The sequence below is a fragment of the Microbacterium sp. MMO-35 genome, assembly GCF_037147555.1.
Classification (GTDB): domain Bacteria; phylum Actinomycetota; class Actinomycetes; order Actinomycetales; family Microbacteriaceae; genus Microbacterium.
Window position 1 is genome coordinate 55,902 of record NZ_JBBCVH010000010.1, and the last position, 57,386, is coordinate 113,287.

A 57,386-nucleotide genomic window follows, 5' to 3' on the forward strand; every position below is an offset into this window, starting at 1 on the left:
GGTTGCGATCCAGCGCATCCCGCGTGAGCTGTATGACGCCGCCGACCTGGACGGGGTGGGCCCGATCCGCCGGATCTGGTCGATCACCACTCCGCTCGTCAGGGAGATGAGCACCTTGCTCATCATCGTCACGGTGACCGGCGCGTTCCAGGTGTTCAACGAGGTGATGGTCATGACCGCCGGCGGACCGAACAACAGCTCTCAGGTGCTCGGTACCTGGCTCTACCACGCCGGCTTCATCAATAACGAGTTCGGATATGCGGCAGCGATCGCCACGGTCGTGTTCCTGATCACCACCGTCCTGGCGGTCGTGCAACTGTGGATCTCGCGCCGGAGGAGGGTGGAGTGGTGACTCCGATCGACAGCCGGCGCGTGTCGAGGATCCGCTTCGCCGGGATTCTGTTCCGCCTGCTCATCTGGGGCGTGCTCGTGGTGACGGCGCTGCTGGTCGTCGTCCCGCTGATCTGGATGGTGTTGAGCAGCCTCAAGGTCAATCAGCAGTTCCTCGCCGATCCGTTCGGCCTGCCCACCACGCTGTTCTGGAAGAACTACGTCGACGCCTGGAACCTCGGCGTCGGCCGCTACCTGTGGAACAGCGTGATCGTCACACTCGCCTCGATCATCGCCACCACGCTGATCAGCGCGTGGGCGGCGTTCGGGCTCACCAAGCTCACGATCCCGTTCTCCCGCACGGCGCTGTTCCTGATCGTCGGCGGGATGATGCTCGCGCCGACCGTGGCACTGATCCCGCTGCTGCGGATCCTGCAAGGGCTGGGTATCTACGACTCTCTGCTCGGACTCACGATCCTCTACACGGCCTTCCGGATCCCCTTCACGACCTTCCTCATCCGGTCCTACATGGTGGATCTCTCCCCCGAGGTGGATGAGGCGGCGCTCTTGGACGGGTGTTCCCGGACGCAGCAGTTCTGGCGGATCACCCTTCCGATGTCCATGCCGATCATCGTGTCGGCCATCATCTTGCATTGCCTGTTCGCCTGGAACGAGTACCTCTTCGCTTTCATCTTCGTGAGCAGCACAGACACGATGACTCTCCCGGTCGGCTTGGCGAACCTCGCTTCCAAGCTGTCCACGAACTATCCGATGATCTTCGCCGGGATGACGATCGCGACGCTTCCGATGATCGTGTTCTTCTTCGCCGCCCAGAGATTCTTCGTCCGGGGCCTGGCCGAGGGAGTCGGGAAGTAATGCCCGCAGGTGTGCAGGCGCCGATCGAACTGATCATCTTCGACTGCGACGGAGTGCTCGTGGACAGCGAGACGCTCTCCGCCCGGGTCAGCCAGCGTGTGCTGGCCGACCTGGGCTGCGAGCTCCCGCTCTCCCGGGCGCTGGAGGAGTTCACGGGAGCCTCGACGGAGGTCTACACGGCGCGGGTCGCCGAGCTCGTCGGGCGTGTGCTGGAACCAGGCTGGGATGACTGCTATCGCTCGTGGTTCACGGGCGCGCTGGAGACCGAACTGCAGGCGATCCCCGGGATCCATGAGTGTCTCGAGGGACTGAGCGTGCCGACGTGCGTGGCGTCCAACAGCGGGCATGACAGGATCCGCCGTTCCTTGGACGTGACGGGCCTGCTGACGCGTTTCGACGGTCGCATCTTCAGTGCCGAGGACGTCGCCCGGGGCAAGCCTGCCCCCGATGTCTTCCTGTGGGCGGCGCAGAGCATGGGGGTCGCCCCGGCGGCGTGCGTCGTCGTCGAGGACAGCCCGTTCGGCGTGCACGCGGCCCGGGCCGCAGGGATGCGCGTGCTCGGGTACGCCGCAGCGACACCAGCGGAACGTCTCGAAGGGGAGCAGACGGTGATCTTCGACGATATGGCGGATGTTCCCCGCCTGCTGTCGACTCTGTGAAGACCTACCTGCGTGTGCTGCGCGCGAAAGGCGTGGCGCGCATCACTGCCGCGCAGCTGGGAGCGCGCCTGCCCTGGGGGATGATCGAGTTGGCGCTGCTCATCCACGTCAGTGCGCGGACGGGCAGCTACGCACAAGCCGGCCTCGTGCTGGGGGTCTTCAGCATCGCGCAGGCCGTATCGGGTCCGGTGGCTGCTCGACTGCTGGGCATCTGGGGAGTGCGCCCGATGCTCGTCGGCACGACGATCGTGTGCGCGGCGACTCTGCTCGGGATCTCATTCCTGCCGGCGTCGGTGCTCCTGCTGTGCCTGCTGGCGGCGGTCGCCGGACTGACGGTCCCTCCCGTGATGCCTGCCGTGCGGGCGCTGTATCCGCGCTTGGTCTCGCCGGAACTGCTGCATCCGCTCTTCGTGCTGGACACCTCGAGTCAGGAGGTGCTGTGGGTGATCGGTCCGACGTTCACCGCGGTGCTGGCCAGCGCGATCAGCAGCTCGACTCCGCTCGTGGTCGCTTCTGCCGTGATCCTGGGAGGAGGCGCCTGGTTGATCAGTGCGCCGGCGCTGAATGGGTTCCGGATCGGGCGCAGCCCGGCTCGGTTCGGGCGAACGCTGCTGAGTCGTCCCGTCCTCGTCGGTGTGGTGGCGAGCCTCCTGCTCGTCGCCACGTTCAGTGCCATGCAGGTGGGCGTCCTGGTGCGGGTGGGTCGTGACAACCCGCTGTCCGGGCTGGTCCTCGGCAGCGGCGCGCTCGGCTCTCTGCTGGGTGGCCTTGCGCTCGGACGCCGTGTCTCCGGTCGGCGGTCACTGATCGCGCTGACGACGTGGGTGCTGGTGTGCACGGTGCTCGCCGCCGTCGCACCGGAGGATCTGACCCTGACGTGCGCGGTCTTCTTCGCCGGTGTCGGATTCGCGCCCGCCGTCGCCGCACTGTACAGCGCAGTTTCGACGGATGTGGATGCGCGCGACGTCGCCGAGGCCTTCGGCTGGCTCAGCAGCGGGATGCTGGTGGGCGGCGCGATGGGCACCGCCGTGGCCGGCGCGGCGACAGACGCGATGGGTGCGCTGGGAGCCTTCTTGACGACCATCGGTTTCGCATCGGCGGGTCCGATCGCGGTCATCGCTCCGGGAGCTCTGCGAGCCGCGGCGGGTCGGCGCCGGGACGCGACACCGTGACGGACGCAGCGGTGGCGGCCAGGTTCAGCAGACTGGTCACGGGATCGGCGGTGAGGGCGCGCAGTTCCGTGCGGGAGTCCGCCCCGCCCAGGCCCGCACGCAGCAGTCCGTGGATGAGCGCCCCCATGAAGGTGTCTCCCGCGCCCACCGTGTCGACCACGTCGACCGGGCGGCCGGGAACGGTGACGACGCCGTGATCGGTGATCGCGGCGGCCCCGGCGCCGCCCAGGGTGACCACGACGATGGCAGGTCCTCGCGACTGCCACGCGGCGGCGGAGGCGAGGGCGTCCTGACCCGGGTACAGCCACTCCAGGTCCTCGTCGCTGGCCTTCACGACGTCGGCGAGCGCGATGTAGCGCCCGACGATCTGCCGAGTCTCTTCCCGATCACCCACGAGCGTGGGGCGGATGTTCGGGTCGAAGGTGAGCAGCGCGGTGTCGCGGCGCCTCTCCAGCAGGCGCAGGACGGCGTCGCGGCCGGGGGAGAGGAACGCCGCGATCGAGCCGGTGTGCACGACCCCGGCTTCCGGCAGGCTGTGATCGTCCTCCAGGCGCCACTCGATGTCGAAATCGTAGGTGGCCGAACCGTCCGCGGCGAGTGTCGCCGCAGCCGTGGAGGTGCGTGCGATCGTCGTCGCGGCGACCTCGACGTCCGATGCGGCCAGCCAGGCGCGGATCCGGTCACCGTGCATGTCGTCGCCGAGCGCCGTGACGAGCACGGGCCGATCTCCCAGCCGCCCGAGCGTCAGCGCGACGTTCGCCGGGCTGCCGCCGGGGTTCTCGTCGACGCTGCCGTCGGCTCGGTGGACGACGTCGATCAGGGCTTCGCCGACGACGAGCACGTCAGCGGCCGACGTCGCCGCCCTCAGGGCGGTGTCGCGTGCGGCGGTGCCGTCAGAGGTGTGGGGGGTCATGACTGCTCGCTTTCTTCGGCGGGGCCCACGGATCGGGTTCGATCGGCCGGATCCGCACGTCCGGTTTCGTCGCCCGGATCCGCGGATCCGGGCTTTCTGAGGATGAGGCGGGTTCCCAGGCGGATGGTGCGCACCGGACCCTCGTCGGTCTCGATGCGCCGCAGGAGCGCGCGTGTGGCTTCGGCGCCGAGCGCATCGGCATCCTGCGCCACGACGTTGATCCCGCCCTGGAAGACGTCGGCGAGCGGGAAATCGTCGAAGGCGATGAACCGGTCGGATCCGACATCGAACCCGGCGTGCGCGAGCGCGAGAGTGGTGAGCGAGTTGGCCGAGACGAAGGCGGTCGGCGGCTGGCGGATCTGGCTCAGCCAGGCGAGGTGTTTCCGCAGGCGAGATGCATCGGGCGTGTGCTGGTAGATGAGTTCGTCGTCCGCCGGCAGTCCGGCGTCCTCCAACGCGAGCCGGTAGCCGGCCAGGCGTTCGCGCTGGGTGAACACGTCCGTGCCGTCGCCGATGTAGGCGATCCGGGTGTGCCCTTGGCTCAGCAGGTGCGACACTGCCGATGCCATGCCGCCGACGTTGTCGGTGAGCACGGTGTCGCTGGCGAAGTCGCGGGCGGGGCGATCCAGGCAGACCACGGGGACGCCGCGGGGAAGGCGGGCGAGGTAGGTCTTCGCCCCTGGGGTCGGTGCGAGGATGATGCCGTCCGCATAGCCCGACGCGAGCGTCTCGATCGTGCGCTGCTCGAGGCCCGGGTCGCCGAGCATCGAGGAGACGATCACGACATACCGCTCGGCGGCCTCGTGCTCGATGCTCCGGGCCAGCTGTGCGGCGAACGGCTCGGAGATGTCCTCGCAGACGAAGGCGATCGAGCCCGCGATCGAGCGCCGCAGGCCCTGGGCAGCGGGATTGGGACGGTAGGCGAGGTCGCGCATCACCGCCGCGACGCGCGCCCGGGTCGCGGCCGCCACGTACTGCTCCTTGTTGAGCACACGCGACACCGTCTTGACGCTGACGCCTGCAACGCGAGCGACATCGCGGATCGTCGCGTGCTCCATGCGGGCTCCTGTGCCGGGTGCGGGAATGGTGGGGGTGGGGAAATCGCCGGGGGCAGCGTCACGCGGATCCGAAGGTTTTCTGACAACGGTGTCTGTCATGTCTCGCTTGGCGACAACGGCCCTCGTGATGAGTCTAGCGGGTCAGAGCGGCGTTCCGGTGGTGGATCTACGGCGGTCGGTTCCCTAGCGTTTTCGTATCCGCCTGCCGAGAGCGGCGGAGACGGACCGCAGGATTTCTGACACCGTAGTCATGGAGAGGACACGCAGTGCAGCGTCGAACATTCTTGATAGGGGCGGGTCTGGCCGGCCTCGGCGTCGGCTTGACGTCGTGCGCGAACCCCCGCGCGGCGCAGGGAACGCAGGGCAAGGCCCTGCAGTTCTTCAACGACGCCGCGTCGTGGGGCCCCGGATACATCGCGGCCGGCAAGGAACTTGCCAAGAAGACCGGGTGGTCGATCTCCCCGCAGACCATCCCGAACGCGTCAGCGTACGAGCAAGTGATCCGCTCGCTGCTTCAGACCAAGAACCCGCCCGACCTGGTGAAGTGGGGAAGCGGCTACCGGATGAAGGACCTCGCCCGCACCGGTGCGCTCGCCGACCTCGGCACCGCGTGGGACGCGTCGGTCTCGAAGGGGTGGCTCAGCGATACGCTGCGCTCGGCGTTCACCTACAAGGACCATGTCTACGGTCTGCCGCTCATCCAGGGCTTCTACGTGATGTTCTATGACGTGGAGTTGTTCGCCGAGCACGACCTGACCCCGCCAAAGACCTGGGACGAGTTCCTGCATGTGTGCGACGTGCTCAAGGGCGCGGGGATCACCCCGATCGGGACCACGCAGGCCAATATCTGGCCGGTGGCGAACTGGTTCAGCATGCTCTCCACCGCCTATGACGCCGACTGGTTCACCCGGCTGTGCGCGAACAAGGCCTCGTTCCGCGATGAGCAGGCGCACGGGATGATGACCCTCTGGCAGGAGATGATCCGCAAGGGCTATCACACCTCCGCCGACTCTGTCGGCGACAACTTCCCCGGCATGCTGCAGAACAGGAAGATCGGGATGTGGCCGGCGGCGGCCAGCTGGAGCTCGCAGAACCTGCAGCAGCTGAAGATGGTCTCCGGCAAGGACTATGACGCATTCATCATGCCCACCGTGCACGGCACCGCTCCCGCGGTCGTCACGGAGGTCGCCGGGCTCATCGTGCCGCAGAAGTCTCCCAACGTCACCGACGTGGCCACGGTGATGGCGTCCTGGCTGGATCCTGCCGTGCAGCAGCCCTGGAGCGACTTCCTCTCCGGATCCTCGGCGAATCCGAAAGTGCCCTGGACCGACAAGATCAGCCAGCGCCTGCAGACGCAGATCCGCGAGGAGAAGGTGACCGTGGTCAACCGCTATTGGGAAGGGTCCCCGCCCCCACTGGTGGTGGGCGTGACACAGGATCTCGGCGGCTTCATGGCGAACCCCAGTGACGTGGGTGGCGTCCTCGACTCGCTCGCGCAGAAGGCGACGTCGGAATGGTCGTACTGGACGGAGGCGACGCGATGACCGCTTCACAGGAGACCCGCGCGATCGTGACCAGTGGCCGTCGTTCCGCGCGCGATCGCCGCGACCAGAACGCCCGGGTCCCGCGCTGGCGCGAGATCCTCATGCACACGCGGCCCCGGCTGCTGTTCCTGCTGCCGGCCGTACTGCTCGTCGGAGTGCTGAGCCTCGCGCCGTTCGTGTGGACGGTCGTGCGCAGCCTCTTCGACGACGCCGTCATCGATCCGCAGTTCAACTGGTTCGCGTCCTATGCGCGCCTGGTGTCGGATCCGGTGATCATCAAGTCGCTGGTGAACACCCTGCTCTGGCTGATCGGCACGGTCATCATCCCGGTCGGGCTGGGCCTTGCCATCGCGGCGCTGACCAACTCCGTGAACTGGGGCAAGTGGGCGCGCCTGGCCATCGTGCTGCCGTACGCATTGTCCGGCACGGCGGTCGCCGTGGTGTGGAACTTCGTGCTGCAGGACTCCGGGGCGCTGAACTCGTTCCTGCGCGGCATCGGACTGGGAGCGCTCGCGCATCCGTGGCTGCTGGAGTGGCCCGGCAACACGATCGTGCTGATCCTCGCCAACTCGTGGCAGGCGTCCGGCGTCGCCGTGATCCTCTACCTCGTCGGCCTGCAGGGGATCCCGCGGGAGACTATCGAGGCCGCGTCGCTGGACGGAGTCGACGGTGTGAAGCGGTTCTTCCACATCGTGCTGCCTCAGCTGCGCGGCACCACCGCGGTGGTGATGGGCATCAGTCTCGCCAATGGCCTGAAGTCGTTCGACCTGATCTGGGTGCTCACCAACGGCGGCCCGGGGCGGGCGACCGAGACGCTCGCCGTGTCGATGTACTGGCAGAGCTTCATCCTGCAGCGGCCGGGATCGGGAGCCGCGATCGCCGTGGTCCTCACGATCGTCGTGGTCGCTGTCTCCGTCGCGTACCTGCGCAAGCAGCTGAAGAACGATTGAGGCCGATCATGAACACCACCTCTCGCCTGTCCGTCACCCTGCGCTCGGTGCTCATCATCGTGCTCGCCGTGATCTGGTTCCTTCCGACGTACCTCATCATCGTCAACGCCTTCACCTCGAACACCGGGTACACCGGTGAGGTGTCCTGGTTCCCGAAGGACTTCAGCCTCTTCGAGAACATCGGTCTGGCCTGGCAGGCGGTGAATCTCGGCCCCTCCCTGCTGAACTCTCTGCTGTATGCCGTGGTGGCCGGCGGCATCGCCGTGCTCGTGGCGGCGCTCGCGGGCTTCGCGGTCTCCGCGATCCCCGGCGGCTGGCGCACGTTCTGGTTCTGGCTGATCTACTGCGGGGCGCTGTTCCCGGCGCAGGCGTTCCTGCGGCCGCTGTTCACCGGTTTCGCCGATACCGGCCTGTACGACACCCGGTGGGGTCTGTTCCTCATCTACGTCGCGACCTGCGTGCCGTTCTCGTTCTTCATCATGCGCAACCATATGCTCTCGATCCCCCCGGAGATCAACGAGGCCGCACAGCTGGACGGTGCGAACTGGTGGACGGTGTTCACCCGGTTCTTCCTCCCGCTGTCGAAGTCGGCGCTCGCCGCGGCGTTCATCTTCCAGTTCGTCTGGGTGTGGAACGAACTGCTGTTCGGCATCACGCTCAGCTACTCCGAGAACATCCGTCCGGTGATGGCAGCTCTCGCGGGCCTGCAGTCGAACTACGGCACGGTGGGGCCGCCGGTCGTGCTCGCCGGGGCGCTGTTCGTCTCGCTGCCGACCGTGATCGTGTTCCTCCTCTTCCAGCGGGTCTTCGCGTCCAGCCTCGGCGGCGCCAAGGTCTGACCGCATCCCCCTCCACCCGACACCGACCATCCACACGAAGGAGAATCCATGCCCGAGGTCTACTACCAGCACCCCGGATCCTGGTTCGGCGACTGCATGCCGATCCACCATAAAGGAGCGTTCTACCTGTTCCACCAGCGCGACCTGCGCGACCCGGGCCCGCTGCCCGATTGCGAGCCGTTCGGGTGGGCGCTGGCGCGCACGACCGACTTCGTCACCTACGAGGACCTCGGCGACGCGATCGTCCGCGGCGGCGAGCACGACCAGGATCAGTTCATCTACGCCGGATCCGTCATCAAGGTCGGCGACTCGTTCGTCGCCATGTACACCGGGTACAACCGCGATCACTTCGAGGCCGAGGGCAAGCCGTCCCAGGTGCTCATGATCGCCGAGAGCGACGATCTCATCCACTGGACCAAGACCGAGCGGGCCGTCGTGGTGCCGCAGGAGGGGTACGACCCGGACGACTGGCGCGACCCGTGGGTGATCTGGGATGACGAGAAGTCCGAGTACCTGATGATCCTCGGCGCCCGCAAGGCGGGACCGAAGACGCAGGCGACCGGATCCACCGTCGCCTTTACCTCCCAGGACCTTCAGACGTGGGAGTTCCAGGGCGACTTCTGGGCGCCCGGGCTCTATACGATGCACGAGATGCCGGATCTGTTCCGCGAGGGCGACTGGTGGTACCACCTCGTCACCGAGTACTCCGACAAGTCCAAGACGATCTACCGTCGCTCGCGCTCGCTGCAGGGGCCGTGGGAGGCGACGGCCGACGACGCCTTCGACGGACGCGCCTATTACGCGGCGCGCTCGGTGTCCGACGGCTCCCACCGGTACCTGGTCGGCTGGGTGCCGACGCACTGGGGCGACGACGACACGCGGCCGTGGCAGTGGGGTGGAACGCTCGTCGTGCACGAGATCTTCGCACGGGAGGACGGCACCCTCGGCACGAGGATCCCCGACGGGGTGCGCGCGCGCCTCAGCGAGAGCGCCGTCGCCACGGTGCCCGACTTCACGCTGGAGCGCGTCGACGGTCGCGCCGAGCAGACGCTGTACGCGGCCCTTCCCGCGGCGGCGCTCGTCACGCTGAAGCTCCGCGTCGGATCCGGCACGCGGGGGGTGAACCTGCGCTTCGGCGAGGACACCGAGAGCCAGGTCGGCTACCAGTTCGCGCTGCGCATCGCCGAGCGCCGGCTCGAGTTCGACCGGCTCCCGAACTGGCCGTGGGGCCAGTACGACAACCGCGATCTCGACCGTCCGCTGTCCATCGACGACGGTGCGGAGCACACGCTCGCGCTCATCGTGGACGGCGACATCGCCACGCTGTACGTGGACGACGTGGCGCTGAACACCCGGTTCAACGCCCCGGCCGGAACGACGGTGTCGCTGGACGTCGTCGACGGCCGCGCCGAGGTCAGCGAGGTCGCCATCACGACGCTGAGCTGATCCGGACCGGATCCGAGGGCTGTCGTTCCCGCGCGATGCGGGGACGACAGCTCTTCGGCATGATGGCGGACGCCGGCGCCGGCGCTCACGGAACTAACGGCGCGATCTCGCCGGATCCGCGGATCAGCAGGTCGCCGGGAATGATGACGGAGCGACTCTCGAGCGCGGTGGGATGATCCAGCCTCTCCAGGAGGAGCTCGCCGCACCGGCGGCCGATCGCGATCGGATTCTGCTCGTACACCGTGAGGGCGGGGACCAGAGCGTTCGCCATCTGGAAGTCGTCGAAACCGACGTGCGCGATCACGTTCTCCTGCCCGAGCTCATGCAAGGCGAGCCGCGCTCCCATCGACAGCAGGTCGGTGCCGGTGAAGAGCGCCGTCGGCGGGACGCTGGCCGTCAGGAGGTCCTTCACGGCAGCGTCGGCGTCGTCGAGCGTGCATGCCCCGGCGGCGACCCACCGGGGATCCGCGGGGAGACCTTTCGTCGCCAGCGCGCGAAGGTATCCGGCATACCGGACAGATGTCGGATACACATCCGTCTGTCCGATGAAGGCGATCCGCCGGTGGCCCTGCTCGAGGAGGTGGCTGACTCCGAGGAACGCGCCGGCCTCGTGCTCGGTCGTCACGACATCGGCGGGGAGCGCCCGTGCGGGCCGGTCGACGTAGACGACGGCCAGCCCGCGAGCGATGCGCGTCGAGAGGAACGAATGGTCCCGGCCGACCGGCAGGATCACCAGACCGTCCACCCGGCGGTCGCAGAACGCGTCGATCAGACGGCGTTCCGTATCCGCGTCGCCGTCCGAACTCGCCGAGAAGACCAGGAAGCCCCGCGGCCGGAGCACATCCTCCAGGCCGCGGTGGATCCCCGACGAGTAGGGGTGATCCACGTTCTCGACGCAGAGGCCGACCGTTCCGCTCGTCCGCTGCGAGCTGCGCATGCGGCTCGCCGTCTTGTTCGGCCGGTAGTCGAGCTTCGAGATCGCATCCAGCACGCGCTGCCGGAGCAGAGGATCGACCGTGTCGTTGTCGTTCACGACGCGGGAGACCGTCATCACGCCCACGCCTGCGAGGGCCGCGACGTCGCGCATCGTCGGATCGGAACTCGGACCCATCTCCCGAAGATAGCAGTCCGCGACCGCCGCCATCTTCTGAACCGGTGCATTTCCGCTTGATCACGGCGGCTCAGGTATCGATCCCTGACCTGCCTCGACATCGATCCCTCTTCCAGCCAATCTGACCTCGCACGCTCGCGAATTCAGGGACACTCTTGACGATCCTTCTGGGCTCAATTACCGTGAGGTAACGTTACCTCGACGAACGTGTTCCCCGTCGAGACCCATTGCATTGACGACCAACGGAGGTCAGCATCATGCTTGTCAACAACTCGACGTCGCCGCGGCTCAGCCGCCGAGGATTCCTGCTGGGAACCGCCGGTCTCGTCGGCACGGCCCTTCTTCCGATGTCACTGACCGGCTGCTCCCGTGCCGGTGCGGGAAGCAGCGGTGCAGGGATGAGCTTCATGTACTGGGGGTCGTCGTACGAGGACGAGATCATCCGCAAGATGCTCACCAGCTTTCAGAAGAAGTCGGGCGTGGCGATGCGGCCGATGTTCACGTCCGGGGACCAGTACGACACCAAGGTGAACACGCTCGTCGCGAGCAACACCCCGGCGGACGTCGCCTATATGCACGACTACATGGTCTACGACCTCGCGGAGAAAGGTCAGCTCCTCAACCTGTACCCGCAGTTCGACAAGCACCCGCAGCTGCAGGATCGTCTGCCCGGCACGTACTACTTCTGGGACGACGGCAAGTGCGCCGGAAACCAGACCGGAACGACGGCGATCCTCATGTACTACAGCAAGAAGGCGATCAAGGAGGCAGGCCTGGAGAATCCGCCGGCGGTGCCCGGCTCCGCATGGAACTGGGACCAGTTCGTCAGCGCTGCGGACAAGCTCACGCTGGACCAAGCGGGCCGGCACCCGTCGGACTCGGGTTTCGACCCCAACAACATCAAGCAGTACGGAGCAGCGGCCTTCTTCAACTGGTGGTACGGATTCGTCCGCAGCAACGGAGGCGACATCGCGAACGAGGACGGCACGAAGTACGCCCTCGACAGCGCCGAAGCCATCCAGGCGCTCCAGGATCTGCAAGACCTCATCGTCAAGCATCGGGTCGCACCGAACCCCAAGCAGCAGGGGGCACCGGGCGCGAGCGGCTCCGACACCAGCACCGATTTCCGGACAGGGCGGGTGGCGCTGTCCTTCGACGGGACCTGGGCGATGCTGAATCTGAACAAGCAGAAGATCGACTACGGCATCGGCGTCATGCCGAAGCACCAGCAGCAGGTCACACTGCAGCTGTCCGGCGCGACCGTGATCGCGAACGGCACCAAGAAGCCCAGCGATGCCGTCGACTTCTACCTGTACCACAACGATCCGCACAACGTGACCGAGCTGTTCACCTCCGGTCTCTGGCTCCCGCTCGAGAAGAAGTACTACACCAATGAGGCCGACATCCGTTTCTGGACGGACAACGAAAACCACCCTGCGGAGTTCCGGACCGCGGTCATCGACGCTCTGATGACCAATGCGGTCACGATCTACAGCCAGCGCCTTCGGAACATCAACGCCATCACCCAGGTGCTCAACCCGGCCATCGACCGCATCGCCTCGGGCAGCCAGACGGCGGCGGAAGTCTGCAAGGGGCTCCGCGACCAGATCCAGCCCCTGCTCAAGGGCATGTACCCGAACCCGATGCTGGGCAAGTGACGATGGTGCTGACCACCGCACCCGTCACCGCGTCGGCGGCCGGCAATCGGGCGAGCGGTCACCGGCGAAGCCGGCTGCGCGGATGGGAAGCGCGAGCGGGCTGGCTGATGGCGGCCCCGGCGATCATCGGAGTCGTCGTCTTCACTCTCGGGCCGATGATCGCCTCTCTGCTGATCAGCTTCACCGACTGGAGCATCGGTCTCGCCCCGTCTTTCGTCGGCGTGCAGAACTACCAGCGGCTGTTCACGGAGGATCCTCTGTTCGTGAAGTCCCTCTGGGTGACGCTCTACTTCACGCTCGGCTCGGTGCCGCTGATCCTCGCGCTCGGGTTCGGCATCGCACTGCTGCTGAACGCAGACGTGCGGGGAAAGGGCTTCTTCCGCACCATCTACTACCTTCCGACGCTGGTGCCCGCTGTCGCCAACGCCGTCTTGTGGACCTGGATGTTCAATCCCGACTTCGGTCTCTTCAACGAGGTGCTCAAGGGCGTCGGCCTCGCCCCGTGGAAGTGGACCTACGGCGAGGGAACCGTGACCCCGTCGCTCATCCTGATGAGCGCGTGGGGCTTCGGGAATGTGATGGTCATCTTCCTGGCGGGGCTTCAGGGTGTTCCGAAGCATCTCTATGAGGCACTCGCCGTCGACGGCGGCAATCAATGGCACGCCTTCACGCGGATCACGCTGCCCATGATGAGCCCGACCATCTTCTACTGCCTCGTCACCGTGATGATCGCGTCCTTCCAGACGTTCTATCAGGCGTATGTGATGACCAACGGCGGGCCGAACAACGCCAGCACGTTCTTCGTGTACTACCTCTACGACACGGCGTTCCGACAGAGCAAGATGGGGTACGCCTCCGCGCTCGCCTGGATCCTGTTCGTGATCATCGGTGCGATCACGCTCCTGCTGTTCCGCTGGGCGCGATCGTGGGTCTACTACGAGACGGCGGGAGGCCGCTGATGAGCGCGATCGCCACTCGCCCGGTGGAGAGAACGGGAAAGCGCCGCAGGAACAAAGTGGTGCTGTACGCCATCCTCATCGCCGGTTGCATCCCCACGCTGCTGCCCTTCATCTGGCTCGTGCGCAGCGCATTCATGGACGACGGACAGATCTTCGTCTCGCCGCCGGAGTGGATCCCGAATCCCTGGAAGTTCGACAACTTCAGTCAGGCCTTCGACGTCCAGCCCTTCTTCGACTACCTGCTCAACACGCTGATCATCGAAGCCGGCGTCGTGACAGGGACGGTGATCAGCTGCTCACTCGCGGCTTTCGCCTTCGCCCGGCTGCGCTGGCGCGGACGCAATATCGCGTTCGGAATCACTTTGAGCACCATGCTGCTGCCGTATGCGGTGACGATCATCCCGACGTTCATCATGTGGCGTTCGGTCGGTGCGCTGGACACGTTCGTCCCGCTCATCGTTCCCGCGTGGTTCGGTGCGGCAGGAGGAGGGGCCTTCTACATCTTCCTGCTGCGGCAGTTCTTCCTCACCATCCCCTACGAGCTCGACGAGGCCGCGTACATGGACGGTGCGAGCGTGTGGTGGGTGTTCTGGAGGATCGTGCTTCCCCTCTCGAAGCCCGCGATCGCCGTGGTCGTCGTCTTCACCTTCGTCAACACGTGGAACGACTTCCTGGGGCCGCTCATCTACCTGACGTCGCAGGAGAACTTCACTCTCGCCCTCGGCCTCGCGGCCTTCCAAGGGACCTACACGGGGCAATGGGGGCTGCTGATGGCCGCTGCCGCGCTCGTCACGGTCCCGATCATCCTGCTGTTCTTCCTCGCCCAGAGATACTTCGTCGAGGGCATCACCTTCACCGGAGGCAAGTAATCGTGACCATCGCAGAATCCATCGCCGACGCACCCCTCGCCAGCTCGCCGGAGACCGCCCGGCGCCTCATCGAGACCTGGGTTCCCTCCACCTCATTCGGCATCGATACCAGGGGCGGTGCGCGGGATCGCCGCAGCCTTTTCGCTGCAGCGGGCACGGGCTGGGACGACGACCTCTTCCCGCCTCCGGAGGACGCGCGCGGATCGGACTACCCGTTCAGCTACGACGTCTCGGACGGGCGCTTGCTCGCGGCGATCGATGCGCAGGGTCTGGCCCGGCGCGTAGTGCGGGGAGAGGGCATGCGCAGCGTCGAAGGGGCATCCATCCCCGGCGTCTACGTCGAGAAGGACTTCGGTTACGTCGAGGGAGCCTTCGGCGTTCTCGTCGGAGGGGCGGCATCGACGTCCAGCACGCTCCTGTCCGAGGTGGTCCCTGCATTCGTGACGAGAGAAGACGGGCTGACCGTTCGCCGGATCCTCAGCATCGAGCAGTGGGCAGGGGGGGAGCCGGCCCTGCGCTGCACGGTGGTGGTGGACAACAGCAGTGATCGCGACCGCGACGTGTCGCTCGCTCTGATCGGAGACGCGACGAAGGGATCCCTGGGCGCGGCGTGGATGGATGGTGTCGCGGAGTCTCAGCGGACCCTCTCGGTGCCGGCGGGACGGTTGGCCGTCTGCGCGGCGGAGTTCGCCTTCGAGTATCAGCCGGAGAACGTCTCGACGCCGGACGCGGAGAGCCTTCTGGAGGCCGTTGATCGGCGGATCCGGTGCCTGTCGGACCGCTATGGGGACCTTCGCATCGAAGGAGGCGGCTGGTTCGCCGACTTTCTCGTTCGTTCTGCGGAGCTGGCTCGGCAGAGCAGCTTGCATGCCGCGGACGGATCCAGCATCGGTTCGTTCTGGGGAAGCAACGCGACGCCGATCCCCGACGTCTGGACGCGGGATCTCTTCTACACCGCGATGTCTTCTGCGCAGTTCGATCTCGACGACGCGATCGGCACCATCGATTTCCTCGCCCGGACGGCGCTTCCCCGTGCACCGTGGGGCAAGGAGAACGAGGTCGATCCTCGCGATGACGGCCTGTCGCACTCTCTGGGGAACGCCGCCAGCGCCGTCGCGCTCGCCGGGCTCACGGCGGAGACCTTCGGCGCCGACGAGGTGTTCACGCGGGCGCGGCATCTGCGTGACCACGGCGACGAACTCGCGTGGGTGCTCCTCGGCCAGCGCCCTGCGCCGGGGGAGCTGTACCCCTCGCACTACATCTCGGATGGGCCGTCCCGCGGGGACTTCCACACCGGCTCGAACGTGCTCGCGTGGTATGCGCTGACCGTTCTGGCCCGGTACGCCGAACGCTTCGGCATCGACGAGAGCCGGGCCAGGGATCTATCCGCCGTCGCGGCTGATCTGCGGGAATCACTCGACCGGAGATGCGTGGTGGACGAGGGCACAGGTCGCTCGTTCGTGGAGGGGGTCAACCGAGACGGCTCTGTCGTCGCCGGCCATGACGGCGAGGAGAGCGACCTCACGCTCGCCTCCAGCTACGGGTTCGCGGGGCGTTTCGACCCGAGAGTCGTGCGGCACGCGCAACAGGCGTTCACAGCGGCGAACCCCTACTACGACGAGGGCGCAGGTGGCGTCACCTTCTGGGACTGGGACGACTACAACGGCGTCACGTTCCCCGCGTACATCCACAAGCTGGCGAGTGCCTCGAGCGAGGCAGATCTTCTCTCGCCGCTCGAGGACATCCGTCGTCTGACCGACCTCGACGGATCGCTGTGGTGGTGGCCTCTGTCACACAGGAACCCCGACTCTTCCCATGTCAAGCGGGGGCTGGGCAAATGCGGGTGGTGCGCGGGGGCGTTCGTTCAGCGTTTCGTGCACGACATCTTCGGAGTGCGGCGCCACGCGGATTCGAAGAGCGTGGTGTTTTCACCGGCCATGCCCTGGCGTTCCGCCCGTTGGGACCGTCTGCCTTTCCTCACCGGCTCCATCGACGTGGCCTATGACACCATCGAGCATCATGTCCAGACACGACTTCGGAACAACGCGGAGTCCACTCTCACGGTGACGCTCGAAGCTCCCGTTCCGGTCGGTTGCGTTGTCGAGGACATCCGCGTCAACGGCGAGAACGGCCGGTACCAGTCCGCGATCCTCGACGAGTTCGGGCGTGTCGTCGTGCGAGCGGTCGAGGACATCGAGCCCGGGCAGGATCTCGTGCTGGATGTCAGGGTGAGCGCGGTCCGGAACTGACGTCCTTCGGCCGGCCTGTCGTGTCGCGACAGGCCGGCCGCCGCTCCCGCGCGTGCCACGGCGCCGACCGTACCTCGCCGTGCAGAGACTCGTGCGCCCATCGCATCCACGCGGCGTTGCTGTCGCTGCGTAGAATCGCGGGGGACCAATCGCCCTGAACCGTCACCCGGATTCCTACCGAGCTTCGTATGCGAGGTGCATCCGGCGAACAGAAGGATTGAGTGACGACGTGAACCCTGTCGAGCTGATCGCGACGATCCCCCTCCGAGCCAGTGATGCGGGGGAGATGCTGCTGCGATTGTTGGTCGCCTACGGCGAGCACGTGCGGTCGGCCGCGGGCACCGAGCGCTTCGAGGTCTTCACCGATCGGGATGACCCGCTGACCGTCGTCGTGATCGAAAGATACGCCGATGAGGCGGCATTCCAGGCGCACCTCGATGATCCCGCGAACGCCGACTTCAACGCCGCCATCGCGCCTCTGACCCAGGGAGGGTCGGCCCTGCGATTCCTCGTACGGGCGTATTCCGACTGATCCGGCGTGGTTCAGCGGCGGAGCCGTCCGATCAGGCGGCGGGCACGGCGTCGCCGGTCGACGCGCGCCAGATGATCGGCGTTTCCAGGACGAGGCCGCCGACCGTCGTGTCGCCCGTTCCTATCTGTTCCAGTACGGCCTCCGCAGCAGCGCGGCCGAGGTCCGCTGCGGGCTGACGGACGGTCGAGAGCGCCGGCACTGTGCGGGTAGCCCAGGAGCTGTCGTCGAAGCCCACGATGCCGACATCTTCGGGGACACTGCGACCCGCCTCAAGGAGAGTCTGCACAGCTCCGGCGGCGACGGCATCAGAAGACGCGACCACACCGTCGATCGCCGGCTCGCGCTGGAGCAGCGTGCGCATCCAGTCGGCGCCGTCGTTGAACGAGTACAGCGGAACGGAGACGACGAGCTCGGGGTCGTAGGCAATGCCGAGCGCCTCGCGGAACCCTGCGAGCCGGTCGGCTCCGGAGTCGCGGTCGAGAGCGGCGGGGATCATGCCGATGCGCCGGCGCCCGGTCTGCATGAGCCGACCGGTGATCGCCGCCGACGCACCGCGATTGTCGACGCCGACGAAAGGGGCGGTGATACCCGGGGGATGCCCGACGAAAGCCGCGGGCAACGCCAGCCGTTCGATCACCGACAGGGTCGGATCGCGATTGCGGGCCGAGACCACGATCGCGCCGTCGACGAAGCCGCCGCTGAGATAGCGCGAGACCCGGTCGGTATCGCGCTCCGAATCCACGATGAGGCACACCATCTGGGAATCCCGCGCGGACAGAGCATCGTTCGCGCCGAGCACGATCACGCCGATGTTCGGATCCTCGAGGAACACGGAGTGCGGCTCATGGGCATTTCCGCGATCAGGGGCAGCCGGCGGCCGCGCCGGCCACTGCGGAGGCCGCACCCGGCGTGGCGTCCGCGTGAGCGATCGGTTCATGCGAGGCGCGACGACACGACTCGGATCTTGGCGATCGCAGGGATCGGGGACCGTCCTCGTCGCGCAATGCAGCGGCGAGACGCGGGTCAGGTCTGGTTAGATCGGTGTGCGAGCGACGGACGATCCCGCCCGCGCGCCGATGAGAAAGGCCGTTGTCATGACCGTCGTTCCCCTTGCCGAGGCGACCACGCTGCCGCGTCCCGAGTACGCGCGGGATCCGGAAAAGGCCTCGATCGTGCACTTCGGGCTGGGCAACTTCCACCGGGCGCATCAGGCCATGTACCTGGACCGGCTGCTCGCAGCGGGGGAGACCGATGGCGGGATCTGCGGCGTCGGGGTGCTGCCGTCGGATGTGCGGATGCGCGATGCGCTGGCGGGTCAGGACCACCTGTACACGCTCGTGCTGAAGGCGCCGGATGGCGGCGTGCATGCGCAGGTGATCGGATCCGTCGTCGACTATCTGTTCGCGCCCGAGAATCCTTCGGCCGTCGTCGATCGGCTGGCGGATCCGGTCACGCGGATCGTCTCGCTCACGATCACGGAGGGCGGATATGTGCTGCCCGAGATCGAGGATCCGTCCGCTCCCAGCGCGTTCTCGCTGATCGTCGACGCTCTTGCGAGGCGGCGGGATGCCGGCGCGGCGCCGTTCACCGTGATGTCGTGCGACAACCTGCAGGACAACGGCAGGATCGCGGCCCGCGTCGTCATCGAGTGCGCCCGAAACCGGAACGAGGAACTCGCGGCCTGGATCGAGCAGAAGGTCGCGTTCCCCTGTTCGATGGTCGATCGGATCACCCCGACCACGACCGAGGAGGACCGGGCGCTGCTGCGAGACCGGTTCGGCGTCGACGATGCCTGGCCGGTGGTCGCAGAGCCCTTCGCCCAGTGGGTGCTGGAGGACCGCTTCACCGACGGGCGCCCGTCGCTGGAGAAGGCTGGTGTGCAGGTCGTCGACGACGTCCGCCCCTACGAGCTCATGAAGCTGCGCCTGCTCAACGCCAGCCATCAGGCGCTGGCGTATTTCGGGATGCTCCTCGGCCACACCTACGCGCACGAGACCGCGAGCGACCCGCTCGTGCAGGGCCTGCTGCGCGCGTACATGGCCGAGGCGCGAATGACCCTCGCCCCGGTTCCCGGTATCGACCTCGACGAGTACCAGGCGACACTGCTGGTGCGCTTTTCGAACCCGGCGATCGCCGACACCCTGGAACGACTCGGCACCGACTCGATCAACCGCATGGCGACATTCGTGCTGCCGGTGCTCGAGGAGTCGATCGCTGCGGGGCGGATGCCTCGTGCGGCGCTGTCTATCGTGACGGCGTGGATGACGGCGAAGCCGGCCCAGAGCGCTGAAGCCGAGGGTGCGACCCCGATGCTCGACCGGCTGCTCGAGGATGACGGCGTCGCCGCCGCGCTCGCCGCGGACCGGCGCGAGCTGGGAGCCGTGGGAGCCGGCGAGTTCCTGCGCCGGTACCTCTGACGCGGAGTTTCAGCGGTTGACCGCCTCGATGAGGTCGTGGCCCCAGCGTTCGATGACATCTTGCTCGACGCGATAGCGCACGATCCTGCTCTCGCTCACGGACGACGAGCGATGGTGGTTCGGCGTGCGCGGTGCGGGGACTGAGGCACCCCGCCGGTTGCGACTTCGGTGTCACCGATGTCTCTCCGGATCTGTGCGGAGAATACAGCTTGCGTGAATTCCGGGCTTCTCAGCACCACGATCCGGAAATCTTAGTTTATCTGGGATTTATCAGTGACTCCCCTCGTTCACGATGATGACGATCCGGGATGAGATCGCGCGGAGGATTGACAAACGGTTCGAACTGCGGTGTGATGACATGGTTGTCACAACCGAGGAGAACCATGGCGATTCCCAGCGAGCCCGATCCGGTCGGCGCGTCCGGCGGGATGCGGCGCCCGACGATGCGCGACGTCGCGGCGCTCTCGGGCGTCAGCATGAAGACGGTCTCCCGGGTGATCAACGGCGAGCCCCGCGTCTCCGACGAGGTGAAGTCCCGGGTGAACCTCGCCGTCGAGCGGCTGAGCTACCGGCCGGATCCGCGGGCCGGGAGCCTGCGTCGTGACGGTCAGCGCAGCGACACCATCGGGCTCGCGGTGAGCAGCGTGTCGAACCCGTTCGCCGCCGAAGTCCATCGCGCGATCGAGAACGCCGCCGTGGAACGGCACGTCGCCGTCATCGCCTCCAGCACCGACGATCAGCCCGACCAGGAGCGCCCCGTCGTGGAGACCCTGCTGCGCCGGAGAGTGGACGGGCTGATCGTGATTCCGGTCGCTCGTAACCAGGCTTATCTGCACAGCGAGCTGCAGTTCGGGACACCGGCCGTCTTCATCGACCGGACGCCGGTCGGCATCGACGCCGACGCGGTGGTCAGCGACCACGCCTCCGGTGCGGCGGCCGCGACACGGCACCTGATCCAGCATGGACACCGCAGGATCGCCTTCCTCGGTGACCTGACCTCGATGCAGTCCACGAACGAACGCGTGCGGGGATTCCGCCGCGAGCTCGCCGTGGCGGGGATTCCCGCCGCCGAGGCCACCGAGATCACGGAAGCGCATGACGCAGAGATCGCCGAGCGTCTCGCCGTCGAGATCCTGACCGGGAGCGAGCCCCCCACCGCCATCTTCAGCGGGCAGAACCTCATCACGGTCGGGGTGATCCGGGCTCTGCGCGAACTGAGTCTGCAGCGCTCCGTCGCGCTGATCGGATTCGACGACATCCCGCTCGCCGACCTGCTCGAACCGGGCATCAGCGTCGTCGCCCAGGACCCTGCCCGGATCGGGCGGCTGGCCGCGTCGCGACTCTTCGACCGGCTGGACGGCCGCCAGGACGCCCCGGCCACGGACGTCATCCCCACCCGTCTCATCGCGCGCGGCAGCGGAGAGATCAGACCCGCAGAGTAACCCGAAACCCCAACCCCCTGGCCCTCAGGGGTTCCCGTCCTCCCCGGGCGACCGCCATGGGCGGTGCTTCGGCGTGGGTAAACCCGAACCAAGAAACATGATGGAAGGAACTCAACGATGAGAATCACAGCCAGAAAGACTCTCTGGCGCGCGGTGGCCGCATTCGCGGTGACCGCGACCCTCGGCGCCTCGCTGCTGGCCTGCTCCGCGAGCGACGGCAGCAGCAGTAGCGGTGGCACCGGAAGCGAGACGATCCGTGTGCTGTCCGGATCCGGAACAGCCGCCCCCGAATTCCAGGCCTTCGACTCGATCGTGAAGATGTATCAGAAGGAGGTCGATCCGAAGTTCAAGGTGGAGTACGAGACCATCCCGAAGACGGACGACCTCTGGAACAAGCTGCGCACGTACGCGGTCTCGGATCAGCTGCCTGACATCTTCAGCATCGCCAACGGCCCGATCGCCGACGACCTGATCAAGAAGCACAAGATCCTCAACATGACGCAGGCACTCGGCGACATGGGCAAGCTCACGCAGATGAACAGCGCTCTGAAGGACTTCTTCACGTCCCCGGACGGGAACCTCTACATGATTCCGGCGTACCGGGCCGGCGAGATGTTCCTGTACCGCAAGGACATCTTCGCCAAGTACGGATTGTCCGTGCCCAAGACCTGGGACGAATTCGTCGCGGTCTGCCAGAAGCTGAAGGACAACGGGGTCACGCCCTACGTGATGCGAGGCGCCGACAGCGTGATGCTGCTGCGTTTCCTGGCATTCCCGTCATGGACGACGTCAGGCGGGAAGTTCATCACCTCCGTGCTCGGCGGCAAGCAGAAGTTCTCGGACGGCCCGCTCGGCGCGGACGGCGCCAAGCTGCTGAACACGCTCGGCACCGGCGGATACTTCGTTCCCGGTTACCAGAACATGACCCTGAGCGATGTGATGGAGGCGTTCGCCGGCGGTCAGGGCGCGATCACCTACGCGAACACGACGTTTGCGTCGAAGTTCGAGGCGCAGTACGAGTCCGGGACCGTCGGCTACTTCGGAGTGCCGCTCGACGGCACGCAGTCCAAGAGCACCGGCAGCACCTTCCCGGTGCAGGGCGGAAAGGGCTGGGGGATCAACGCTGACGCGTACAAGTCGAACCCGGTGCTGAAGAAGTTCTTCGACTACTACATGAAGCACGTCGACCAGGCCCTGTACCAGGCCGGCCTGCTCTCCTGGCTGGACACCCCGATCCCCGCCGACAAGCTGCCGAAGATGCTCGTCGACATCGGCACCGACATCAAGGACCAGAAGACCGGCTGGGTCTCCTGGGACGACAAGCTCAAGCCGGCCGTCCTGACGACGATGGGCGATCAGGCGAACAAGCTGGCGGCTGGCGCGATCAGTCCCTCGGAGTTCCTTTCCAGCATCGATACCGCGATGGCGCAATAGCGGCGATGAACCCTTCTCGCGGTGCGGTGCACGAATGCGCCGCACCGCGAGACACCACGAGCTCGAAAGACAACACACATGGACAATCTGTTCGCGCGGAAGCGGACGATCCTCTGGTTCCTGATTCCGGGCCTGCTGATCTACTTCTTCTCGGCCCTTGTCCCCATCGGGATGTCGGCCTACTACTCACTCCTGAAGTGGGACGGGCTGAGCGACCCGGCCTTCGTCGGGCTGGCGAACTATCTGCGGATGTTCCGCGATGCGGAGCTCGGCCAGGCCGTGCTGCGCACGCTGGTGATGACGGTGGGGGAGATGATCCTGATCGTCGGCGGTGGCCTGCTGCTGGCCTACCTGCTCACCCGCATCCACCGTTTCCGTCAGACGTTCATCGTCGTGTACTGCGTCCCGATCGTGATCTCGACCGCGGCGCTGGCGCAGATGTTCAAGCTGATCTTCTCCGTGCAGCCGACCGGTCTCGTCAACACCGTGCTGAGCTGGTTCGACCCGTCCTGGGCGCATTTGGAGTGGCTCACGAACCCGCAGACGTCGCTGGCCCTGGTGACCTTCGTGGACAGCTTCGCCAATATCCCGACCTACATGCTGATCCTGTATGCGGCGCTGCTGAACGTTCCGGACTCGCTGCGCGAGGCGGCCAAGATCGACGGAGCCGGGGCGGCGCGGACGTTCTGGTCGATCGAGATCCCCTACATCCGCCCCATCATCGGTACCGTCGCGTTCCTCGTCCTCAACCACGTGCTGCGCTCCTATGACATCCCCTGGCTGCTGACGTCAGGCGGGCCGATCAATTCGTCCGAGGTGCAGTCGATCTACATGTACAAGCAACTGTTCAACAGCCAGGACTACGGCTACGGCAGCGCGATCGCGATCCTCATCGTCGTGATGTGCCTCGTGTTCGGCTTCGTGGTTCGAGCCGCAACGGACCGGAAGTCCATCGCATGACGACGACACTCGCTCCCACGCCAGCAGTGCGCTACCGCGGCGCTCGAACCCGCAAGCGCCTGGCCACGGCGATCATCGGCATCATCGCGGTGCTCGCCCTCGCCGGTTTCGTGACCCCGCTCATCTACACGATGATCGGGAGCCTCCAGCCGCCTCTGGGCGATCAGAAGGCGGCCTTCCCCTACTTCCCCAACTATGCCGCGGTGTTCCAGGCCGGGTTCGGCGCATTCTTCGGCAACAGCCTGATCATCACGGTGATCACGGTGATCGCGACTGTGCTGCTGTCCGCCATGGTCGCGTACCCGCTCGCACAGGCGCAGTTCCGGGGACGTAAAGCGCTGGACTGGATCCTGACCCTCGGTCTCATGATCCCGTACCAGGTCGTGCTGCTGCCGTTGTTCCTGATCTATTCCCAGCTGCACATGCTCGACACGGTCTGGACTGTCATCATTCCGATGGTGGCGTTCGGGATGCCCTTCTCGGTCTTCCTGATGGTGCCGTTCTTCCGGGGCCTCGATCGCGGTGTGCTGGAGGCCGCGGTCATCGACGGTGCAGGGCCGACGCGCATCTTCTGGACGGTGGTGCTGCCGCTCTCGCGGAACATCCTCATCACGGTCGGCGTGCTGCGGGCGATCTTCGCCTGGAACGAGTATCTGTTCGCCTACACCTTCATCCGGTCGCAGGCGCGACAGACCCTGGTGCTCGGGCTCAACAACTTCATCGGATCCGAGGGCCTGATCAACTGGGGTCCGATGTTCGCCGCGATCACCGTCAGTGTGCTGCCCGCGCTGGTGGTCTACATGTTCTTGAACCGCTATCTCGTCGCCGGCCTGGCCGACGGCGCAACGAAGGAGTGACGCAGTGACAACAGTCGAGAGCCGAGTGGCGTCGGAGAACCAGCTGTTCTACCGGCCGGATGGGGGATGGGTCGGCGACCCGATGCCCTGCTATCACGAGGGCGAGTTCTACGTCTATTACCAGTGCGACCGCCGGCAGCCGGCGGCGTTCCCCGACGGGGAGCCCTTCGGATGGTCGCTGCTGAAGACGAGGGATCTGCTCAACGGCACGGATTTCGGCGAGGTGCTCGAGCGCGGTGCGCACGATGATCAGGAGCAGTGGCTCTATGCCGGATCCGTGATCCATGCGGACGACGCGTTCTGGGCGTTCTACACCGGGGCGAACCGCGACTTCGAGCACACGGAGACCCCGGCGGAGAAGATGATGATCGCGCGCAGCGCGGACGGCATCACCTGGGAGAAGCACCCCGAATACGGTTTCCATACTCCCGAAGGGTTCGACAAGGACTACTTCCGCGATCCTGTCGTGGTCTTCGACGAGGAACTGGCCGTCTACCGCATGCTGGTCGCGGGCAGGCACGGTGAGGGACCGCGGATCCGGCGGGGTTGCCTGCTGGAGTTCCGATCTGCGGATCTGATGCACTGGGAGTATCAGGGCGTGTTCTGGTCGCCGGACTTCCACCACCTGCTGCAGATGCCCGATCTGTTCCGGGTCGGGGACTGGTGGTACCTGCTCTACTCGGAGTACGACGACGAGCGCCGCACGCGCTACCGCATGGCGCGCAGCCTCGAGGGGCCGTGGCTCGCCCCGGCCGACGACAGCTTCGACGGGCGGGCGTTCTACGCGGCGCGGACCATCGAGGTGGAGGGACGGCGCCTGCTGTTCGGATGGAATCCGACGCGCAAGGACGGCGATGACCTCGGCGCCTGGATCTGGGGTGGGAATCTCGTGGTCCACGAGGTCGTGCAGCGCGCCGACGGCAGCCTCGGGGTCGCTGCGGCGCCGGTCCTCCAGGAGGCGTTCGACGGCCCGGCCGAAGAACGGGAGCCCGTTGAACTGGAGCGCGCCGACGGGTATGCGGAGGCGACGATCGTCGCCGAGTCATCAGAGTGCTTCCGGCTTGATATGACGGTGACGCCCGGCCCCGCCACCTACGCCTTCGGGATCAAGTTCTACGAGAGCAGTGAAGACGACCTCGGTTACGTCTATCACTTCAGCACGGGGGATCGCCAGGTCCGGTTCGATCTGATGCCCAACTACCCCTGGTTCCTGCTGCAGAACCGCGGCCTGTACCGGCCGGTGGATCTGACCGCTGGCGTCGAGCACACGATCTCGCTCGTCGTCGACGGCGACATCAGCGTGCTCTACGTCGACGACGTCGCGCTCAGCTCGCGGATGGGGCGCCGGCCGGGACAGGAGATCAAGCTCTATGTGAACGGCGGATCCGTGCGCGCGACGAACATCCGCTACTCGGGCACCCCGAGCCGGAAACTGGAAGTCTCCCTGCCCGAGCGCGGTTAGGCGTTGCCGGAGTGCGATGATGAAGCCCGCATGACTCACGGAACGGGGAAGAAGGTGCCTGAGGCTTCCGCGCAGCCGCTGCTCTCGTTCCGTGAAGCCGGTGACGGCGAGACGGTGGTCCTCCTGCACGGGTCGGGGCTATCGTCGGCGGTGTGGCGGGGAGGGGGGTACCTGAAACGGCTCGCCGATTTTCGGACCGTGGCGGTGGATCTGCGGGGCCACGGGCGCAGTTCGAAGCCGCCGAACGCGGGTGCCTATTCCGCCGCGGCGATGTCTGAGGACGTCGTCGCCGTGCTCGACGCGCTGCGGATCCCCGCGGCGCACGTGGTCGGGTACTCGCTGGGAGCCCGAGTGGGGTTCGCCCTCGCCGCGACCCGCCCCGAGCGGGTCCTCAGCTTCGTCACGTTGGCGGGCACTTTCGCGCTTCCGCCGGGGAGCGCTGACGCGTTCTTCTTCCCGGGATGCCGGGAGGCGCTCCGAACCGGCGACATGACCGGTTTCCTGGAGAGCTGGTCGCGCGTCCGCGGCGTCGTGCTGGACCCGGCCACCTCGCACGCGCTGCGACAGAACGATCCGGCCGCGTTCGGCGCCCTGCTGGAAGCGATCGACGACGACCCCGGCCTGACCGAGGCGGAGGTCGCGGGCATCATGGCGCCGACGCTCCTCGTCGCGGGCGATTCGGACGACCCCCGCTGGCAGGCGAGCCGACGCGCCCACGAGCTGATCACGGGGAGCGTGTTCGTGGAGCTCCCGGGCGTCGACCATATCGGCACGCTGCGCGATCGGCGTGCCCTGTCCGCGACGGAGGAATTCCTGCGTCGATAGCGGGAGCGTCCGAGCGGTTCATCGACCGCGGGTGACGTGCCGTGATCGCACCGAGCGCTCAGGCGACCATCGAGCGCCAGAGAGGGCAGGCGCCGTCAGCGCCTGCCCTCTCTGCCGTGAATCTCATCACCCGCCGTATACGCGCATGCCGAGTTCGTGGCTCATGCGATCGGGATGTCCCGGCACGTGAGCGGGGTGCCGGAACACGTCGTCGTAGCGGTTCGCCGCAACGAGGCGACCATCGCGTATGCAGCGCACCGCGAGGCGAACGTCGACGCGTGCACCGAGATCGGAGTCGAGGTCGAGGTCGCATACGCGCACGATCGCGTCCCCCGTCAGATCCGCCTCGGCCACGACATCCCGTGTCGTCCCGCCGTCGACCGTCACGGTGTACGAGACCTGCACCCCTCCGAAGTCCTCTTTCGTGTCGTTCACGAGAAGGATCCCCGTCGCCTCGAGTGCGGTCCGTTCCAGGATGACCGCGGTCGGCTGGTTGCTCTCGCGGAGGGCGCGCAGGCTCGGTTTGGGCATGCCCCACCAGTCGTACACGCCGTAGAAGCTCTGCGGCGAGAGATCGATGAACATGAACTGGATGTACCCCCAATTCGGGCGGCCTCGCTGAGCGCGGTAATGCTCTGTGTAGTACTTGATCAGACGGTACTGGTAGTCCTGGATGTCGGCGAGCTGGTCGAGCATGGGCCTGAGCCGATCGTAGATCCGGGGTTCCCGCCGGAGATTGATCGCAATGCCGGGGGCGTCGAACCCATATTCGGTGTTCAGCTTCTCCGTGCTGCCATCGATCACGGTGTAGTTGTCGGCTCCGCCCTCGAGGGAACCGAGATAGTTATGGCTGTCTCCGCTATTGGGGTCATCGAGGCAGAACGAGCCTTTGATCACCGGCCGGCTGGGATCGGCCGCGCGCACAGCCTTCAGCAGCGCGGGACCAGGGCTCACCGCCATCGCATCTCCTCCTGTGCGGTCGCCATCGAGGACGCCGGGCTCATTCAGGCAGATCCAGGTGACCACTGACGGGTGACGGTCGAGCTCGCGCACGGTTTCGAGGTAGATCCGGACCAGGCGTTCCGCCCAGGCCTCATCCGCGGGATGAGTCCAGTTGAACTCCGAGTCCTGCATGACGGCCAGCCCGAGTTCATCGCACAACTCGTAGAACACGCCTTGCTCGACGTGCACGTGGACCCGTACCAGGTTGAATCCCGCCTCGCGGACGGCGAGCAGATCGCGCAGGTAGCGCTCCCGGCTCATCGCCGACACATACACGTCGGGGAAGTAGGACGTTCCGCGCACGTACAGGGGCTGACCGTTGAGGACCAGCTGGGTCGTCTCGGGATCTCTGTCGATATCGATCGTGCGGAAGCCCGTCCGCACGACGCGGGACGTGCCGGCAGCGCTCACGATGATGTCGTACAGAGCAGGCTCACCGCGATCCCAGGTGTTCCACGGTGTGATGCCGGAGGCGGTCAGTTCCAGCTCAGCGTCGGCGGATCCGCCCAGATCGGAGAAGTCCTCGGCGGTGCTGCCGACTTCGTGCCCGGAACTCGCATCGCGCACCAAGACATGGATCCGGCCCGAGGTCGCGCCCGCTACGGGCACGGCGATACGGACTGTCACGGACCTGCCGGTACTGTCCAGATCGTAGGCGATCCGGGGGATGCCGATGGCCAGGCCGGTTTCGGCGTCCAGCGTGACCGTGCCATAGATTCCGACAGGGTTCACGTCGCGGGCGATCAGTCCGTCATCGTGCTCGTAGGTGCCCTTGACGAGATGACGCGTGATGCGGTGCGTGCGCGTCGCGGCATCGCCGCCGGCGATCACTTCGTCGTCCCAGGGGGACCATACCTTCACCAGCAGGGTGTTCGGCTCATCCTCGCGAACGATGTCGGTCACGTCGTAGGAGAAGGAAGATGAGTACCCCTCGTGCTCCCCGAGATACTGTCCGTTCAGCCAGACTCGTGCGTAGTAATCGACGTTGCTGAATCTGAGGGTGACCCGTTCGCCCGTTTCGATGAGGTCGAACCGCTTGCGATACCACCACGGCGCGTTGTTGAAGGAACGCAGTTCGCGCCCCCAGTACGGATGATCGCTCAGGGCGAGTTGCAGGTGCTCGAGGCGTTCCAGCGGTTGCCATTCGGACAGCTGCGGACCGACCTCGGTGTGGTCGAGCGCTCCGGACGGCAGCCCCAGCCGTTCTCCCGAGTCGTGCACGTCCTGCAGAAGATCCCAATGGGTGGAGAGATCCTGTATCACGTTGCTTTTGCCTTTCATCTTCTTGGGTGGGGTTGTGTGCGGGGGTCGGCTCATCCGCGCACCGCTCCCGCCGCCATGCCCTCGATCACGCGCCGGTTCAGCACGAAGTAAAGGATGAGCGTCGGGAGGATGGCGATCACGATCGCCGCATAGGTGGCGCCGAAATCCGTTTTCCCGTAGAGGCCGACGTAGTCGTTGAGCCCGACGGGCAGGGTCTTCATCGTCGCGGAATTCATGAAGGTGTTCGCGAAGACAAACTCGTTCCAGACGAAGATGAAGTTGTAGATGATGATCGTGACGGTCGTGTTGGTGGACAGCGGGAAGACCACCCGCGCAAAGATCCGCCAGGTGCTCGCGCCGTCCAGCTTCGCCGCCTCCATCAGGGAATCCGGGATGTACTTCATGAACCCGGTGTAGAGGAAGATGCAGATCGGAAGGTTGAAGCCCACCTGTGGCAGGACCAGCGCCCAATAGGTGTTGCGCAGCCCGAGTTCGTTGAATATCTGGAACATCGGCAGGAGCGCGACGAACACCGGGATCATGATCCCGAGCAGGAAGTACCCGAGAACGAGGCGAGATCCGCGGAACCGCAGCTTCTCGATGGCGAACGCAGCCGGCGCGCCGACCGCGATCGTGAGTCCGATGGTCAGAACGACGACGATCGTGCTGTTGAGGAGATAGCGTCCGAGGTCGGCCTTCGCGAATGCCGAGATGTAGTTGCCCACGTAGAACGAACTCGGCAGCGCAAAAGGTGCCTGGTCGGCGAGTTCACCAGGCGTCTTCAACGAAGACAGCAGCACCCATGCGATCGGATACACCTGAACAACGAGAAAGACAGCGATGATCGCGTACACGAGCCCTTTGGCGGCGAAACGCTTCCTGGTCATGATCAGTCCTCCCACCGGCGGAACACGCGCTGCAGGACGCCGATGATGACGAGGCATTCCACAGCGAGGAAGACCGCGATCGCGCTGCCATATCCGAAATCGGACGACGTGAAGATCGTCTTGTACAGGTACGTCGAGACGAGTTCGCTGGACGCACCCGGCCCTCCGCCCGTCATGATGTACGACACGTCGAAGCCCTTCAGCGTGCCACTGATCAGCATCACGATCGTGACGATGACCACGGCGCGGACGAGCGGGAATTTGATGTAGACGTACTGCTGCCACCAGTTCGCGCCGTCGATGGATGCAGCGTCGAGCACCTCCTGATCGACGGACATGAAGGCCGAGTAGTAGATCACCATGTAGATGGCCGCGTACTTGTATGCATCGACCAGCGTCACGATCAGCAGCGCCCATTGCGGATCCGAGAGGAAAGCTCGCTTCCACCCATCCAGGCCCACGGTTCCGAGCAGTGCGTTTATCACGCCTTCCGGCTGCACTGCGAGCAACTGGACGAAGATCTGCGAGATCGCCACCGAGGACACGACGCAAGGGATGAAGAACGCCGTCTTGATGATGTTGCGGAATGCGTCGATCGAGAGCAGCAGCATGGCCAGGACCATGCCGACCGTGATCTGGACGAAGGTGCCGACGAACGTGAAGAAGAGGTTGTTGAGGAACGCCTGGTGGAAGACGGCGTCGTTGAACAGCCGCATGTAGTTGTCGAAGCCGATGAACTTCGGCCGCCCCAGACCGCCCCACTGGAATGCGCTCAGAGACAGGGACCAGGCGATAGGTATGGTCACCATCGCCGTGAAGACGAGGAGCGCGGGCAGCGTGAAGAGCCAGGCGGTTATCCGGTCACGGATGGCCGGCGGGCGACTACGAGGGGGAGAAGCGGTGCGACGAGATGGCGGTGCGTAGGTTGTGGACATGGCTACTCTCTGATTGACAACGATGTCAATTATCATGATGTGATGAACTGTCTGTCATGTCAAGCGGAGATCTCGTGACGACCGGCCGGAACGGGTCACGGCCACGCATGCAGGACGTTGCCGCGCGAGCGGGTGTGGCGCTCAAGACGGTCTCGCGCGTGATCAACGGAGAGGCGAACGTCTCGGCCCGCATGGAAGCCCGAGTGCGCACGGCGATCGAAGAACTCGGATACGAGCCGGACGTCATCGCGGGGAACCTTCGCAGGCTCGACCGCCGGACCTTCTCGATCGGGCTGCTCGTCGGTTCGTCCGACAATCCGTTCTCCACCTCGCTCGCGCGTGCCGTCGAGATCGTCGCGTTCGATCATCAGACCGTCGTCCTCTCGTCCTCGTTGCATATGGATCCCTCGCGCGAACGCGAGGTGGTGAGCGCACTGCTCCGGCGGCGCATCGACGGGCTGCTTCTCACCACGGCGACGCACAGTCTCGATGTCGTCACGGCCGCACAGGAGCGCGGCTTGAGCATCGTGTACGTCGATGGCCCTGCCCTGGGTATCGAGGCGGATGCGGTCTTCAGCGACAACGCGGGTGGGGCGCGACTGGCGACGCGTCACCTGCTGGAAGGCGGACACCGCCGTATCGCCTATCTCGGCGCTCGCAAAGACGTGCACACGATCGCGGAGCGACGTGCGGGGTATCTCGCAGAACTGGCGTCATGGAACGTGGACGCGGATCCCGCCTTGATCATCGATGACGCAGACGAGGAGAGTGCGGAAACTGCTGCGCGGGCTCTCGTGGAGGCAGGGGCTCAGGCGATCTTCTGCGCGCAGAATCTGTGCACGATCGGCGCCGTGCGGGGGCTTCATGCCATCGAGGCGCAGCACCAGGTGGCAGTCGTCGCCTTCGACGACATCGAAACGGGTGACATTCTGGACCCTGGACTCACGGTCGTGCGGCAGGATCCCGCCGAGATGGGGCGTATCGCCGCCGAGAAGCTCTTTCAACGTGTGCACGGCCACACCGGAGTCGTCACGACCACAGTGCTGCCGGTTCGGCTCGTCACCCGCGGCTCCGGGGAGATCGCGCCGCAGAAATAGGGTGGGGTGGCCAGCAATCGCGCGGCCACCCCACCCCATCCCGGTCAGCGCGACTACTTGTTCTGCTGCTTGTACTGGGCGATCGAATCGTCCACAGCCTTGGTGAATCCGGCGACGTCCTGCTGCCCGAGAAGGAGATTCGTCGATTCGCGACCGAGCACGGAGTTCGTGTTGGGGTCGAGCTGGACATCCCAGACCTTCGCGAACGTCTTGACTCCCTCGATGTCCGACAGGACCTTCTTGTAGATCTGTGGCGTGGTGTCGTCCATGGTCGGCTTGATGGACGGGATGACGCCGAAATCGTGGAAGGCGACATCACCGTAGTGCGCGAAGAAGTACTTCAGGAATCCCTTCAGCTCCGGCGTCAGCGAATCCTTCAAGATGGCGGTCCCGATCCCGGAGTTCGCGAAGTAGTCCGTCGTCGGCGTCTTGTCGGACGATGACGCGGCCGGCATCGGGAAGTACGAGTACTGCGGCTTCAGTTCGCGCTTGTCGTCGAGGAAGGTCGGAAGCTCCCAGGTTCCCATGTAGTACATCGCAGCCTTGCCGGAGGTGAACAGATTCAATGCGGACGTGTAGTCCGACGTGCTGAACCCCTCCTGGAAGCAGCCTGACAGGCTCTTCAAGAAGTCGGCCGATTCGGTGCCGACGCTGCTGCTCATCGACTCCTTACCCGTCTTGAGGCCATCGATGAAGGAGTTGCCCGTGGCGCGGAAAGCAGGCATGGCGAGGTAACGGTAAAACGGCCAGAGGTCCTTGCCGTTGACGGAGATCGGCGTGACGCCGCTCGACTTGAGCTTGTCGCACGCGGCCGGGAAGTCGGACAATGTCTTCGGCGGTTCCACGCCGGCCTTGGTGAACAGGTCGGTGTTGTACCAGAAGTACTCGACGTTCGCGTTGAGGGTGATCAGGTTCAGACTGCCGTCATCCCACTTCGGATACGCGAGCGAGATGGGGAAGAATTTGTCCTTCACCCCGAGTTCGTCGTACAGTTTGCCGATGTCGACGACGGCACCCGTATCGACGATCTTCTTGAAGAACGGCTCAGGGTCCGCATCGAACATGTCGGGAAGCTCGTTGCTGGAGGCGAGGAGCCGGAGCTTCTGGTCATACGACGGACGATCCGCAGTCGCCTCGATCTCCAGCTTGAAGCCGGGGTGGTCCTTGCTGTAGTCGGCGGCGATCTTCTTCACCGCGGCGATCGTCGGCTCGCTCCCGTTGTGCGCGGTGAGCCAATGGATGACACCGTCCTTCTTCGGCTCGGAGCCCGACGAACAGCCTGCCAGGGCGACCGCGGAAATGATCACGGCGAGTGACGCCGCCAGGGCACGAGTCTTCTTGGTCTTCATTCTGTCCTCTTCGACGGGATGGGTGCGGGAGCGGTGGATGAACGCCCGCGGCGTGATTACCCGATGATCTTCGCGGAAATTGACAGCGTTGTCAATTGGGTCGAAGCGATTCGTAAGCGCGGACCTCGGCCCTGGCGCATGCACGGTGAACGTCTCGCTCACCCGGAAGTCCGGGTGCCCGAACCGTATTAAGGACACCCTCCCCGCCGTTCGTCGCTCAGACTCGCGACGCAGTGGGGCGGCGCGCTGGACAGTTGCACGAAACGGTTGCCGGCATCGCCCGGGGTGCGACATGCGATGGGGGATGTTCCCGAATGCGAGACCGCACGTCCGATCCGTGTATCCCCCGCCGACGCCGTCGCTTCGCCGATGCGTCAGGCGTTTGTGATACCGTGTGTACACAAAATTACGCAGCTGTACGCAGGAGGTGAGGAGTCGCGATGGGCGTGACCGTGGGCGTCCGTGAGTTCCGACAGGATCTTGCTGGCTACATCGACCAGGCCGAGCCCGTAACGGTGACTCGGCACGGGCAGGCAGTGGGCCTTTTCATTCCAGTGCGTCGGGACCGGAGGGCCGAGATCGCCGCATACTCCGAAGCAGCGGAGAAGGCTAGCGCACTCCTGGAGGAGCTCGGCATGACCGAGGACGAGGTGGTGGCGGAGTTCGACGCACTCCGCAGCGAGGCGTAGATCCCGCACCGCGCTTGGCGTCACTGGACAGGCTCCGTACTCTGGTGCAGGCGCTTCCCGTCGAGACGATCGTCCCTTTCCAGCCTGCTGCACTGGCTCGGATTGGCACACCCGATCCGATGGACTGGCCGATAGTCGCTGCTGCGCTTGCGCTGGATTGTCCGATCTGGACGGAAGGCAAGGACTTCTTCGGAGCGGGTGTCGCGACCTGGACCAGTGGACCGGTCGAGATCTACCTGCGAGGCAACCCGACGAGCGCCGGGTGAAGCGCTTGCGCAGTCGGTGAGAACGCCGCGGTCCGCGATGGTGATGGGGTGAGGCTCGGCAAAGGTTCCCGGCCGGATCTCGGCTATTCGGAGATTGGATTCGCGTCTACCGACTCTTGACCCATGGCTCGGTGCGTCCGGTGCGACTCCGGACGCCTGCGTCCGGACTTCGAAGGAAGTCCCCGGTAGACGGATCCGCTCTGCTATGCGATCATTCATTAAACAACGTTTAGTTAACCTTGAAAGGGCGGTGCCGTGAGCGCACACTCTGCGATGGGATCGAGGGCACAGGAGCATCGATCCATCCTTCCGGGACGGGACGGCTTGCGATGAGTCAGGCGACCCAGAACGTCACCTTGCAGCGGCGCCTGTCGCTGACGTCCATGATCGCGTTCGGGCTGATGTACATGTCGCCGTCCGTGGTCGTGAGCACCTTCGGCGTCATCTCGAGCGCATCGAAAGGCTCCGCGGCCGCGGCGTATGCGCTGGGAACGGCAGCGATGACGCTGACGGCGCTCAGTTACGCGAAGATGGCGAAGCGCCATCCGACCTCAGGATCCGTCTACAGCTATGCCCGTCGCGAGCTCGGCGCGCACGTCGGATTCATGTCCGGTTGGTCGCTCCTGCTCGACTATTTCTTCCTGCCGATGGTGGTGTGGCTGATCACCTCCCTCTACATGAACGTCATGCTGCCCCTCGTCCCGGTGTGGGGCTGGCTGATCATCAACGCGGCCGTGACCACCATCGTCAACGGAATCGGCGTCGTGCTGGCCGACCGCGTCAACAAGACCGGTCTGATCGTGTCACTTCTCGCCCTCGCCGCCCTGATCGTCGTGATCGTCAGCGCCATCCCCGGGGTGCCGCCGCAGAACGCGGTGCACGCGTTCTGGAGCCCCGAGACGTCGATCGGCGCCATCACCGCGGGTGCGGCGATCTCGGCGTACTCGTTCCTCGGGTTCGACGCGATCTCGACCATGACTGAGGAGGTGAAGGATCCGCAGCGCAACATCCCCCGTGCGATCGTCCTGAGCGTCATCATCGGCGGCGGCATCTTCACGGTGATGGCCCTGCTCATGCAGTGGGTCCACCCCGGTGGCTCGTTCACCAGCGAAGACACGGCCGGGTACGAGATCGCGGCGCAGACCGGGGGAGCGGTCTTCGCGAACGTATTCAACACTGTCACGATCATCGCCGGATACGCCACGTGCCTGTCCATTCAGGCCAGCACGAGCCGCCTCATGTACGTGATGGGGCGCGACGGCGTTCTGCCGAAGAGGATCTTCGGCCGGCTCAACCGTCGCTTCCGGACGCCCCTGATCAACCTGATCATCGTCGGATGCACGGCGCTGCTCGCGGCGAACCTCTCGCTGGCGACCGCGACGTCGTTCATCAACTTCGGCGCGTTCCTCGCTTTCACGGTCGTAAACATCTGCGTGATCGCCGCCTGGATCCGCCACCGCAGAACCGGCGATCCGCTGCCCGTCTTCGGCTGGCTCATCGTGCCGCTGGCCGGTGCGGTGATCGACGTCTACCTGCTCACTCAGCTCGGCACCGTGGCCCTCGTGATCGGCGTGTGCTGGTTCGCGCTCGGCCTGATCATGCTGACGATCCTCACGCGAGGATTCCGTCGTCAGCCACCCGAGATGGATCCGGAGAAGCAGGCCGATCTGGTCGATGCCTGAGTACGGATCGCTGCGGTCATGGCCGGTCGTCCCCGAGGCGACCGGCCTCCGCCGGGCCGAGCAGGGCCTCCGCGCGCCGCAGGATCGCTCGCTCCGCGTCCGCCGCGGACATGGTCCGGCACAGGACGTCGATCGTGTAGCCGTCCTCGAGCGCGATGAACTCGCGGGCGTGGAACTCGGGCGTCTCCGTGAGCAGGAACTCGCGGGCCTGCGCCCCCTCGCGCAGCACCCCCGAGTACAGGTCGATCTGCTCATCCAGGAACGCGCGCTGCAACTGTGCGACGTCCGGGTTGCGGAACGACGTGGGGAACAGCTCCATGAGCACGCGGGCGTACATCTCGCCGGCGCCGGGGGAGGGCACGCCGGAGCGGATACAGGCGACGAGCTTCGGCCACCATCCGGCCACCGCGTCGACCTCCTCGCGCCGCTGGCGGGCGTAGTAGAGGGTGCTCCGCTCGAACAGCGCGGCCAGCACTCCGGCCAGGTCGCCGTAGTAATAGAGGATCGAGGCGGGCGTCACCCCGACGCGGTCGGCCACGTCGCGCAGACGCACCTCGCCGGCACCGCGTTCGAACACGGCGAGAGCCGCCGCGTCGAGCACTTCTTCGCGGCGGCGGGCCTGATCCCGAGGTCGCACCATCGGATCCATCATCTCGCACGCCCGCGAAACACGATGACCACGGCGACCGGCGAGGTCGCCCGTTCGACGACAGGAACGCCCCATGCATGTCACTGATCGCTTCCCCCTCGAGACACCGGCTCGTGCCGCCGCAGACGCGAACCCGCCGCTGACGCTCGACACCTGGCGCGACCCGGCCCGCACGGTCCGGTCGTTTCGGGCCGCCCGCGAGTTCATCCCCTCCGCCCGGATCCGCGGCGCCCGGTCTTCGCTCGAGCTGCCCCGGATTCCTCGCGACGTCTCCGCCCTCGTCGTCGGCCCCGGCGGAGAGACGCTAGCGCAGTACCTGGACCGGACCCGCGCGGCCGGCATCCTCGTCGTGCACGACGGCGCCGTGGTGCACGAACGGCTTCTGCGCGGCTTCTCGGCGGACCAGGTGCACATGGCGTGGTCGGTCTCGAAGTCGATCGTCTCGTCGCTCGCCGGCATCCTTGTCGGGGACGGGTCCTTCGCCCCCGGTGACGGCGTCGCCGACCGGCTGCCGGAACTGCGCGGAACGGCGTGGGACGGCGTCATTATCCGAAACCTGCTGGACATGCGGGTCGGGCTGGCGTGGGACGAGAACGACGGCAGTGCTGACGTGCTCCCGTACGATCGCGCCTACCAGTGGGCGTCCCGCGTGGATGCGCCCGAGTCCGCGCTGGAGTACATGCGGGCGCTGCCCCGCGGCGCCGGCCCCGGCGGCGTCTTCGACTATCAGTCGATCGCGACCGACATGCTCGCTTGGGTGATCGAGGCGACGACAGGGCAGCGACTGCACGAGCTGCTGGCAGAGCGGCTGTGGATTCCGCTCGGCGCGTCCGACGCGGAGATCACCCTCGACTACTTCGGCAACCCCATGGCCGATGGCGGGATCTCCGCCGGCATCAACGATCTGGCGCTGTTCGGAGAGCTCTGGCGCTCCGGCGGCGCGAACCGGCGGGGGGAGCGTCTGATCCCGGCGGACTGGATCCATGACACGCTCACGCCGACCGCCGATCTCGAGGAGGCCTTCGCTCGATCGGGCAGACCCGACGGCCGTCCCGGCTCAGGACGCTATTACCGCAACAACTGGTGGGTGCTGGACGCCGCATCCGGGTTCTTCGCCGCCCGTGGTTTCCTTGGCCAGTCGATCCATGTCCACCGCGACGCCCGAGTCACGGTCGTGACCCTCAGCGCGTGGGAGCACCATGACACGGCGGCGGAAGCCGATGCGGAGCACGTGGCGCTGCGCATCGCCGACGAGCTGGGCTGACGCACCCGGAGAACCCGGCGAGGCCGTGAACCCCGACGAGACAAAACGAAACACTGTTACGTGAACTGGCCCGAGAGTGAACGAACCGTTCACGCGACGTTCCCGGCCGCGTCATCCTTGTCGGCCTACCATTGCATCGTCACCGGCATCATCCGGGCGACGGCGACGATCCGAGTAGATGCGGAGCAGCTTCCTCACCGCGGAAGGCAACAACTGAGGCGCGGTGATGGCCGCGGCCGGTCTCGCCTGCGTGCCGGCGCTGCTGAACTACGTGTTCCTGCAGCGCTGCGTTGTGGACGCGTTCGTGCGGTCGGGCCTGAAGTATCGGGGTGCGCCGGTCGGAGTGTCTCACCCCGGCTGGCGCGCGACATCGAGCCCGGCCGAGTCCGGCGTCGCCGGGGCGAGCCGGTCGATGAGCAGACGCTCCAGGCCCGCCACGTCCACCTCGAGCACGACGTTCTGCAGCTGCTCGCCGAGACCCGGCTGGTAGCCCGGGGCCCACGAGAGCGTGTTCCCGTAACCGGCGCCCGGGTCGCAGTCGACATCGATGTACATCTGCGCGGATGTGGTGATGAGGTCGGGCTGCAGCCAGATCGCGGAGGCGATCTCGTCCCACAGCGGCGTTCCGACATCCAGCCAGCTGAACGCGCGCCCGAGGGCTGTATCCGGCTTCGACAGGGCACCGCGCAGATCCGCCGTCAGCTCGGTGCCCGTCGACGGATCGATCGGGACCATGGTCATCTTCGGGAACGGCGACCGCATCACCATCCGAGCGGCCTCCGGATCCCATCTGACATTGAACTCCCGCCGGGGCGAGTGGGCGAACTCGCGAGCGAACTGGCCGGCGCGCGCTCCGGGTCTGCGCTGGCGCGGATTCAGGCTTCCGCCCATGTGGACGAGTTCCTTCACCCGGCTCGCGAAGCCCGAGTCGAGAGCTTGCGCGAGGGCGAGGGTCGTCATGGGTCCCGTCGCCAGGATCGTGATCTCCCCGGGATGGAGGCGCGTCTGCTCCAGCATGAACAACGCGGCGTGCTCGTCTCGCGCCGTGACGACGGTCGCGGGGCCGAGCGGATGGTCGGGGACATGATCGTGCGCGTGTGCATTCAGCTCGGGCTCGTCCGTGTGCTCGACCCGCTGGCGCGTCCAGGCGCCTTTCCAGACGAGCCTGCCGTGCGCTGCCTCCCACCGGAGGGTGGCCTCCTCGCTGTTGAGCAGCGGGAAGACGCTGCCGGCCAGGGCCGGGACATCGGTCCTGCCGGTGATCTCCAGCGCGCGGCAGACCCGGGCCAGGGCCGCATCCCGCCAGACGTTGCCGCTGATGGCGCTGAAGCCGAGAACTTCGACCTCGGGCGCCAGAAGGAGCAGAGCCTGAGCGAGATGCAGCCCCGAGACGTCGTCCTCAAGGATCACCTTCCGGCGGGAGCCGGCATCGTTCGTGGTCATCGGGATCCGCCTCTTCCGTGGACTCAGGACGAGCAGCCCAACTTCACCGGTGTCTTCAGGTCGGGCTGCTCCTTGTAGATCTCCTGCAGGAGGGAATTGTCGAACAGCTCGTCCTTCTTGACGTCCTTGATGCCGCTCTCGGTGATCGACGCCATGTTCTGGTCGATCTTGGTATCGCTCATCCAGAACAGGCCGTTCTTGTTGGTGTCGTCCGTGAGGAACAGATCCGAGGTGCGGCAGAGAATTGCCTCCTGGGTCGTGGCGTCCAGGCCGAGGTCCTTGCCGTACGTGTCCAGCGTGTACTTCGCCGCCTGCTTCGGGTCGGCCAGTGCATCGCGCCATCCGCGGATCTCGGCGACCAGGGCGGCCTTGATCTTGTCGCGGCTGTTCTTCAGAGCGTCGCGCGTCACCTCATAGCAGTACGTCATGTTGTGCAGGCCGAACTTCGCCACCAGGTCGCGCCGGTACTTGAAGCCGACATGGTCCAGCGCGAGGGTGTACTCTACGCCGAACGCCAGGATGGCATCGACCTCGTGGCCGACGAGGATGGTCGCATCTCCTTGCCAGGGAACGATGGTGACCTTGTACGGGTCGATGCCGTTGGTCTTGAGCACGGCGTCGATGACGGTGGTGTTGGCGTCCTGCACGCCGATGCGCTTGCCGATCAGATCCTTCGCGGTGGCGATGCCGGAGTCAGCCGCGGAGATGAATGCGATCGGGGTCTCCTGCATCTGGCAGCCGACCACGGTGAGGGGCGTGCCGGCCTTGTAGGCCGCGGCGGCATAGTCGGGGCCGTCCATGCCGTAGAGCGCGTTGCCCTGGATGACATCACTGGCGACGGTCGGCGCGGCCTGCCCTCCGGAGATCAGATTCACCGAGGAGAAGCCGGCGTCCTTGTAGTAACCCTTCTGGTCGGCGAAGTACATGCCGGACGACATGACGTCCTTCTGCCAGCCCAGGCGGACATTGAGCTGTCCGAAGCCCTTCTCGCTGCCTCCGCTGGCGCCTGCACCGCCGCCGGAATCGGACGAGCAGGCGGCGATGCTTCCGGTGAGGGCCGCGACGACCATGAGCGATATCGTCGCTCGGCGAATGCGGGTGAGGTTCATGATGTCCGTCCTTGTCTTGGTGAGCCAGCAGGGTGTTGTTTGTCGGGTGTCGGGATATGCGGAAGGATCAGGTGAGGTGGCGCGCACGCCGGTAGAGCACGTCGGCGATGTCCACCACGGTGTAGAGCAGCACCGAGACGACGGTGGCCACGACCACGCCCGCCCACAGTGCGCCGAACTCGAAGCGCGAGATGCTGCTGATCAGCGTCGCCCCGAGTCCGCGGCCGGTGGCGAGCCACTCGGCGATCAGGGCGCCCATCAGCGCGTTGGGCAGCGTGATCCGCAGCGCGCTGAAGATGTAGGGGATCGAGGCCGGCAGCGTCACGTACCAGGCCGAGGCCGCCCGGCCCCCGCCGAACGCCTCGACGATCTCGCGAAGTGCCCGGGGTGTGACCCGCATCCCCTCCAGGATGACGAGGAAGGCGGGGAAGAACACCACGATGCCCACGAGTGTCGTGACCGCGACATAGTCGCGTCCGATGGCGATGAACATCAGCGGCGCGATGGCGACCAGAGGTGTCGCGCGCAGGATGATCGCCGAGGGCACGAACAGGTCGGCGAACCAGCCTGCCCGCGCAGCCAGCAGGGCGCACACGATCGCGAGGACCATGCCCACGACGAAGCCGCCGGTCATGTCGCCCAGCGTGATGGCGAGATCGCGCGCGATCGCGGCTCGAGCGGCGGCCGCGCCCGGGCCGGCGAACAGATACTGGACCACGTCGACCGGGGTCTTGCCGATGCTCGGATTGATCCCTGCGATCTTGAGGCCGGCCCACCAGATTCCGGTCAGCAGGACTGCGGAGCCGACGATACCGAAGACGTTCACCCACAGCCGCGGATCGGGCAGACCCAGGCCGGGCTGGAAATCCTTCGCCCAGCGCAGCACGCGCCGGCCGATCAGAGCGACCACGAAGTAGCCGACGCAGGAGACGACGATCATCACGAGGATGATCCCCCACGCGCGCGGGATCTGCAGCTCCTTCTGCGCACGCACCAGCACGACGCCCAGCCCGCTGTCGACCCTGCCGAGGTACTCGCCGAAGATCGCGCCGAGCAATGCTGCGGGGACTGCCATCTTGAGCGCGCTGAAGAGGCTGGGCAGGGCGAACCAGGCCCGCACGAACCGCAGTCGCTGCCAGGGGGTGCCGCCCCGCGACTCCACGATCGCGAGGACATTGCGATCCGACATGCCGAGGCCATCGGCGACCGAGCTCAGGGTGAGGAAGAGCACCGCGGTCGCAGACAGGATGATCATCGGCGTGCGGCCGGGGAAGGCGGTCACCAGGATGGGACCGACGGCGACGATCGGGACGCTGTACGCGAACAGTGCCACCTGGGAGAGGAAGGGCCGGATCGCGGGAAGGACGGCGGTGATCGCGCCGAGCGCGAGGGCGATGAGATTGCCCCAGAGATAGCCCTGCGCCGCTTCGCCGAGCGTCGACAGCAGGTTGGGCTGGTAGAAGGCCCAGCCGTCGGAGAAGAGCCTGCCGAAGACGGCGAGCGGAGCCGGCACCACGCCGCCGCGCTGCTGATAGGCCAGCGATATCAGCCACCAGATCGCCAGGATGCCGACGAAGACGCTGACATAGCGCACCAGCTGTGCGGTCGGCACGCGGCGACGGCGGACGGACAGGAGGGCTTCAGTGCTCATCCGCGGCCTCGCTGGTGGCTCCGGCGCCGACGAAGAGCTTCGCGGTGATGTCGTCGACGAGCCGGTGGAACTCGGGGGAGCGGGTGACCTCGGCCGTGCGCGGACGGGGGATCCGGATGTCGTACACCGTGTCGATCGTGCCGGGCCTGCCGGTCATCACGATGACCCGGTCCGAGAGCAAGACCGCTTCCGGGATCGAGTGGGTGACCATGAGCGTGGTCGGCTGCGAGGCCATCCAGATCCGCTGCAGTTCGAAGTTCATCCGCTGGCGCGTCACGTCGTCCAAGGCGCCGAAGGGCTCATCGAGCAGCATCACCTCGGGGTCGCGGGCCAGCGCGCGAGCGATATTGGCGCGCTGGCGCATGCCCCCGGAGAGCTGGCTCGGATAGGCGTTCGCGAACGCGTCCAGCCCGACCAGTTCGAGCAACCCGTCCACCTCGGCCGTGTTCACGCGCTCGCCGGCGATCTGGTACGGAAGGGAAAGGTTCTTGCGGACGGTGCGCCACGGCATCATCGCCGAATCCTGGAAGGCGACGCCGATACGGTGCTGCAGGCGAAGGACATCGGGGCTTTCGCCATGGATGGCGGCCTCACCGGTGTAGTCGGTCTCCAGGCCCCCCAGGATCCGCAGCACCGTCGACTTCCCGCAGCCGGAGGGGCCGATGAGGGAGAGGAATTCCCCCCGGTGCATCTCGAAGGTCACATCCGTGAGCGCGGTCACGGTGCCGGTGCCCGTGCGGAAGACCTTCTGCAGGTCTGCGACGCGCAGCCCTGCCTGTTGGGCCGGTGGGGTCTCGATCGTCATCCTCATCCTCCGAAGTATGCCGTGATGCTTGATATTATGGTAGCTTTTTCAATCAGTTCACGGAATAGGGTTTCGTTACGTTCCTGTAAACACTGGATTTCGGGAAGCTTTGAACGAAGAAGGCCGCTATAGTCGGACCCACCGACCGAATCTGGAGGGCACGTGAGCACTATCCCGACACGCATCGACCTCATCGTCCGCCGTGCGTACGTCGTCAGTTTCGATGACGACGGCGCGATCTGGGAGTCCGGTTCCATCGCCATCCATGCGGGGAGCATCGTCGCGGTCGGCGACAGCAGCGTCATCGACGCCGGATATGTCGCCGATCGCGTCATCGACGGCGACGGCCTGCTCGCGATGCCTGGGCTCGTCGATGCGCACATGCATGTGGCCCAGACCATGATGAAGGGCCTGTTCGCCGAGCTCATCCGGCAGGGCCGCATCCGCCAGCCGGTGTGGCGGCAATACCTGATCCCGTTCGAGTCCTATCTCAGCGGTGACGACATGCATCTGTCGACGCAACTGGCCGCTGCGGCGATGCTGCAGCACGGCACGACGACGTTCTTCGACGCCGGGGGACCGCACCCGCATCAGGCGGCACTCGCCGCCGATACGGCGGGAATCCGCGCGATCGTGTCGCGCTCGACGGTCGACGACAGCCACGACATCCCCGAGTCGATGCGCCTGACCACCGACCAGGCGGTCGAGGAGAACATCGCCCTCGTCGAGCAGTGGCCCGCCGGAGGCCGGGTCTCCGCGGCGATGGCCCTGCGCCAGATCATGAACTGCACGCCCGAGCTCATCACGCGGATCCATGCGGCCGCGGGCGAACGCGGGGTGAAGGTGCATACGCATCTTCTCGAGGGCATGGATGAGATCGACTACGCCGTGCAGCGCTACGGCAAGCGCCCGGTCGAGTTCCTCATCGACCTCGGGGTGTTCGATCACACGCTGCACTGTGCGCACTCCGTGTACGCGACGCCGTGGGACATCGAGCAGTTCCGCCAGCGCGGGGTGAGCGTGGCGCACTGCGGCAACAACTACGGCTTCGGCGTGCCGCGGGCCCTGGAGTACTGGCGCTCGGGGGTTCCCCTCGGGCTCGGCACCGACGGCGCCGCCACGAGCGAGGGCACTCTGGACCTGTTCCGCATCGCCCTGCGAGTGGCCACCGGCCAGCAGCACATCTACGGCGTGCCGGTGCACGAGCCCTGGGCGCTCGACCCCGACGAGACCCTTCGGATGGCGACCCGCGGCGGCGCTCGGGCGCTCGGCATGGACGGGCGCATCGGGCAGCTCACCGCGGGGGCGAAGGCCGACATCGTGCTGCTGCGCCTGGACGGACCGGACGCCTCCGTGTCGGTCACGCCGTTCTCGTTCCTGGCGCACGGCGCCACCGGACATGACGTCGACACCGTGATCGTGGACGGCGACGTGGTGGTGCGGGCGGGCGAGGTACTGACGATGGATGTCGAACGGATCCGCGCGGACGGCGCGGTCCGCCAGCGCGAGCTGGTCGCCGAATTCACGTCCTGACAAGAGAACGAGAGAGCGAGAAGACACATGAGCGAGACCATCCCCTTCGACGTCGACGGCTGCCGGTCGCATCTGGTACCCGAGCTGATGGTGCTGGACATGGCGGCATCCCGGCGATTCTGGGTCGATCTGCTGGGTTTCGAGATCGTGATGCGGCGTGAGGCGCACGACTACCTGCGCCTCGGCGACGCCGAGATCATGATCGGCCAGGCCACCCGGCACTGGAGCACGGGGCCGTTCGAGCTCCCGTTCGGCCGTGGCATCAACTTCAAGGTCTTCATCGAGGATCCACAGGAACTGCGCGATCGGATCGCCGCGTCCGGATGGCCGATCTTCGAGGACATGACCGAGGAGTGGCCGGTGCAGAACGGCGTCTCCCGCGGTTACCGGCAGTTCCTCGTGCAGGATCCGGACGGCTACCTGGTGCGGTTCGCGAAGAAGCTCGGGGTGCATGCCGCCGAGGAAGAGACCGAGCCGCCCGCCGACGGCGTCTACACCGTCGACAACTGAGAGAGACCGACATGCAGATCGCCCCCGCGCCGCGCAGTATGCCGCGCTCCGGGATCCGGGAGATCGGCGAGATCGCCGCAGCGACCCCCGGCGTGATCCGGCTGGAGATCGGCGAGCCCGACGCCGACACCCCCGCGCACATCATCGAGGCGGCGGATCGCGCCGCTCGTGCCGGGCGCACCCACTACTCTCCCAACGCGGGAATCGCCGGGCTCCGCGAGGCGCTCGCCGAGAAGATGCACGCGGTGAACGGCGTGACCGCCGACCCGGGGCGGATCGTCGTGACGAACGGCGCCGTCAATGCGATCTTCAACACGCTCGCGGCGATCATCACGGCGGGAGACGAGGTGCTCGTGCCGGATCCCGGATGGCCGAACTACCGGATGATGATCGCCCTGCTCGGCGGCCGGTCGATTCCGTTCGCGGTGCCCGCGGAAGGCACGCCGCTGGATCTGGACGCCCTCTCCGCGCGGACGTCGTCGCGCACCAAGGCGATCATCGTCAACTCGCCCTCCAACCCCACCGGCGGGCTGATCGACTCGTCGGCGCTCCGGGACCTCTACGTCTTCGCGGAGAGGCACGACCTGTGGATCATCGCGGACGACGTGTACGACCAGATCGTCTTCGACTCTGCCCCGTACTCGGTGGGCTCGGTGGAGGACGCCCCTGCGCGCGTCATCACCGTTGGATCGTTCTCGAAGACATACGCGATGACCGGTTGGCGGGTGGGATACCTTGCTGCTCCGCCATCACTGGCAGAGGTGATCGCCAAGATCCAGGAGCCGGTCGTGTCCTGCGTGAACACGCCGGCGCAATTCGGTGCGCTCGCTGCCCTGGAAGGCCCGCAGGACTTCGTGCGCACCTCGGTAGCGACCTACCGGCATCGGGCTTCGATCGCCACCGGACTGCTCCGGGGCGCTGGGGTGGCATATCTCCCGCCACGAGGAGGCTTTTATCTGTGGGTCAGCACCGGTGACGCGCCGGGTGCGGATGTCGCCCGCGCGCTCGTGCGCGACCACGGGGTCGCCGTGGCACCGGGCGCCACGTTCGGCGACTCGGGACGGCACGCCGTGCGGATTGCGCTCGCCAACACCGACGACCGGATCCGCGAAGGCATCGACCGCATTCTCGCCAGCGGCCTGATCACGGGGCGGACCGATGCCTGAGGAGCTCTACACGACCGCGCCACGCGAGTGGGGGCGCTGGGGAGCGGGCGACGAGGTGGGCCGGGCGAACCTGCTGACCGCGGCGCGCGTCGTCGATGCCGCTCGCTGCATCCGCACCGGACGTCGCTTCTCGCTCGCTCTACCGGTCAACGCCGACGGCAGCGACCCGGCCCTGCCGGGCCGGCCCGCCACCGAGCACCGCATGCTGCGCGATCACCAGAGCTACCTGACCGGTGAAGCGGTCGACGCGCGAGGCGGTGGTCGTTCGACCGATGACTGGATCGGCCTCGCCTGTCACGGCACCACGCACCTCGACGCGCTGGGGCACGCGTACACGGGCGACGAACTGTGGAACGGCCATCCGGCGACCTCCACCATCGGCGGCCTGCGGTACGCCGACGCCGCCGCGCTCGCCCGCTTCGGCATCGTCGGGCGGGCCCTGCTCGCCGACCTCCCGCGATGGCGCGGCACGGAGCGCGTCCCCCGGGGCGAGCAGATCACGATCGGCGAGGTCGGTGCCGCGCTCGATGCCGGCGGCGTCCACGCGCGCCCCGGCGACACGATCCTCATCCGCACAGGGACGGCGCCGCAGTTCGCCGCAGATCGCGGGCCGGATGGGTCCTGGCCGGAGGACGAGCCCGGGCTGACCTATGAGCCCGAGCTGATCGCATTCGTCCGCGATCTCGACATCGCCGGTCTCGGCACCGACACCCTGTGCAACGAACAGGCCCACTCCGCCACCGTCGATGCGGAATTCCCGCTGCACGTGCTGCTGCAGCGCAATCTCGGCGTGCTCTTCCACGAAGCGCTCTGGCTGGAGGACTGGGCGGACGACTGCGCCGCTGATGGCGTGTACGAAGCCTTCTACGTCGCGGCGCCTTTGCGGATCCGGCACGCCAGCGGCGGGCCGATGAACCCGATCGTGATCAAGTAGCGGCGCGGGGCAAGACGATGGGAACGATCCTCACCGCGGGCGAGACGATGGCGATGCTCACGCCGCGCACCGCGCAGCCGGTGCTGGAGGCGCAGGAGTTCCGGCTGGAGGCCGGTGGCGCCGAGTCGAACGTGGCCGTCCATGTGGCGGCACTGGGTCATCACGCGCACTGGTTCAGCAGGCTCGGGGCGGACGAACTCGGAACGCGGATCCTCCACCAGCTCGCACGCAACGGCGTCATCGTGGACCACGTTGTCCTCGATGCTGTGCGCCCGACGGGGCTGTACGTGAAGTCCCCGGGCATCGGCGTCTCATACTACCGGCGCGGATCGGCCGCGTCCGCGCTCGATGCCAAGGACGTGGAGAGCATGCCTCTCACCGCGGCGGATGTGGTGCACGTCTCGGGCATCACGGCCGCGCTGTCGGCGTCGGCGCGGGCGTTCCTGGACGCGGTGTTCACCCGGGCGCGGTCGGAGGGGATCCCGATCAGCTTCGACGTGAACTACCGTGCGCCCCTGTGGCCCGTGTCCGACGCGGCGCCGGTGCTACGGGCGCTCGCCGAGCGCGCGGACATTGTCTTCGTCGGGCGGGATGAGGCCGAGACCCTGTGGGGATGCTTCACGGCGGACGAGGTGCACGAGCTCCTTCCAGATGTACCCGAGCTCGTCGTCAAGGACGGATCCGTCGGCGCCTGGAGCACGGTGCGCGGGCAGAGCGTGTTCATCTCTTCGCACCGGGTAGAGGTGGTCGAGCCCGTCGGGGCCGGCGATGCCTTCTCCGGCGGCTACCTTGCCGCACTGCTCGACGGCGCGTCGGTCGCCGACCGCCTGCGGGCCGGGCACGATCGTGCCGCGCTCGTCCTGGGCACGACGGCCGACTTCATCGAGGAGAGAACCGAGAGGACGAAGACATGACCGCTCACGCCGCCGAGTTCGAGGAGATCTTCGCCGGACCGCCGCTCATGGCGATCCTGCGGGGGATGGGGGTGGAGAAGTCCCTCACCGTCGCGGAGACGGCTTGGAGCCTGGGGATCGCGTCGGTCGAGGTGCCGCTGCAGACGCCCGAGGACGAGGTCGCCCTGCGGGAGGTCGCCGCGCGGGGGCGCGAGCGCGGAAAATCCGTCGGGGCGGGCACCATCGTCGCCGCCGAGCAAGTGGATCGCGCCGTGGCGGCCGGAGCGTCCTACCTCGTCTCGCCGGGATTCGATCCCGCACTCGCGCGCCTCGCGGCCGATCGCGGCGTGCCTCTTCTGCCCGGTGTCGCCACGCCCACCGAAGTGCAGCTCGCGCTCGCGCACGGGGTGAGCTGGCTGAAGGCCTTTCCGGCACGCTGGCTCGGATGTGAATGGTTCTCGCTCATCCGGGGCCCGTTCCCCCAGGTCCGCTTCGTCGCTACGGGAGGCCTGGACGCCGGCAACGTCGGCGCCTTCCTGGATGCAGGGGTGCGCGTCGCCGCCGTGGGCTCGGCGCTGGAGGATCCGCGTCAGCTGCCGGCGCTCGCCGCCCTGATCGAGCAACGCGCTCCTCGCGTGCCCGGCGGCCAGCGGACGGATCCGGCCCCTGGCGACCAGGGAGAATAGGGAGGATCCGGCGGTGGGCGTGCGGACGGACAGGGGGACGGTGTTCACGTGATGATCTCGCGTCATATCGAGCTGACCGAGCTCGACCAGGGCATCATCGGGTGCTTGCGAACCTCCGGCCGCGCCAGTGCGCAGGAGATCGCTCGCACGATCGGCGCCGACTACCGGATCGTGCGTCAGCGGCTTGCCTTCCTGCTCGAGTCGGGCGCCGTACGGGTCAATGTGCTTGCAGATCCGAGCCTCATCGGCAACCCGCTCGTCGCCTTCCTGTGGATCACGTCGCTCGCGGTGGAGAATGACCTCGCCAACAGGCTCGCGGACGTCCCCGAGGTGATGTGGGCGTCGATGACGAGCACGCAGACGAAGGCGGTCGCGCAGATCAGCTGCGACTCGTCGGCGCATCTGCTCGCGCTCATCGATTCGCTGCGGTCCTGGCCCTGCGTCGATGAAGTCGACACCGCGATGGTCCTGCGCTCGTATATCGGTCCGCTCGGAGCGAGCGCCCTGCACACCCGGCCGGGAGAGCATCGCGACATGGATTCGGTGTGGCTGGGATCGGAGGAACAACGCCCGTTCGACGCCATCGACCGGCGGATCTTCGAGCTGCTGCGTATCGACGGACGGATCCCCATGTCGGCCATCGCACAGGCCGTCGATATCCCGATGACGACCGCGAATCGCCGCCTGACCCGGCTGCTGGAGTCGGACGGCGTGCGCCTGCAATGCCGCGTGAGCCCGGCCGCGCTCGGCTACCGCTTCCTGGTCGGCGTCTCGATCCAGGTCCGTGAGAGCGCACGCGAACTGGCTGCTGCGCTCTCCCACCTCCCGGCAGCGATGTGGGTGTCGGAGATCACCGGCACCCATGCCGTGACGGTCGAGCTGCTGGCGCGCGAGCAGTCCGACATCGATGAGGCCATCGCGACCATCCGCGCCGACCGGCGAGCAGGGGCGATCACCCTGGATTACTACGCCCTGCCCATCAAATCGACGGGCCGCTGGTAGGGGACCATCGGCTACGGGCCCCCGTCACGGGGTCCATTCGTTCTGTCCAGCTCGATCAACGGCGCTGTCCGCGTGATGAAGGACAGATCGTTCATGGTCAAGAAGGCATGTACCTGGTGGTTCTTGAAATCCTCGATGTGGACGACAGTGTTTCCGCTCGCCTCCTGCCACGAGACGAGATAGAGCTCATCCCGAAGCGGCCGGATCGAGATGTCCACGGTGTGTGCGGACCCGGGAGGAAGATCCGGGCTGCTCTCCACGATGAACTCGAGCTTCGTCTCGCTGATGAAGTCGAGGACGAAGGACATCGTCGGGAAGCGGACGAGGTACTTCCTGCCGATCATGGGATATCGCAATTCAGCTCCGTTCACAGGGCGGCCTCGCCGACCGTTGCCTACTGACTCCAGGGCGCCCGGGCGGACCCGTGCTCATCGGTGGAGACGTTACGCGCAAGTCAAGGTCGGGACAACCGATCTCGCCACGACAATGGATGCAAGACCGAGGGTTGACATCGTTCCCAAATTGCGCCACGCTTACCGGGTGGGAACGTTCCACATTCTCACTCCGCGACCATCTGACACAGAGGAACCGAAATCCGATGAGTGAACTGATCCCCGTCCCCGATGACTTCGAAGCCTGCGTCCAGCACGCGGTGGACCAGGACGACAAGGCGCGCACCCTCGTCGAGCGCGCTGTCGAGCGCGGCATCGAGCGCGTCTACCTCGTCGGCTGCGGCGGCTCGCACTTCGGCACCTACCCCGCCTTCGACCTGCTCGACCGCTACGCACCCGGCATCGTCTCGCAGCGCATCACCAGCGCCGAGCTCACCTCGCGTGCGCCGGTCGGACTGAACGAGAAGGCGCTGGTCGTGGCCGCCTCGCACTCCGGCAACACCCCCGAGACCGTGACGGCCGCCGAGTTCGCCGCTTCCCGCGGCGCCCTCGTCGCCGGGATCTCCCGCCAGGGCGACAACGGCCTTTCGCGCATCGGTGCGATCCACTTCGACTACCCCGACACCATCTCGATCACGGAGCCGAAGCTGGTGCACAACGAGCAGATCGCGGCTGCGCTCCTGGACGCCTACGGTGCGCCGGAGAAGGCGGCCGAGCTGCGCGCCGGGATCCCCGGGCTTCCCGGGGCCCTGCGTGCGGTGAAGGACGAGATCGCCGAGGTGGGCGAGCGTGTCGCCGACCTGCTGTCGGCTGCGGACGCTCCGCTCAGCTACATCGTCGGCGGCGGCCCCGCCTACGGCATGGCCAAGATGATGTCGTGGTGCTACTTCCAGGAGATGAGCTGGATGAACTCGGCGGCGATCAACGCGGGCGACTTCTTCCACGGCCCGCTGGAGATGGTGCTCGAAGACACGACCGTCGTCACCCTCGTTGCCGAAGATGCGAGCCGCGAGCTCGGCGAGCGCGTCGTCCGCTTCGCAGCGCAGCAGACGAGCAACTCGGCGGCGATCGACACCGCCGCGTTGTCGCTGCCCGGCATCCCCGCGCCATCGCGACAGGACCTGAGCGTGGTGGCGCTGATGAGTGCTGAGCGCCGGGTGCTCGACCACGTGGCGGCCCGTCGCGGACACGACACGTCCCAGCGCCGGTACATGTACAAGATCGCCTACTGAGCGAGAAACGGATCCTCAGATGAAAGTCCTCGGGGCGGGCGACAACGTCGCCGACCGATACCTGCATCAGGCGATGCTGTATCCCGGTGGGAACGCTCTGAACGTCGCGGTGTTCGCGGCGCGGCTGGGCGCGGTCTCCGGGTATCTCGGCGTCCTCGGTGACGACGCGGCCGGTAAGCAGGTGCTGCGGGCGCTGGAAGCCGAACATGTGGACACCACGCTCACGCGCGTGGTGCACGGACCGAACGCCACCGCCGACGTCGAACTGCGCGAGAACGATCGGGTCTTCCTCCGTTCCGACCGCACGACCGCGCTCTTCGAGCTGGATGGTGCGCAGCTCGAAGCGATGGGGGGATACGACGTGGTGCACTCCGGTTACGCGGGAACGCTGCTCAAGCATGTCGCGGAGATCGCGGAGCAGGCGAAGGTCTCGTTCGACTTCGGCAGCAAGTTCGACGTCGATGCCGCGGAGCCGTATCTTCCCTCCCTGCATCTGGCCAGCTTCTCGGGTGGACACCTCGAGGAGAGCGAGGCCCGCGCCCTGGTGCAGCGGGCGGTGGACGCCGGAGCCGAGTACGCGCTGGTGACCCTCGGTTCCCGCGGTGCGCTGCTGGGCTCGGTGGCGGGGATCCGCTTCCAGGAGGCGGACCTGGTCAATGCTAAGGACACTCTCGGCGCCGGCGACGCCTTCATCGCCGGTGTGATCGTGGGCCTCGGCACGGGGCGCGGGATCCGCAAGACGCTCGTGGCGGCCAGCGCGCAGGCCGCGCAGGTCTGCCAGGTCAACGGGGCGTTCGAGCACGGCATCCCGTTCGACGCCGAGGCGGTGCGCCGCCAGTTTCAGAATGACGACGATCAGAAAGCGGTGACGGCATGAGCCTGCGCATCGGAGTGGACACGGGTGGCACCTTCACGGACGTCTGCGCATTCGACGAGCAGACCTCGCGGGTGCACGTGCGGAAGGTGTCGAGCACGCCGGACGACCCGGGACGGGCGATCGTTCAGGGTGTCACAGAAATCCTCGACCAGATCGGCGATCGCTCGATCGGTGAGGTGGGTTATTTCGCGCACGGGACGACGGTCGGCACCAACGCGCTGCTGACCGGGCGTGGCGCGGTGACCGGACTCATCACGACCCGCGGTTTCCGCGACCTGCTCGAGCTCGGCCGGGGCCGGCGACCCAGCATGTACGACACCCAGGCGGACAAGCCGACTCCACAGGTGCCCCGGCATCTGCGCAAAGAGGTGACCGAGCGCGTGCGGCACACCGGCGTGGTCGAGACGCCCCTCGACGAGAGCGATGTGCGCCGCGCAGTCCGCGAGTTCAAAGCCGCGGGCGTGGACTCCATCGCGGTGTGCCTGCTGTACAGCTACCTGAACGACGCCCACGAGAGACGCATCGGCGAGATCATCCGCGAGGAGATGCCGGACGTGTACATCTCGCTCTCGTGCGACGTGCTCCCCGAGTTCCGCGAGTACGAACGCCTCTCCACGGTCGTGACCAACTCCTACGTCGGCCCGATCGTGGCCGGCTATCTGGCGCGGCTGCGCGGGGTGCTCGCCGATCGCGGGCTCACGGCGGTCCCGCACGTCACGCAGAGCAACGGCGGCGTGATCCCGTTCTCCACCGCGGAATCGCTGCCGGTCCGCCTCGTGCTCTCCGGCCCCAGCACCGGCGTCGTCGGTGCGGCCCAGATCTGCTCCGCCGCCGGGTTCGACGACATCATCACCTTCGACATGGGCGGCACCTCCTCCGACATCTCGCTCGTGCAGGAAGGAAACCCCAAGGTCACCGCCGGCATGGAACTGGACGGCAGGCCGGTGCGTTCGCCGATGCTCGACATCCACACCGTCGGCGCCGGGGGAGGATCGCTGGCGTGGATCGACAGCGGCAACCACCTCCGCGTCGGCCCGCAGAGCGCCGGCGCGTTCCCGGGACCTGCCTGTTACGGGCACGGCGTGGACGCGGCGGTCACCGATGCGAACGTGGTGCTGCGGATGCTGAACCCCGAGTACCTGCTCAACGGGCAGATGAAGATCGACCGCAGCGCATCGGTCGCCGCCGTCGAGCGGCTCGCGGCGCCCCTCGGCCTCTCGATCGAGGAGACCGCGCTCGGCATCCTGCGCGTGGTCACCGCGAACATGGCGCGGGCGATCCGGGTGGTGAGCGTGCAGCGCGGCTACGACCCGCGCGACTACGCCCTGGTCCCGTTCGGGGGGGCGGGGCCGCTGCATGCGTCCCGGCTCGCGCGCGAGCTGGGCATGCGCACCATCGTGGTCCCGGAGATCCCCGGGGCGCAGTCGGCGCTCGGGCTGCTGATGACCGACGTCAAGACCGACTTCATGCGCACCCTGATCACACCGGTCGACGACACCACCGCCTCCGCGATCGACGGTGTCTTCGACGAGCTCGCCACGCGTGCCGCGGAGTGGTTCGTCGAAGAGGGCGTGAGCGACGAGGGCCGCCAGCTGCGGCGGCGCATGGACCTGCGCTACCGCGGCCAGAACTTCGAGCTGGATGTCGAAGTACCCGAGGAGCACCGATTCGCGTCCGACGGCGTCGGCGCCGTGATCGAGCGCTTCCACGAGGCGCACGAGCGGGTGTACGGATACCGTTCGGAGGATGCCGCGGTCGAAGTCGTCACGTTCCGTCTGGCCGCATCGGGCTCTGCCGCTCACGTCGACGTCCGGCAGGAGGAGCTGACCGCATCCGCCCCGGAGACGGCGGCGATCGGGAACCGCAACACCTGCTTCGATCCGGCCGAGGGATTCATCGACATCTCCGTCTACGACCGGTCGCGACTCACTCCGGGCGACATCATCGCCGGCCCGGCGATCATCGAGCAGATGGACACCACCACGGTGCTGCTGCCCGGCGACGAGTGCCGGGTCGACGCCTACCGCAACCTCATCATCGAGATCGGAGACCAGAAATGAGCACTGTCGCATTGGATCCCGTGCTGGTCGAAGTCGTCGGATCCGCCCTCTCGACCATCGTCGAGGAGATGAGCGAGACGCTGGTGAAGGCCGCGTACTCGCCGAACATCAAGGAACGCCGTGACTGCACGGCGAGCCTGTTCGATGCCGAGGGCCAGGCGATCGCGCAGGACGAGGGAGGATCGCCGCTGCACCTCGGGTCGCTGATGGGGATCGTCGCGTCGCTGCGCGAGCGCTACTCGCTCGAGCAGATCCGCCCCGGGGACGTCTTCATCGGGAACGACCCGTACACCGGCGGGGGTTCGCACCTGCCGGACATCGTGCTGGCCACGCCGATCTTCATCGACGGCGAGCTGACGGCCTGGGCCGCCGCGCTGGCGCATCACGCCGACTTCGGCGACCGCGGCCATGCGCACATCTTCCAGGAGGCGATCCGCATCCCTCCGGTGCATCTGGTCCGCGAGGGAGTGCGCCAGGAGGAGCTGCTGCAGCTGATCCTGCTCAACTGCCAGATTCCCGACGAGCGCATCGCCGACCTGCGCGCGCAGGAGGCGGCACTGCGTGTGGCGGTCGTCCGTTACGGTGAGCTGTGCGAGCGGTACGGCGCGGACGTCGTCCGTGCGATCGGGGCCGAGCTGCTCGACTACACTGAGCGCCGCACCCGCGCGGCGATCACTGAGTTCCCGGATGGCGAGTACGTCTTCGAGGATCGCTTCGACTGCCCCGAACTGGATGACGAGCTGACGCTCAAGGTGCGGATCGTGGTGCGCGGCGACGAGATGCTGTTCGACTTCGCGGGCAATCCGCCTCAGGTGCGGGCGAGCGTCAACGTGGTGTGGACCGGGCTGTACGCGGCGGTCTACTACACGATCAAGACCCTGATCGATCCCGACATCGCCCCGAACGCAGGCCTGTACCGGCCCGTGACGATCGAGGCGCCGGCCGGTTCGATCATCAACTGCTCGGCTCCCGCTGCGGTGAACGGCCGCAGCGAGACCTGCCAGCGCATCGTCGACCTCATCGAGGGCGCGCTCGCGGTTGCCGTGCCGGAGCGCGTGACCGGCGCATCGAACGGTGCGAACACGGGCGTGCACTTCTCCGGCCACGACCCGGTGCGCGGTCGCGATTTCGTGTATCTCGAGACCATCGGAGGCGGCAGCGGGGCGCGCTACAACAAGGACGGCCTCGACGGCGTGCAGGTGCATATGACCAACACGTCGAACCTGCCGGTGGAGAGCCTGGAGAGCGAGTATCCGCTCATGGTCGAGGCGTACGAGTTCATCGAGGATTCGGGCGGCATCGGCGAGCACCGCGGCGGCATGGGCATCCGCCGCCGGATCCGTGCCGAAGCGGAGGACGTGCACTTCTGGCTCGACACCAGCCGGCAGAAGTCCCAGCCCTGGGGCGTGTTCGGCGGCGGGCCGGGCGCCTCGGCTCGGTGCCTGCTGAGCGAGGACGCGAATCCCGTCGATCACGGGTACACCGTGCTGCAGCCCGGTCAGTGGGCCTCTGTCGAGACCGCAGGCGCCGGGGGCTACGGGGATCCGGCTTCGCGGCCCGATGCACAGATCGAGATGGACGTCCGCGACGGCCGTGTCTCGGAGGAGACGGCGCAGAGCTACCGGGGCTGACGCGCCCTCACCCGCGATACGGCGCCGTGGAACCGCGCATGATCAGCTCTGCCTGCAGCAGCTGCTCATGCGGTTCCGCGGCGCCGCCGCGGATGATGCCGATCAGCGCGGTCGCCGCGACCGCGCCCAGGCGCTGGCGCGGCTGCTCGATCACCGTGACCGTGGGCTGGACCATCGTGGTCCAGTCCTGATCGTCGAACGCGATGAACGACAGCTCGTCCGGGACGGCCGCTCCTCGGTTGCGGATCGCGCGATAGGTCCCTGAGCTCAGGACGGCATCCGTCGCGTGGATGGCGGTCGCCGGGGTGCTGCGGGCGAAGAACGCCTCGACGGCCTTCTGCGCGTCCGCGGTGTTGTAGCCCGAGCGGATGATCAGGCGGTCGTCGACCGCGATGCCGGCATGGTTCAGTGCCCGCAGGTATCCGACGAGGCGCTGCGCGGAGGGGCGCAGCGGCGACAGGTCGATCGCGGCCGTGTCGCCGCGGGTCAGGGCTTCCAGCGCGGACACGTCCAGCGTGGCCTCGGTGACCAGTGCGATGCGGCGGTGCCCTTCGTCGATCAGGGCGCCGACCGCTGTCTGCGTGGCCCTGACATGGTCGACCGAGACCAGCGGGAGGTGCTCCAGGCCGGGCATGCGCCGGTCCAGGAGGACCAGGGGCATGCCTTCGCGCTCGAGCCGGACGATGGCCGCGGGCTCCTTCCGGAACACCGGCGCGACCACGATCCCGTCCACCCGCTGCTCCGTGAGCACCTCGAGCGAGCGCGTCTCGATGTCCGCGTCGTTGTCGGTGTTGCTGACCAGCACTTCGAACCCGGCGGCCCGTGCAGTGTCGGTGAATCCGCGCAGCACCGCGGAGAAGAACGGGATGGCGACATCCGGCACCACGATGCCGAGGGTATTCGTCGCGCCGGACTTCATGGCGCGCGCGAGCTGATTGGGGCGGTAGCCGAGCTGCTCCGCCGCCTGCAACACCAGCTCGCGCGTCCTGCTGCTTGCGGATCCCTTCTGCGAAAGCACACGGGCCGCCGCAGACTTCGAGACCCCCGCCGCCTGGGCGACGTCGATGATCGTCACGGATTCATGGGCCATGAGCTTTCCTCTCCCCGATGTGCACGCTAGCGGATCGCTGCGTACTCCGTGCTCGAAGTCTGAGGTCCGCGAATTCTTCTCCAGCATATTGACATCGTTCCCAATGTGCGTCAAAGTGTGAGCAGAGCCGATTCGGGAACGTTCCCAATATCGGCTCGACCAGGAGGGTCTGGCGAACCAAAGGAGGTCGAGAACGAACAAGGATCCGCGGCGCACAGCACCGCTGCGCAATCCTCGGCACTGACGCCGAATCGCATCACCCTGCTCGTGGCCCACCGGGCCCCACAAGAGACGGACTCACAGTATGGACAATCGGATCTCCCGGCCGTTCTCCGCCGCATCGCGCGGCAGGCGGACCGGTACCATCGCGCTCGCCGGTGTCGCGGCCCTCGCCGCCGCCATCGGTCTCGCCGGCTGCTCATCGAGCGCAAGCTCTTCCGGGCACGCCGCAGCCGCCAACCAGACGCTCAAGATCGGCTTCTCCGCCGAGCCCCCCGGGTTCAAGACCGGCGTGGACCAGGGATCGGCGAACAAGCAGCTCCTCACGCTGGTGCGCCGCGGTCTGCTCGCCTACGGGCCGAAGGGCGACGTCGTCCCGGCACTCGCCGCATCGTTCAAGGTGTCGGACGACGGACTGACCTACACGTTCACTCTTCGCGACAAGCTCGCCTTCTCCGACGGCAAGCCGCTGACCTCGGCCGATGTGAAGCGGACCTTCGAGTTCCTC

51 protein-coding genes (2 of these 51 cut by a window edge) are annotated in these 57,386 nt (G+C 66.7%); 36 read left to right on the plus strand and 15 right to left on the minus strand.

Translation table 11 applies throughout. The features are described 5' to 3' along the window. The 4 genes in view from WFJ01_RS16710 to WFJ01_RS16725 are tightly spaced (each overlapping or abutting the next) and all read left to right on the plus strand, a layout consistent with a single transcriptional unit that may run on beyond the window. Positions 1-352, plus strand: the end of a protein-coding gene (locus tag WFJ01_RS16710; protein WP_336629730.1) for a carbohydrate ABC transporter permease. 620 nt of this gene lie to the left of the window's left edge; only the last 352 of its 972 coding nucleotides appear in the window; its start codon lies off the left edge, out of view; the stop codon is at positions 350-352. Further along, the gene (locus WFJ01_RS16715; RefSeq protein ID WP_336629731.1) at positions 346-1,206 is read left to right on the plus strand and encodes a carbohydrate ABC transporter permease; all 861 of its coding nucleotides are present in this window, start codon (positions 346-348) and stop codon (positions 1,204-1,206) included. The genes WFJ01_RS16710 and WFJ01_RS16715 overlap by 7 nt, the downstream gene beginning before the upstream one ends. Next, positions 1,206-1,865 (plus strand): HAD family hydrolase, encoded by a 660-nt coding sequence (locus tag WFJ01_RS16720; RefSeq protein ID WP_336629732.1) that lies wholly within the window; start codon positions 1,206-1,208, stop codon positions 1,863-1,865. The genes WFJ01_RS16715 and WFJ01_RS16720 overlap by 1 nt, the downstream gene beginning before the upstream one ends. Further along, positions 1,862-3,037, plus strand: a complete 1,176-nt coding sequence (locus WFJ01_RS16725) for an MFS transporter (protein ID WP_336629733.1) — start codon at positions 1,862-1,864, stop codon at positions 3,035-3,037. Before WFJ01_RS16720 ends, WFJ01_RS16725 begins: the two co-directional genes overlap by 4 nt. On the opposite strand, the gene WFJ01_RS16730 is transcribed toward WFJ01_RS16725, so the two are convergent. Both WFJ01_RS16730 and WFJ01_RS16735 read right to left on the minus strand, forming a co-directional pair. Then, positions 2,979-3,950 (minus strand): carbohydrate kinase family protein, encoded by a 972-nt coding sequence (locus WFJ01_RS16730; protein WP_336629734.1) that lies wholly within the window; start codon positions 3,948-3,950, stop codon positions 2,979-2,981. The two genes, WFJ01_RS16725 and WFJ01_RS16730, sit on opposite strands and share 59 nt — an antisense overlap. After that, entirely contained in the window at positions 3,947-5,008 is a 1,062-nt protein-coding gene (locus WFJ01_RS16735; RefSeq protein ID WP_336629735.1) for a LacI family DNA-binding transcriptional regulator, read from the minus strand. Before WFJ01_RS16735 ends, WFJ01_RS16730 begins: the two co-directional genes overlap by 4 nt. A gap of 266 nt (positions 5,009-5,274) precedes the next feature. On the opposite strand from WFJ01_RS16735, the gene WFJ01_RS16740 reads away from it, so the two are divergent. From WFJ01_RS16740 to WFJ01_RS16755, 4 genes are read left to right on the plus strand one after another with little or no spacing between them, the layout of a single operon-like run. Continuing rightward, a complete protein-coding gene (locus WFJ01_RS16740; RefSeq protein WP_336629736.1) occupies positions 5,275-6,552 on the plus strand; it encodes an ABC transporter substrate-binding protein in 1,278 nt (425 codons plus the stop codon). Further along, on the plus strand, positions 6,549-7,502 hold the full coding sequence (locus WFJ01_RS16745; RefSeq protein WP_336629737.1) for a carbohydrate ABC transporter permease: 954 nt from the start codon (positions 6,549-6,551) through the stop codon (positions 7,500-7,502). The genes WFJ01_RS16740 and WFJ01_RS16745 overlap by 4 nt, the downstream gene beginning before the upstream one ends. A gap of 8 nt (positions 7,503-7,510) precedes the next feature. After that, entirely contained in the window at positions 7,511-8,341 is an 831-nt protein-coding gene (locus tag WFJ01_RS16750) for a carbohydrate ABC transporter permease (protein ID WP_336629738.1), read from the plus strand. 48 nt (positions 8,342-8,389) lie between these two features. After that, positions 8,390-9,787 carry a glycosyl hydrolase family 32 gene (locus WFJ01_RS16755; protein WP_336629739.1) on the plus strand — a complete coding sequence of 466 codons (1,398 nt, stop codon included), beginning with the start codon at positions 8,390-8,392 and terminating at the stop codon, positions 9,785-9,787. Positions 9,788-9,872: 85 nt separating this feature from the next. Here the strand turns inward: WFJ01_RS16755 and WFJ01_RS16760 are convergent, their stop codons facing one another. Continuing rightward, complete coding sequence (locus tag WFJ01_RS16760) at positions 9,873-10,898, minus strand: LacI family DNA-binding transcriptional regulator (protein ID WP_336629740.1); 1,026 nt, start codon at positions 10,896-10,898, stop codon at positions 9,873-9,875. A 257-nt stretch (positions 10,899-11,155) separates the two neighbouring features. Between WFJ01_RS16760 and WFJ01_RS16765 the strand changes: the two genes are divergently transcribed. From WFJ01_RS16765 to WFJ01_RS16780, 4 genes are all read left to right on the plus strand, one after another. Beyond that, on the plus strand, positions 11,156-12,556 hold the full coding sequence (locus WFJ01_RS16765; RefSeq protein WP_336629741.1) for an ABC transporter substrate-binding protein: 1,401 nt from the start codon (positions 11,156-11,158) through the stop codon (positions 12,554-12,556). Between the two features lie 2 nt (positions 12,557-12,558). Continuing rightward, the gene (locus WFJ01_RS16770) at positions 12,559-13,515 is read left to right on the plus strand and encodes a carbohydrate ABC transporter permease (RefSeq protein ID WP_336629787.1); all 957 of its coding nucleotides are present in this window, start codon (positions 12,559-12,561) and stop codon (positions 13,513-13,515) included. A 59-nt stretch (positions 13,516-13,574) separates the two neighbouring features. Further along, positions 13,575-14,384, plus strand: coding sequence for a carbohydrate ABC transporter permease (locus WFJ01_RS16775; RefSeq protein WP_336629742.1), 810 nt, complete (start codon positions 13,575-13,577; stop codon positions 14,382-14,384). 2,478 nt (positions 14,385-16,862) lie between these two features. Further along, positions 16,863-17,165: a putative quinol monooxygenase gene (locus WFJ01_RS16780; protein WP_336629743.1), complete on the plus strand. Its 303-nt coding sequence runs from the start codon at positions 16,863-16,865 to the stop codon at positions 17,163-17,165. Positions 17,166-17,196: 31 nt separating this feature from the next. Here WFJ01_RS16780 and WFJ01_RS16785 read toward each other — a convergent pair whose 3' ends face one another. Then, on the minus strand, positions 17,197-17,997 hold the full coding sequence (locus WFJ01_RS16785) for a LacI family DNA-binding transcriptional regulator (RefSeq protein ID WP_336629744.1): 801 nt from the start codon (positions 17,995-17,997) through the stop codon (positions 17,197-17,199). Positions 17,998-18,259: 262 nt separating this feature from the next. On the opposite strand from WFJ01_RS16785, the gene WFJ01_RS16790 reads away from it, so the two are divergent. From WFJ01_RS16790 to WFJ01_RS16820, 7 genes are all read left to right on the plus strand, one after another. Then, positions 18,260-19,582, plus strand: a complete 1,323-nt coding sequence (locus WFJ01_RS16790) for a mannitol dehydrogenase family protein (protein ID WP_336629745.1) — start codon at positions 18,260-18,262, stop codon at positions 19,580-19,582. 383 nt (positions 19,583-19,965) lie between these two features. Beyond that, positions 19,966-21,024: a LacI family DNA-binding transcriptional regulator gene (locus WFJ01_RS16795; RefSeq protein ID WP_336629746.1), complete on the plus strand. Its 1,059-nt coding sequence runs from the start codon at positions 19,966-19,968 to the stop codon at positions 21,022-21,024. 153 nt (positions 21,025-21,177) lie between these two features. Beyond that, a complete protein-coding gene (locus WFJ01_RS16800; RefSeq protein WP_336629747.1) occupies positions 21,178-22,458 on the plus strand; it encodes an ABC transporter substrate-binding protein in 1,281 nt (426 codons plus the stop codon). Positions 22,459-22,536: 78 nt separating this feature from the next. After that, entirely contained in the window at positions 22,537-23,418 is an 882-nt protein-coding gene (locus WFJ01_RS16805) for a carbohydrate ABC transporter permease (protein ID WP_336629748.1), read from the plus strand. Next, on the plus strand, positions 23,415-24,275 hold the full coding sequence (locus WFJ01_RS16810; protein WP_336629749.1) for a carbohydrate ABC transporter permease: 861 nt from the start codon (positions 23,415-23,417) through the stop codon (positions 24,273-24,275). Before WFJ01_RS16805 ends, WFJ01_RS16810 begins: the two co-directional genes overlap by 4 nt. A gap of 4 nt (positions 24,276-24,279) precedes the next feature. Beyond that, complete coding sequence (locus WFJ01_RS16815) at positions 24,280-25,737, plus strand: family 43 glycosylhydrolase (protein ID WP_336629750.1); 1,458 nt, start codon at positions 24,280-24,282, stop codon at positions 25,735-25,737. A gap of 30 nt (positions 25,738-25,767) precedes the next feature. Next, positions 25,768-26,562: an alpha/beta fold hydrolase gene (locus tag WFJ01_RS16820; protein WP_336629751.1), complete on the plus strand. Its 795-nt coding sequence runs from the start codon at positions 25,768-25,770 to the stop codon at positions 26,560-26,562. Between the two features lie 126 nt (positions 26,563-26,688). Here WFJ01_RS16820 and WFJ01_RS16825 read toward each other — a convergent pair whose 3' ends face one another. The 3 genes from WFJ01_RS16825 to WFJ01_RS16835 are packed head-to-tail and all read right to left on the minus strand — an operon-like array spanning position 26,689 to position 30,649. Continuing rightward, positions 26,689-28,845, minus strand: a complete 2,157-nt coding sequence (locus WFJ01_RS16825) for a glycoside hydrolase family 2 protein (protein WP_336629752.1) — start codon at positions 28,843-28,845, stop codon at positions 26,689-26,691. 32 nt (positions 28,846-28,877) lie between these two features. After that, positions 28,878-29,714 (minus strand): carbohydrate ABC transporter permease, encoded by an 837-nt coding sequence (locus WFJ01_RS16830; protein ID WP_336629753.1) that lies wholly within the window; start codon positions 29,712-29,714, stop codon positions 28,878-28,880. A 2-nt stretch (positions 29,715-29,716) separates the two neighbouring features. Further along, positions 29,717-30,649, minus strand: a complete 933-nt coding sequence (locus WFJ01_RS16835) for a carbohydrate ABC transporter permease (protein ID WP_336629754.1) — start codon at positions 30,647-30,649, stop codon at positions 29,717-29,719. 107 nt (positions 30,650-30,756) lie between these two features. On the opposite strand from WFJ01_RS16835, the gene WFJ01_RS16840 reads away from it, so the two are divergent. Beyond that, entirely contained in the window at positions 30,757-31,746 is a 990-nt protein-coding gene (locus tag WFJ01_RS16840; protein WP_336629755.1) for a LacI family DNA-binding transcriptional regulator, read from the plus strand. A 53-nt stretch (positions 31,747-31,799) separates the two neighbouring features. Here the strand turns inward: WFJ01_RS16840 and WFJ01_RS16845 are convergent, their stop codons facing one another. Further along, positions 31,800-33,257 carry an ABC transporter substrate-binding protein gene (locus WFJ01_RS16845; RefSeq protein WP_336629756.1) on the minus strand — a complete coding sequence of 486 codons (1,458 nt, stop codon included), beginning with the start codon at positions 33,255-33,257 and terminating at the stop codon, positions 31,800-31,802. 278 nt (positions 33,258-33,535) lie between these two features. On the opposite strand from WFJ01_RS16845, the gene WFJ01_RS16850 reads away from it, so the two are divergent. The 3 genes from WFJ01_RS16850 to WFJ01_RS16860 all read left to right on the plus strand — a co-directional run bounded on the left by WFJ01_RS16850 (position 33,536) and on the right by WFJ01_RS16860 (position 35,732). Beyond that, positions 33,536-33,784, plus strand: coding sequence for a type II toxin-antitoxin system Phd/YefM family antitoxin (locus WFJ01_RS16850; protein ID WP_336629757.1), 249 nt, complete (start codon positions 33,536-33,538; stop codon positions 33,782-33,784). Between the two features lie 44 nt (positions 33,785-33,828). After that, positions 33,829-34,050, plus strand: a complete 222-nt coding sequence (locus WFJ01_RS16855; protein ID WP_336629758.1) for a PIN domain-containing protein — start codon at positions 33,829-33,831, stop codon at positions 34,048-34,050. Between the two features lie 329 nt (positions 34,051-34,379). After that, a complete protein-coding gene (locus tag WFJ01_RS16860) occupies positions 34,380-35,732 on the plus strand; it encodes an APC family permease (protein WP_336629759.1) in 1,353 nt (450 codons plus the stop codon). 16 nt (positions 35,733-35,748) lie between these two features. On the opposite strand, the gene WFJ01_RS16865 is transcribed toward WFJ01_RS16860, so the two are convergent. Beyond that, positions 35,749-36,372 (minus strand): TetR/AcrR family transcriptional regulator, encoded by a 624-nt coding sequence (locus WFJ01_RS16865; RefSeq protein ID WP_336629760.1) that lies wholly within the window; start codon positions 36,370-36,372, stop codon positions 35,749-35,751. An 82-nt stretch (positions 36,373-36,454) separates the two neighbouring features. On the opposite strand from WFJ01_RS16865, the gene WFJ01_RS16870 reads away from it, so the two are divergent. After that, positions 36,455-37,645, plus strand: coding sequence for a serine hydrolase domain-containing protein (locus tag WFJ01_RS16870; RefSeq protein ID WP_336629761.1), 1,191 nt, complete (start codon positions 36,455-36,457; stop codon positions 37,643-37,645). Positions 37,646-37,993: 348 nt separating this feature from the next. Here the strand turns inward: WFJ01_RS16870 and WFJ01_RS16875 are convergent, their stop codons facing one another. From WFJ01_RS16875 to WFJ01_RS16890, 4 genes are all read right to left on the minus strand, one after another. Continuing rightward, the gene (locus WFJ01_RS16875) at positions 37,994-39,088 is read right to left on the minus strand and encodes a nucleoside hydrolase (RefSeq protein WP_336629762.1); all 1,095 of its coding nucleotides are present in this window, start codon (positions 39,086-39,088) and stop codon (positions 37,994-37,996) included. Positions 39,089-39,111: 23 nt separating this feature from the next. Next, complete coding sequence (locus tag WFJ01_RS16880; protein ID WP_336629763.1) at positions 39,112-40,197, minus strand: ABC transporter substrate-binding protein; 1,086 nt, start codon at positions 40,195-40,197, stop codon at positions 39,112-39,114. Between the two features lie 67 nt (positions 40,198-40,264). Further along, entirely contained in the window at positions 40,265-41,848 is a 1,584-nt protein-coding gene (locus WFJ01_RS16885) for an ABC transporter permease (RefSeq protein WP_336629764.1), read from the minus strand. After that, positions 41,838-42,653: an ABC transporter ATP-binding protein gene (locus WFJ01_RS16890; protein WP_336629765.1), complete on the minus strand. Its 816-nt coding sequence runs from the start codon at positions 42,651-42,653 to the stop codon at positions 41,838-41,840. Before WFJ01_RS16890 ends, WFJ01_RS16885 begins: the two co-directional genes overlap by 11 nt. 162 nt (positions 42,654-42,815) lie before the next feature. Here WFJ01_RS16890 and WFJ01_RS16895 point away from each other — a divergent pair, with 162 nt between their 5' ends. Genes WFJ01_RS16895 through WFJ01_RS16925 form a run of 7 tightly spaced genes read left to right on the plus strand, consistent with a single transcriptional unit; the run spans position 42,816 to position 49,377 of the window. Beyond that, on the plus strand, positions 42,816-44,186 hold the full coding sequence (locus WFJ01_RS16895) for an amidohydrolase family protein (protein ID WP_336629766.1): 1,371 nt from the start codon (positions 42,816-42,818) through the stop codon (positions 44,184-44,186). A gap of 27 nt (positions 44,187-44,213) precedes the next feature. Next, positions 44,214-44,696, plus strand: coding sequence for a bleomycin resistance protein (locus tag WFJ01_RS16900; protein ID WP_336629767.1), 483 nt, complete (start codon positions 44,214-44,216; stop codon positions 44,694-44,696). Positions 44,697-44,707: 11 nt separating this feature from the next. Next, positions 44,708-45,862: a pyridoxal phosphate-dependent aminotransferase gene (locus tag WFJ01_RS16905; RefSeq protein WP_336629768.1), complete on the plus strand. Its 1,155-nt coding sequence runs from the start codon at positions 44,708-44,710 to the stop codon at positions 45,860-45,862. After that, complete coding sequence (locus WFJ01_RS16910; RefSeq protein WP_336629769.1) at positions 45,855-46,796, plus strand: cyclase family protein; 942 nt, start codon at positions 45,855-45,857, stop codon at positions 46,794-46,796. The genes WFJ01_RS16905 and WFJ01_RS16910 overlap by 8 nt, the downstream gene beginning before the upstream one ends. Before the next feature lie 17 nt (positions 46,797-46,813). Beyond that, complete coding sequence (locus WFJ01_RS16915) at positions 46,814-47,710, plus strand: sugar kinase (RefSeq protein WP_336629770.1); 897 nt, start codon at positions 46,814-46,816, stop codon at positions 47,708-47,710. Beyond that, positions 47,707-48,375, plus strand: a complete 669-nt coding sequence (locus tag WFJ01_RS16920) for a bifunctional 4-hydroxy-2-oxoglutarate aldolase/2-dehydro-3-deoxy-phosphogluconate aldolase (RefSeq protein ID WP_336629771.1) — start codon at positions 47,707-47,709, stop codon at positions 48,373-48,375. Before WFJ01_RS16915 ends, WFJ01_RS16920 begins: the two co-directional genes overlap by 4 nt. Before the next feature lie 51 nt (positions 48,376-48,426). Continuing rightward, positions 48,427-49,377: an Lrp/AsnC family transcriptional regulator gene (locus WFJ01_RS16925; RefSeq protein WP_336629788.1), complete on the plus strand. Its 951-nt coding sequence runs from the start codon at positions 48,427-48,429 to the stop codon at positions 49,375-49,377. An 11-nt stretch (positions 49,378-49,388) separates the two neighbouring features. On the opposite strand, the gene WFJ01_RS16930 is transcribed toward WFJ01_RS16925, so the two are convergent. Then, entirely contained in the window at positions 49,389-49,721 is a 333-nt protein-coding gene (locus tag WFJ01_RS16930) for a MoaF-related domain-containing protein (protein ID WP_336629772.1), read from the minus strand. A gap of 254 nt (positions 49,722-49,975) precedes the next feature. Between WFJ01_RS16930 and WFJ01_RS16935 the strand changes: the two genes are divergently transcribed. From WFJ01_RS16935 to WFJ01_RS16950, 4 genes are read left to right on the plus strand one after another with little or no spacing between them, the layout of a single operon-like run. Next, complete coding sequence (locus tag WFJ01_RS16935) at positions 49,976-51,001, plus strand: SIS domain-containing protein (protein ID WP_336629773.1); 1,026 nt, start codon at positions 49,976-49,978, stop codon at positions 50,999-51,001. Between the two features lie 19 nt (positions 51,002-51,020). Continuing rightward, entirely contained in the window at positions 51,021-51,878 is an 858-nt protein-coding gene (locus WFJ01_RS16940; protein ID WP_336629774.1) for a PfkB family carbohydrate kinase, read from the plus strand. After that, the gene (locus WFJ01_RS16945; protein ID WP_336629775.1) at positions 51,875-53,938 is read left to right on the plus strand and encodes a hydantoinase/oxoprolinase family protein; all 2,064 of its coding nucleotides are present in this window, start codon (positions 51,875-51,877) and stop codon (positions 53,936-53,938) included. Before WFJ01_RS16940 ends, WFJ01_RS16945 begins: the two co-directional genes overlap by 4 nt. Beyond that, the gene (locus WFJ01_RS16950; RefSeq protein WP_336629776.1) at positions 53,935-55,569 is read left to right on the plus strand and encodes a hydantoinase B/oxoprolinase family protein; all 1,635 of its coding nucleotides are present in this window, start codon (positions 53,935-53,937) and stop codon (positions 55,567-55,569) included. Before WFJ01_RS16945 ends, WFJ01_RS16950 begins: the two co-directional genes overlap by 4 nt. A 7-nt stretch (positions 55,570-55,576) precedes the next feature. Here WFJ01_RS16950 and WFJ01_RS16955 read toward each other — a convergent pair whose 3' ends face one another. Continuing rightward, positions 55,577-56,659 carry a LacI family DNA-binding transcriptional regulator gene (locus tag WFJ01_RS16955; RefSeq protein WP_336629777.1) on the minus strand — a complete coding sequence of 361 codons (1,083 nt, stop codon included), beginning with the start codon at positions 56,657-56,659 and terminating at the stop codon, positions 55,577-55,579. A gap of 304 nt (positions 56,660-56,963) precedes the next feature. On the opposite strand from WFJ01_RS16955, the gene WFJ01_RS16960 reads away from it, so the two are divergent. After that, positions 56,964-57,386: the 5' end (the start) of an ABC transporter substrate-binding protein gene (locus tag WFJ01_RS16960; RefSeq protein ID WP_336629778.1), read on the plus strand. It continues 1,176 nt past the right edge of the window; the window shows 423 of its 1,599 coding nt (coding positions 1-423); its start codon is at positions 56,964-56,966; its stop codon lies beyond the right edge, outside the window.

Bases quoted from the DNA above. Each gene is read 5' to 3' on its own strand.
- WFJ01_RS16805 (WP_336629748.1), top strand. From the start codon at position 22,537: ATGGACAATCTGTTCGCGCGGAAGCGGACGATCCTCTGGTTCCTGATT.
- WFJ01_RS16765 (WP_336629741.1), top strand. From the start codon at position 11,156: ATGCTTGTCAACAACTCGACGTCGCCGCGGCTCAGCCGCCGAGGATTC.
- WFJ01_RS16770 (WP_336629787.1), top strand. From the start codon at position 12,559: ATGGTGCTGACCACCGCACCCGTCACCGCGTCGGCGGCCGGCAATCGG.
- WFJ01_RS16760 (WP_336629740.1), bottom strand. From the start codon at position 10,898: ATGGGTCCGAGTTCCGATCCGACGATGCGCGACGTCGCGGCCCTCGCA.
- WFJ01_RS16860 (WP_336629759.1), top strand. From the start codon at position 34,380: ATGAGTCAGGCGACCCAGAACGTCACCTTGCAGCGGCGCCTGTCGCTG.
- WFJ01_RS16885 (WP_336629764.1), bottom strand. From the start codon at position 41,848: ATGAGCACTGAAGCCCTCCTGTCCGTCCGCCGTCGCCGCGTGCCGACC.
- WFJ01_RS16870 (WP_336629761.1), top strand. From the start codon at position 36,455: ATGCATGTCACTGATCGCTTCCCCCTCGAGACACCGGCTCGTGCCGCC.
- WFJ01_RS16790 (WP_336629745.1), top strand. From the start codon at position 18,260: ATGACCGTCGTTCCCCTTGCCGAGGCGACCACGCTGCCGCGTCCCGAG.
- WFJ01_RS16875 (WP_336629762.1), bottom strand. From the start codon at position 39,088: ATGACCACGAACGATGCCGGCTCCCGCCGGAAGGTGATCCTTGAGGAC.
- WFJ01_RS16735 (WP_336629735.1), bottom strand. From the start codon at position 5,008: ATGGAGCACGCGACGATCCGCGATGTCGCTCGCGTTGCAGGCGTCAGC.
- WFJ01_RS16955 (WP_336629777.1), bottom strand. From the start codon at position 56,659: ATGGCCCATGAATCCGTGACGATCATCGACGTCGCCCAGGCGGCGGGG.
- WFJ01_RS16900 (WP_336629767.1), top strand. From the start codon at position 44,214: ATGAGCGAGACCATCCCCTTCGACGTCGACGGCTGCCGGTCGCATCTG.
- WFJ01_RS16810 (WP_336629749.1), top strand. From the start codon at position 23,415: ATGACGACGACACTCGCTCCCACGCCAGCAGTGCGCTACCGCGGCGCT.
- WFJ01_RS16830 (WP_336629753.1), bottom strand. From the start codon at position 29,714: ATGACCAGGAAGCGTTTCGCCGCCAAAGGGCTCGTGTACGCGATCATC.
- WFJ01_RS16825 (WP_336629752.1), bottom strand. From the start codon at position 28,845: ATGAAAGGCAAAAGCAACGTGATACAGGATCTCTCCACCCATTGGGAT.
- WFJ01_RS16910 (WP_336629769.1), top strand. From the start codon at position 45,855: ATGCCTGAGGAGCTCTACACGACCGCGCCACGCGAGTGGGGGCGCTGG.
- WFJ01_RS16925 (WP_336629788.1), top strand. From the start codon at position 48,427: ATGATCTCGCGTCATATCGAGCTGACCGAGCTCGACCAGGGCATCATC.
- WFJ01_RS16835 (WP_336629754.1), bottom strand. From the start codon at position 30,649: ATGTCCACAACCTACGCACCGCCATCTCGTCGCACCGCTTCTCCCCCT.
- WFJ01_RS16750 (WP_336629738.1), top strand. From the start codon at position 7,511: ATGAACACCACCTCTCGCCTGTCCGTCACCCTGCGCTCGGTGCTCATC.
- WFJ01_RS16850 (WP_336629757.1), top strand. From the start codon at position 33,536: ATGGGCGTGACCGTGGGCGTCCGTGAGTTCCGACAGGATCTTGCTGGC.
- WFJ01_RS16945 (WP_336629775.1), top strand. From the start codon at position 51,875: ATGAGCCTGCGCATCGGAGTGGACACGGGTGGCACCTTCACGGACGTC.
- WFJ01_RS16880 (WP_336629763.1), bottom strand. From the start codon at position 40,197: ATGAACCTCACCCGCATTCGCCGAGCGACGATATCGCTCATGGTCGTC.
- WFJ01_RS16905 (WP_336629768.1), top strand. From the start codon at position 44,708: ATGCAGATCGCCCCCGCGCCGCGCAGTATGCCGCGCTCCGGGATCCGG.
- WFJ01_RS16795 (WP_336629746.1), top strand. From the start codon at position 19,966: ATGGCGATTCCCAGCGAGCCCGATCCGGTCGGCGCGTCCGGCGGGATG.
- WFJ01_RS16730 (WP_336629734.1), bottom strand. From the start codon at position 3,950: ATGACCCCCCACACCTCTGACGGCACCGCCGCACGCGACACCGCCCTG.
- WFJ01_RS16940 (WP_336629774.1), top strand. From the start codon at position 51,021: ATGAAAGTCCTCGGGGCGGGCGACAACGTCGCCGACCGATACCTGCAT.
- WFJ01_RS16755 (WP_336629739.1), top strand. From the start codon at position 8,390: ATGCCCGAGGTCTACTACCAGCACCCCGGATCCTGGTTCGGCGACTGC.
- WFJ01_RS16745 (WP_336629737.1), top strand. From the start codon at position 6,549: ATGACCGCTTCACAGGAGACCCGCGCGATCGTGACCAGTGGCCGTCGT.
- WFJ01_RS16950 (WP_336629776.1), top strand. From the start codon at position 53,935: ATGAGCACTGTCGCATTGGATCCCGTGCTGGTCGAAGTCGTCGGATCC.
- WFJ01_RS16865 (WP_336629760.1), bottom strand. From the start codon at position 36,372: ATGGTGCGACCTCGGGATCAGGCCCGCCGCCGCGAAGAAGTGCTCGAC.
- WFJ01_RS16915 (WP_336629770.1), top strand. From the start codon at position 46,814: ATGGGAACGATCCTCACCGCGGGCGAGACGATGGCGATGCTCACGCCG.
- WFJ01_RS16840 (WP_336629755.1), top strand. From the start codon at position 30,757: ATGCAGGACGTTGCCGCGCGAGCGGGTGTGGCGCTCAAGACGGTCTCG.
- WFJ01_RS16890 (WP_336629765.1), bottom strand. From the start codon at position 42,653: ATGACGATCGAGACCCCACCGGCCCAACAGGCAGGGCTGCGCGTCGCA.
- WFJ01_RS16930 (WP_336629772.1), bottom strand. From the start codon at position 49,721: ATGATCGGCAGGAAGTACCTCGTCCGCTTCCCGACGATGTCCTTCGTC.
- WFJ01_RS16920 (WP_336629771.1), top strand. From the start codon at position 47,707: ATGACCGCTCACGCCGCCGAGTTCGAGGAGATCTTCGCCGGACCGCCG.
- WFJ01_RS16720 (WP_336629732.1), top strand. From the start codon at position 1,206: ATGCCCGCAGGTGTGCAGGCGCCGATCGAACTGATCATCTTCGACTGC.
- WFJ01_RS16820 (WP_336629751.1), top strand. From the start codon at position 25,768: ATGACTCACGGAACGGGGAAGAAGGTGCCTGAGGCTTCCGCGCAGCCG.
- WFJ01_RS16935 (WP_336629773.1), top strand. From the start codon at position 49,976: ATGAGTGAACTGATCCCCGTCCCCGATGACTTCGAAGCCTGCGTCCAG.